Raw genomic sequence first — 55,272 nt, forward strand, 5'->3', positions numbered from 1 at the left:
GCCAGAAGCTGCTGGTGCGCATCACGAAGGTCGACGACCGCGGCAAGCTGTCGCTGGAGCCGGTCCTCGAGGAGGCCGCCGAGGCGGAGGCTCCCGCCGAGGCCTGATCCTCGTCACCGCCACGGATGCCCGCACCCTCCCGTCTCGGAGGGGCGGGCATCCGTTTTCTCTGCGCCGTTTGTGCGGCGCCCCGGATGCCGCGGTCGAAGTGTTACGCAAAGTTCATCCTTCGTTGGCCGCAATGCACGGTGCTGTCGTTGGGAGGGCTTACCCTCGGAGTACGCATCGGGGGGTGCGTATCGCATGGCGAGGGGGTGTGAGGTGACGCAGGCGGGTTCCCAGTCGGTGACGCGCGCAGCAGGCGTCGCGCACCCGTCCGCTCCCATCCCGGTGCAGGGTCCGCCGCTCGGCGAGTCGATCCGTGTCGCGTTGGGCGAGTCGGGGGTCTCCGTCTTCCCCCTCATCCTCGGGGGCGCCGAGTTCGGCTGGCACGTCGACATGGCCGCGGCGCACCGGATTCTGGACGCCTATCGCGAGCAGGGCGGCAACGCCGTCTTCACCTCCGACGGGTTCTCGTCGGGGCGCAGCGAGCACATCATCGGCCGCTGGGTGCGCGACCGCGGGCAGCGTGACGACCTCGTGATCGGTGTTCGCGTCGGGTCGCACCCCGACAACCCGGGGCTGGGCTCGGTCAACCTCATCCGCGCTGTCGAAGCATCGCTCACGCGCTTGCGAACCGATCGCATCGATGTGCTCTCCCTCGATGCCACGAGCGATTCGACCACGTCGCTCGAAGACACGCTCGCGACGGCCGAGTGGCTCGTCGAGGCCGGAAAGGTGCGTGCCCTCGGCGCGTTCGGTCACACCGCGGCGCAGCTCGTCGAGGCGCGCATTCTGGCATCCGCCGGGTATCCGCGTCTGACGGTGCTCGACGTGCCGTACAACGTGCTGCGGCGGCGCGAGCTCGACGGTGACCTCAAGCTCGTCGCCGGTGCGCAGGGCATCGCGGTCACGCCGTCGCAGGCACTCGAACACGGCTACCTCTCGGGTCTGCTGCGCTCTCGCGCGGCGGCCGGTCAGTCGGTGCGCGGTGCGCAGCTGGCGGCCAGCATGAATCGACGCGGTGCCCGTGTGCTACGCGCACTCGACCGGGTCGGTGCCGAACTGTCGATCCCGACGGCCGCGGTGGCGATCGCGTGGCTGCTCGCGCAGCGCATCGTGACGGCACCCATCGTGAGCGCGTACGCCGTCGACCACATCGAAGAACTCGTGCAGGGTGTGGGCGCGAAGCTCAGCCGCGCGCACATGGCCGAGATCGAGCGGGCAGCCGTCTGAGGCAGGCAGCCGGTGTCGCTGGGCTGACGTAGGCTGGGGGTGCCCGACAGCGCCGACCTCGACGAAGCGAGCAGAATCCCCATGACGCACTATCTGTACCTGGTGCGCCATGGAGAGCACCTCGACGCCGAGCACGGCCTCGAAGACGGGCCGCTGTCGCCGCGCGGCAGGCGGCAGGCCGCGCTGCTGGCGGATCGCCTGTCGGGCGTGCCATTGAGCAGTGTCTGGCATTCGCCCCTCGAGCGGGCCGCAGAGACTGCGCGGGCGGTGTCGGAGCGGCTTCCGGCGCTCACGCCTCAGCCGTCGGCACTGCTGTTCGATTGCCTGCCGACGGGCATGACTGCCGACACCCCGTCCGCGTACGAGCCGTTCTTCGGCAGCTATACCGACGCCGACGCCGATGCCGGCAGCGCGCAGATGGGTGACGCCGTCGCGGAGTTCCTGGCGCGCAAACCCGACGCCCATGAGTTGCTCATCACGCACAACTTCGTGATCGCCTGGTTCGTGCGCGAGGTGCTCGACGCGCCGTCCTGGCGCTGGCTGACCATCAACCAGGCCCATTGCGGATTGACGGTGCTCGCCCAGCGACCGGGCCGGCCGTGGACGGTCGTGACCCACAACGACCTCTCGCACCTGCCGGTCGAACTGCGCACCGGCCTGCCCGAGCTGCCGCCGGTCTGACCGTGTCGCATCCGCCGGCAGAGGTGCACACCACCGCGGCAGACGTCAACCGGCTGCTGGCGGCACAGCATCCACGCCTGCGCGCGCCCGTGCGGTTGGTCTCGCACGGGTGGGACAACGACATGTTCCGGCTCGGCGACGACCTCGCAGTGCGACTGCCCCGGCGGGCGGCGGCCGCGCAGCTCATCGCGCACGAGCAGCGCTGGCTGCCCGAGCTTGCGGCCGTGCTGCCCGTGCGGGTGCCGGCGCCGGTGGCGGTCGGCGTGCCCGACGGGTCGTTCCCGTGGCACTGGAGCGTCGTGCCGTGGTTTCCGGGCGAGCGCGCCACCGATGTCGACGCCGCGGTGAGGGATGCCGTCGCCGAGCAGCTCGCCGGGTTCCTGAACGCCCTGCACCGCCCGGCGCCTGCCGACGCGCCGACCAATCCGTACCGCGGCGTGCCGCTGGCGGCCAGAGCCGAGGCGGTCGATGCGCGGATGCAGCAGCATCCGGCGCTGGCAGCCGTGTGGCAGACGGCGCTCGCCGCACCCGAATGGTCGGGAGATGCCCTCTGGGTCCACGGTGACCTGCACCTGGGCAACCTGCTCCTGCAAGAAGGGGCGCTCGCCGCGGTTCTCGACTTCGGCGATGTCTGCGCCGGCGACCCTGCGTGCGACCTCGCGGTCGCCTGGTACGCCTTCACCCCGGCGGGTCGCGCCCGCTTCCGTTCGGCACTCAGCCCCGTCCACGACGACGCGATGTGGCAGCGGTCCCGCGGGTGGGCCGCCGCCATCGCCACGTTGCTCGCGGACTCCGGTGATCGGGGCCTCGCCCGCATGGCCGCCCACACAACCGCACAGTTGGTGGCCTGACCGCTCGCGGCTCGGGTGGCGCAGGTCAGGTGAGCGGCTTGCCGTACCAGCGGGTCGCGTTGGGGTTGGTGTTGTAGGGCTCGATCGCGGTGAAGCCGGAGCGGGCGTATAGCCCGCCCGCGGCCTCGAGGGTGTGGTGGGTGTCGAGCACCAGCTCGGCGGCATCCCATGCGCGGGCGCGCGCCTCGAGTTCGTCGAGCAGCAGTCGCCCCCATCCGCGGCCGCGGGTCTCGGGCCGCAGGTAGAGGTGCTTCACTTCGTAGCGGATGCCGGCAGGGCCGTGGTCGATCCGACGGATGCCGCCGCAGCCGACGTCGCGCCCGTCCTCATCGACCACGACGAGGAACACCCCTGCCGGCGCTTCGAACATCGCGGCGCTCGGATACGTGGGGGAGTAGGTGCCGCCGGGAAAGGACTCGGCACGGATGCCGAAGTACTCGTCCAGCAGTGCCTTCGCTCGCGGGCTGTCAGCGGGCGCGGATGCGAGGGTCACCATGCGACTGAGCCTACGCCCGTGCACCGTGCCGCTCGGACCGCAGTATCGGACCGCCGCAGGGGGCCGCCGCATTAGGCTGGAGGCATGACGACGACAGTGGCGCTCGTGGGCGCGAGCGGCAAGCTCGGTCGCATCATCCATGCGGTCATCGACGCAGAAGACGGCTTCGAGGTCACCCGCACCCTCGGTTCGGGCAGCGACCTGGCCGAGCTCGACGGCGTCGACCTCGTCGTCGACGCGTCCACCCCGGCCGTCTCTGGTGACGTCGTGCGCGCCGCCACCGAACGGGGCATCAACGTGCTCGTCGGCACCTCCGGGTGGTCCGCGGAGCGCATCGCCGGCATCCGCTCCGCCGTGGCCGCGGCCGAGACCGGAGTCGTCTTCGTCCCCAACTTCTCCATCGGCTCGGTGCTCGGCAGTGCGCTCGCAGCAGCGGCGGCGCCGTTCTTCCCGTCGATCGAGATCATCGAGGCCCACCGCGAAACGAAGATCGATTCGCCCAGTGGCACTGCAGTGCGCACGGCCGAGATGATCGCCGCCGCCCGCGCCGACGCCGGCCCCGTCGAGTCGCCCCACGTCGACCAGCGTGCCCGCGGGCAGCAGGTCGCGAGCGTGCCGATCCACTCGCTGCGCCGCCCGGGCGTCGTCGCGAAGCAAGAGGTCATCGCCTCGGGTCCGGGGGAGTCGCTCAGTATCGTGCACGACACGATCGACCCTGCCCGCGCCTACGCCCCCGGCATCCGCATCGCGCTCGCCGCAGCGCGCGACGCCCGCGGTGTGTCGGTCGGCCTCGACAGCTTCATCGACATCGGCATCCGCATCCCCAAGCCCGGGGTCGACAAGCCCGTCGCCGAGGGCGGTGTGCCGGGTCAGGTCGCGCGCGCCACGGGCGCATGAGCGCACGCGTCGGCGTCGTCGTCATGACGGCGATCCTCGCGCTCTACCTCGTGCTGATCGGGCAGCGAGCGTGGCTGCTGCTGACCTCGGGGGATGCCGTTGCCATCACGATGGGCGTCGCGCTCGTCGTCATTCCGATCATCGGTGCGTGGGCGGTCGGGCGTGAGCTGCTGTTCGGCGTGCAGGCCGAGAAGCTCGCCCGCCGGCTCGAAGCCGAAGACGCACTGCCGACCGAGCAGATCGACGTGCGCACGAGCGGCAGGCCGCTGCGCGACCAGGCCGACCAGTTGTTCCCCGCCTACCGTGCCGACGTCGAGCAGCATCCCGAGGATTGGCGGGCCTGGTTCCGGCTCAGCCTCGCCTACGACGGGGCGGGCGACCGCAAGCGCGCCCGCGAAGCCGCGAGGCGGGCGATCAAGCTGGCCCGCGGCTGACGCGCCTCGGGGTTCAGGCCGGGACGACGGCCGCGATCGCGTCTTCGACCGATGGATGCTCGAACACGAAGCCGCTGTCGGCCAGGGCGGTCGGGACCACGTGCATGTCGCTCGTGAGCAGCGCCTCGGTGGCGTCGCGTCCGAGCGCGAGCTTCATGCCCCACACCGGTGCGGGCAGGACGTAGGGACGGTTCATCCGCATTGCGAGGGCGAGGCCCATGTCGTTCGCGGTCGCGCGCACGGGACCCGACAGGTTCACCGCGCCCGTGAGGCCCGCGTCGATGACGTGGCGGATCGCGCGGACCTCATCGACGAGCGAGATCCACGGCCACACCTGTGTGCCGCGTCCGATCCGCCCCGACACCCCGAACCGGGTAAGGAGCATCAACGGTTTCAGGACGCCGTCAGGATGCACGACGGGAGCCGTGCGCAGGTGAGCCACGCGCGATCCGGCGCCGCGGGCCGCCGCCTCCCACTCGCCGCACAGGTCCGCGAGGAACGAATCGCCCTGCGGGGCGTCCTCGGTCAACTCGACGCCCGGCGCCGACGGGTAGTAGCCGACGGCGGACGCGCACACGAACTGCGGGGCGTCGTCGCCGAGCGCGCGTAGGGCGGTCGCGAGGGTGCGCGTCGGGGCGATGCGCGACCACAGCAGTTCGTGCTTGTAGCGGTGGGTCCACGGAAAGCGGCCGATGCTGGCGCCGTTGAGGCAGACGACGGCGCGTGCGCCGCGCAGCACGTCGGGGTCGAGGTCCCTGTCGCCAGGGGCCCAGGCGACCTCATCGTCCGCGATCGGGTCGCGGCGCACGAGCTTGGTGACCACAACGCCGTCGGCGGCGAGGGAGTCCGCGAGCGCGCCGCCGATGAGGCCGGACGCGCCCGCGATGACGATCCTGGGTTCAGGCAAGCGTCGCCTCGAGGGTGATCTCGATGCCGGTGAGCGCGGCGGAGACGGGGCAGCCGGTCTTCGCCTCATTCGCGATGCGTGCGAAGTCGTCGGCCGACAGGCCCGGCACGACCGCGTTCACGTTGAGGTGCGACCCCGTGATCCCGGTGCCGGGGATGAAGGTGACCGATGCGGTCGTCTCGACACGCTCCGGCGGGGTGCCGTTGCCAGCGAGTGCATGCGAGAGCGCCATGCTGAAGCACGAGCTGTGCGCGGCGGCCAGCAGCTCTTCGGGCGTCGTCACCGATGCGGAGCCCTCGCTGCGGGCCTGCCAGTTGACGGCAAGCGGGCCCTGGTTCGAGCTCTCGAGGGCGATTTCGCCCGATCCTTCGATGAGGCTGCCCTTCCAGGTGGTGCTGGCTTCGCTCGTGACGCTCATGTGTGCCCTCCTCGGCGTTGTCCGGGCGCGGATGCGCTCCTGTCACGAGCCTAGACGGCGGTCACCGGCGGCGGAACGGGTCAGGCCGGACGGGCGCGTCCAACGAGGCCGACGCGCTGCAGCAGCAGCCACATCTGGCAGCCGAGGCACAGGCCGAAGACGGCGTTGAGGAAGGCGGCGACGAACGCGATGCCGGCCGCGACGGGCACGGTAAGGGGCACGCCGGCCAGGTGCAGGATGACGCCGAGCCCGGTGACGAACAGGCCCACACCCTGGGCGAACCGCGGCGGGCGGGGGTCTTCGAGTTCGGTGGGCGGGGCGAGTCGCGGCTGCACGAGGGTGCGGTACAGCACACCCCACGGTGCGGTGCGGGGCGAGGCGACGCCCCAGACGAACAGCAGCGCGACCGCGAGCAGCAGCAGGAATCCGGGATCGAGCAGACGCACCGTGAACGGCACGGCCGAGACCGCCCAGGTGCCCGGCGTGAACGTCGAGTCGGTGAGCGGCTGGTATGCGAACCAGCCGAATGATGCGGGTTCGCCCTCCAATCCGATCCACCACGCGCCGCGCGCGGCACTCAGGCCGGTGAGACCGAGCACGACCGTCACGGCGAGCAGGAGCGCGGTGATGCCGGCCACGAACCGGGGACCGCGGGGGTCGATCTTGCCGATCTCAGGCATGGACGCTCCCCGCGGTGATCCGGCTCAACTCGAGTTCGACGACATCCCGGCCGGGTGTCCCGCCGAACCGGGTCTGGATGACGCCGTCGCGGTCGAGGATGAAGGTGGTCGGCGTCTGCAGCACATGGAAGTGCTTGGCGATGTCGGGGCGCTCCGTCAGGTCGACGTCCAGGTGCAGCACGCCGTCGCGCTGGTCCGCGATCTGCGCGAGCATGCGGTGCATGCCGGGGCAGCGGCTGCAGGTCTCCGTGCTGAACTGCAGCAGCGTCGCCTCGTGGCCCAGCACCGTCGCGCCGAGCCGGCGCGGATCGACGATCTCACCCGAGACCTGCCGGCGAGCCCGGTTCTGCAGCCGCAGCGACAACACGCCGATGCCCGCCGTGGCCACGAGCAGGCCGGCGAGCACGAGGAGGGCGTCGACGAGGTTCACAACCGGACAGCCTAACCCGGACCGGCCGGGTGATCGCTGTGTGACGCCGGCCGCGTAACATGCGCACGGACCGCCGTGATGTCGGCTGCCGCGGGTAGCCTGGATGCCATGACCGACGCCGCGATCATCCCCACTCCCTACGAGGATCTGCTGCGGGAGGTGCTGGCATCCGGCACGCACAAGGACGACCGCACCGGCACGGGCACGACGAGCGTGTTCGGTCGTCAGATCCGCTTCGATCTGTCGCAGGGATTCCCGCTCATCACCACCAAGCGCGTGCACCTCAAGTCGGTCGTCTACGAACTGCTCTGGTTCCTGCGCGGTGAATCCAATGTGCAGTGGCTGCAGGAGCACGGCGTCACCATCTGGGATGAGTGGGCCGATGCCGACGGTGAACTCGGCCCGGTGTACGGCGTGCAATGGCGTTCGTGGCCGACGTCGTCGGGCGAGCAGATCGACCAGATCGCGCAGGTCGTGGAACAGATCCGGGCCAACCCCGACTCGCGTCGTTTGCTGGTGTCGGCGTGGAACCCCGCTGACATCCCCGACATGGCGCTCGCACCCTGCCACGCGATGTTCCAGTTCTACGTCGCCGACGGCAAGCTGTCGTGCCAGCTCTACCAGCGCAGTGCGGACATGTTCCTCGGGGTGCCCTTCAACATCGCCTCCTACGCGCTGCTGACCTTGATGATCGCGCAGCAGACGGGACTCGAGCCCGGCGACTTCGTGTGGACCGGTGGCGATTGCCACATCTACGACAATCACCTCGAACAGGTCCAAGAACAGCTCAGCCGCGACCCGTACCCGTATCCGACCCTGCGCTTCGCGCGCACACCCGAGTCGATCTTCGACTACACCTTCGACGACGTCGTGGTCGAGAACTACCAGCACCACCCCGCGATCCGCGCGGCCGTCGCCGTATGAGCCGGATCGGCCTGATCTGGGCCGAGGCGCGTGGCGGTGTCATCGGTGCGCGCGGCGGCATGCCGTGGCACGTGCCCGAAGACCTTGCGCACTTCAAGCGGACGACCCTCGATGCGCCCGTGATCATGGGGCGACGCACGTGGGAGTCGTTCCCCGAGCGATTCCGGCCGCTTCCCGGACGGCGGAATATCGTCGTCACGCGATCGGATGCGTGGCAGGCCGACGGCGCAGAGCGCGCGGCATCCCTCGACGACGCCCTCGCCCTCACCGCAGGCGCCGAGACCGTCTGGATCATCGGGGGAGGGATGCTGTACCGCGAGGCGATCGGCCGCGCCGACGTGCTGGTGGTCACCGAACTCGACCTACAGGTCGACGGCGACACCACAGCCCCGGGCCGTGAGGGCTTCGCCGTGGCGTCGGTCGATCCGGGCGACGGGTGGCACGTCTCGCGCACCGGTGTGCCGTACCGCATCCTCACGCTCGTCCGCCCCTGAACTCGTCCACCCCTGAGGAGGCCGCATGCCGAAGACCGCGCTGATCACCGGAGCCAGCTCTGGTCTGGGTGCCGAGTTCGCCCGCCAACTCGCCGCACGTGGAGCCGACGTCGTGCTCGTCGCCCGCGACCGCGCCGCGCTGGACGACATCGCCGAGCGCATCCGCAGCGACCATCGCGTGCAGGTCGAGGTGCTGCCCGCCGACCTGGTCACCACCGAGGGCCTGGATGCCGTCGCCGCACGCCTGACCGACCCGACGCGTCCGATCGGCGTGCTCGTCAACAACGCGGGCTTCGGCCTCGATCTCGACTTCGCGCGCAACGACATCGCCGACGAGGAACGACACCTCGACCTCCACGTGCGGGCGACGATGCGGCTGACCCACGCGGCCCTCGGCGCGATGCTCGAGCGGGGCCGAGGTCGCATCCTCAACGTCGCATCGGTCGCGGCTTTCCTGCCGCGCGGCACGTACGGCGCTGTGAAGATGTGGATTGTCTCGTTCAGCCGGTGGGCCAACGCCGAATACGCCGCGCGCGGCGTCACGACGACCGCGGTGTGCCCCGGTTTCACCCACACGAACTTCCACGAGCGCATGGGGCTCGCACCCGGCAAAGAGGGCATCCCCGGCCCGATGTGGCTCGACGCCCGCGACGTCGTGGCCGAGGCCCTCTCCGACGCCGCCCGCGGCAAGCCGGTCTCCATCCCCTCGACCCGTTACAAGGTGCTCGTCGCCGTCGCCCGCCTGCTCCCGAACGGCCTCGCCACCCGCCTCGCCAAAACCGGCCGCTGATCCCGCCAGTTCGCGCCGGTCGACGATGCCCTCATCATCCACGACTGGCCGACCGTCGAGCGGGCGATCCTCGCGCGCCTCGGTCGCCTTCGGCGTACCAGTCGTCGGAATGGTGGGGTTGGTGTCGTTCTCTGAGTCGCGACGGGTGACATCCGCCACACCGTTCCGACGACCGGCCCGGTCGCACCCCGGCCGCGCCGGGACGAACCGTCGCTTGTCGCGCATCCCCGACGGCACCGGGCGCACAGCGCGAACCGATAGCCTGAACGCATGACGCACACGAGCAACCCCTTCGGACAGGTACTCGTCGCGCTCGTCACCCCGATGACGGCCGACGGCGAGGTCGACTGGCCCGCCGTCGAGAAGCACATCGACAATGTGATCACCGGCGGGGCGGACGGCATCGTCGTCACCGGCACGACGGGCGAGACGAGCACGTTGACGGATGCCGAGAAGCTCAAGCTCGTCGAGGTCGGCAAGAGCGTCTCGGCCGGCCGCGCCAAGATCATCACCGGCGGCGGCTCGAACGAGACCGCGCACGCCATCGAGCTCTACAAGGCGAGCGAGAAGGCCGGCGCCGACGGTATCATGATCGTCACGCCGTATTACAACAAACCCACCCAGGCCGGCATCCTGACGCACTTCCGCCTCGTCGCCGACGCCACCGACCTGCCGGTCATCCTCTACGACATCCCCGGTCGCACCGGTGTGCCGATCAAGTACGAGACGATCCTGCGTCTCGCGAAGCACCCGAACATCCTCGCCGTGAAGGACGCCAAGGGCGACTTCAGTGAGGTCAGTCGCGTGCTCAACCAGACCGACCTGATGTACTTCTCCGGCGACGACGCGAACGTGCTGCCGCACCTCGCGATCGGCGCGACCGGCATGATCGGCGTCACGGCCAACATCACCGCTGCGCCGTACCGCGTCATCGTCGATGCCGTCAACCGCGGCGATCTGGCGACGGCGACGGCCGCGCACAAGCAGCTCGAGCCCCTGGTGCGCGCGGTGATGACGCACGTGCCGGGCACCGTCAGCGCGAAGTACATCCTGCACGGCCTCGGCCGTATCTCGAGCCCCCGCGTGCGCCTGCCGCTGGTGGGCCCGGAGGAGTGGGAGGCCGCGATCATCGAGGACGAGCTCGCACTCGTGCAGGGGATCGCCGGCGCCGACTTCTCCAACTTCCGCCCCGACCGCAATGCGGCCGCCGGCGGTGCCCTCCCGAAGGTGCACGGCACGACCCGCTGACCCGTCGGACGAACGACAACCGAACAATGGATGCCGCAGACGGCATCCCCAGGAGGCATGCCATGCCCACCACCGTGTACGACCCGCCCGCGCTCGAAGCGGGCACACTCCGCGTGACCCCCCTCGGCGGGCTCGGGGAGGTCGGCCGCAACATGACCGTCTTCGAGTACGAGGGAAAGCTCCTCATCGTCGACTGCGGCGTGTTGTTCCCCGAGGAGCACCAGCCGGGCGTCGACTTGATCCTGCCCGACTTCGAACCGCTGAAGGACCGGCTCGACGACATCGTCGGCGTCGTGCTCACCCACGGTCACGAGGACCACATCGGCGCGGTTCCGTATCTGCTCAAGATGAAGGGGGACATCCCCCTCATCGGATCGGGACTGACGCTCGCGCTCATCGAGGCGAAGCTCAAGGAGCATCGCATCAAGGCGTACACGCTGACGGTGAGCGAGGGCAACGGCGAGAAGGTCGGACCGTTCGACCTCGAGTTCGTGGCGGTCAACCACTCGATCCCCGACGCGCTCGCCGTCGCGATCCGCACGCCCGCCGGGCTCGTGCTCGCCACCGGCGACTTCAAGATGGATCAGCTGCCGCTCGACGGTCGCCTCACCGATCTGCGCGCATTCTCCCGCCTCGGCGAAGAGGGCGTCGACCTGTTCCTCGTGGACTCCACGAACGCCGACGTCCCCGGGTTCACGCCGTTGGAGCGTTCGATCGGGCCGGTGCTCGACCAGGTGATCGGCAAGGCGCCGCGCCGCGTGATCGTCGCGAGCTTCTCGAGTCACGTGCACCGCGTGCAGCAGGTCATCGACGCAGCGCACGCGCACGGACGCCGGCTCGCGTTCCTCGGCCGCAGCATGGTGCGCAACATGACGATCGCCGAAGACCTCGGCTATCTCAACGTGCCCGACGGCGTGCTGATCGACTACAAGAAGGCCAAGGACCTCCCTGACGACAAGATCGTCTACATGTCGACGGGTTCGCAGGGCGAGCCGATGGCCGTCCTCAGCCGGATGGCGAACCTCGATCACGCGATCGAGCCGGGGGAGGGCGACACCGTCATCCTCGCCTCGAGCCTCATCCCGGGCAACGAGAACGCCGTGTACCGCGTGATCGACGGGCTCACCAAGCTCGGCGCCAACGTCGTGCACAAGGGCAACGCGAAGGTGCACGTCTCCGGCCATGCCGCGGCCGGAGAGCTGCTGTACTGCTACAACATCCTGAAACCCCGCAACGTCCTGCCCGTGCACGGCGAGTACCGCCATCTGATGGCCAACGCCAAGCTCGCGCAAGACACCGGCATCCCCGCCGAGCGCACGATCCTCGGCGAGAACGGCACCGTCGTCGACCTCAAGGACGGCGTCGCGACCGTGGTCGGCCAACTCGACCTCGGCTTCGTCTACGTCGACGGTTCGACCGTCGGCGAGATCACGGATGCCGACCTCAAGGACCGCCGGATCCTCGGCGAAGAGGGGTTCATCTCCGTCATCGTCGTCGTCGATGCGGCGACCGGTCGGGTCATCACCGGCCCCGAGATCCACGCCCGCGGCTTCGCGGAGGACGACAAGGTGTTCGACGCGGTCAAGCCGAAGATCGCCGCCGCGCTCGCCGAGGCGGCCGGCAACGGTGTCCGCGACAACCACGCGCTCTCGCAGATCGTGCGCCGCACGATCGGCCGCTGGGTGAACCAGTCACTGCGTCGCCGGCCGATGATCGTGCCGCTCGTCATCGAGGCGTAACACCGCATCACTACACTCTGGCCATGAGTCAGATCGCGCTGCGGGCCGCAACGCAGGTCGACGGCGCCTTCCTCGCAGACATGGTCCTGGAGGCGGCGACCTGGCGACCCGGCGCGGCCCGTTCGCGTCACGAGGTGATCAGCGATCCCGACCACAGCCGCTACCTCGCGGGGTGGATGCGGCCGAGCGATGCCGGATTCATCGCGACCGCCGGTGGCCAGCCGATCGGTGCCGCCTGGTATCGCATGCTGCCGCGTACCGACCCCGGGTTCGGGTACGTCGGCACGGGGGTGCCGGAGCTCATCATCGGCGTGCGGCCGATCTGGCGCTCTCACGGTGTGGGGCGGGTGCTGCTGCAGGCGCTGTGCGAACACGCCGGGGAACGCGGGTACGGGCGCATCAGTCTGTCGGTGGAGCGAGGCAACTTCGCGCGAACCCTGTATCGCAGCGAGGGGTTCGCGGTCGTCCGCAGCGGCATCGGACGCGACACGATGGTCAAACGGCTGAGCTGACGCGAGGCGGCCGCGTGTGGGCCGAACGCCGCGTCAATCCGCGGAAATGTCACACCTCGCGCCTACCGTGGAGGAATGGCCAGGAGCACCAGTCCGACCTCGAGCTCGCGCGCGTCCGCGAAGAGCTCGTCGTCGCGCGCGAAGAAACCGGCACCGGCCCCCAAGCGATACGTCGATCATGTCGACAAGCCGCCTGTCATCGTCCGCGCCTGGCTCGGTCTTGCGCACGGGGTCGGCGGCATGTTCCGCACGTTCGGTCCCGAGAGTCTCGAGAAGGACCAGCGCCGCGACGGGTTCCCGTTCCTCCTGGTGCTCCTCGCAGTCGCGGGAGCGGTCGTCGAATGGTTCCTCATCGGCACCGAGGTCGGCACGAACATCTCGGCGTATTCGGTCGGCGCGCTCGTCGGCCGCGAGGCGTTCATCCTCCCGGTGCTCCTCCTGATCCTCGCTGGCTGGCTGTTCCGGCATCCCGCCTCCGTGCACGACAACGGCCGAATCGGCATCGGGTTCGGCCTGTTCGTGCTGACGATCGCAGGCTTCTGCCACGTGGTCGGCGGGCGTCCGCAGCCGAAGGGCGGGCTGCCTGCACTGAGCGAAGCCGGCGGCCAGTTCGGGTGGATGGTCGGCGAACCGCTCGCCATGCTGACCGAGGTCGTCGCCTGCATCATCCTGGGCCTGCTGGCGGTGCTCAGCATCCTCATCATCACCAAGACGCCTCCGAACCGCATCGGCGCGCGGCTGGGAGATCTGTACGCCTGGATGTTCGGCACCGAGCGCGTCGAGCGCGAAGCGGCCGATGCGACGTCGGTGTCCTTCTCGAAGGACGACGACGAGAAGGATCCGGGACTGCCGTGGTGGCGCCGCACGAAGTCGGGTCGCGAGGAGGAGGAAGACGGCACGCTCGGCTCCGACGACCTCACGGCGCTGTTGACGCCGTCGTCCGACGGCAGCTTCGAGCAGGCCGTCACGACTCCGGTTCCCGCCCAGGACGCGCCGACCGAGATCATCGACCCGCGGGTGGTCGAGGGCGCCAAGCGTGCTGCCCGCAAGGCCGACACCGGCATCCGCGAGGACGCCGTCGAGCAGTCCGACGACGAGTTCCTGCCCGGTCTCTCCGGGCTCGGCAGCGACCACGACGGCCGGCCGCCGTCCGCGCCGTACCGACTTCCCGCGGTGAACGCCCTGTCGGAGGGCACGCCGCACAAGGCGCGCTCCGAGGCCAACGACGCCGTCGTGCGCGCCATCACCGGTGTGTTCGACCAGTTCGGCGTGGATGCCAAGGTCACCGGCTTCTCGCGCGGCCCGACCGTCACGCAGTACGAGATCGCCGTCGGCCACGGCGTCAAGGTCGAGCGCATCACGGCGCTGACCAACAACATCGCGTACGCCGTGGCATCGAACGAGGTCCGCATCCTCGCGCCGATCCCCGGTAAGAGCGCGATCGGCGTCGAGATCCCGAACACCGACCGTGAGATCGTCACGCTCGGCGACGTGCTCCGCTCGCCGGCGGCGACCGGGTCGACCCATCCGATGACGATCGGTGTCGGCAAGGACGTGGGAGGCGGGTTCGTCATCGCGAACCTCGCCAAGATGCCGCACCTGCTCGTGGCCGGTTCCACGGGCTCCGGAAAGTCGAGCTTCGTGAACTCGATGATCACGAGCCTCCTCATGCGTGCCAAGCCGTCCGAGGTGCGCATGGTGCTCATCGACCCCAAGCGGGTCGAGCTCACCAGCTACGCCGGTGTGCCGCACCTGATCACCCCCATCATCACGAATCCCAAGAAGGCCGCCGAGGCGCTGCAGTGGGTCGTGAAGGAGATGGACATGCGGTACGACGACCTCGCGTCGTTCGGGTTCCGCCACATCGACGACTTCAACAAGGCCGTCGTGGCCGGTGAGATCAACCTCCCGGTCGGCAGCGAACGGGTGCTCAAGCCGTACCCCTACCTGCTGGTGGTCGTCGACGAGCTCGCCGACCTCATGATGGTCGCCCCTCGCGATGTCGAGGATTCGATCGTGCGCATCACGCAGCTCGCGCGTGCCTCGGGCATCCACCTGGTGCTCGCGACCCAGCGACCCTCGGTCGATGTCGTCACGGGCCTCATCAAGGCCAATGTGCCCTCCCGTCTCGCATTCGCCGTCACCAGCGTCACCGACTCGCGCGTCATCCTCGACCAGCCCGGCGCCGACCGGCTCATCGGCCAGGGCGACGGGTTGTTCCTGCCGATGGGGGCGTCGAAGGCACTGCGCGTGCAGGGTGCGTGGGTTGCCGAGCCCGAGATCGAGAAGGTCGTCGCGCACGTCAAGAACCAGGCGCGGCCCGAGTACCGCAAGGACGTCGAAGCGGTCGTGGAGAAGCGCGAGATCGATGCCGACATCGGCGACGACCTCGAACTGCTGCTGGCAGCGGCCGAGCAGATCATCTCGACGCAGTTCGGTTCCACGTCGATGCTGCAGCGCAAGCTCCGCGTCGGGTTCGCCAAGGCGGGGCGGCTCATGGACCTGCTCGAGTCCCGCGAGATCGTCGGCCCGTCCGAAGGATCGAAGGCGCGTGACGTGCTCGTCACGCCCGACGAATTGCCGGCCGTGCTCGCGCGCCTGCGGGGCGAACCGGAACCGGCCTCGGCACCCGCCGCCGCGGACGGCCAGGGCGACGGATACGGCCCCGACGCGGTCGATGCCCAGTTCGACGGCCTCGAAGTGGTCGACGGCGACGACGACTCCGAGGACGCATGGGGCCTCACCGGGCGCGACTGACGTCGCCGCCGCGCACTGAGTAGGCTCGATCCGTGGCGATTCCCCGGCAACTGCCAAACACGATCACGATCGTGCGCATCCTGTGCGCCCCGGTCTTCGTCTGGATGCTGCTCGCCGACGCGGGCGCCGACGGTGCGCTGCGCTGGTGGGCGGCGATGCTGTTCATCGTCGCGATCGCGACCGACGGCATCGACGGGTATCTCGCGCGCAGGTACGAGATCGTCACCGACCTCGGCAAGCTGCTCGATCCGATCGCCGACAAGGCGCTCACGGGTTGCGCGTTCGTGTGCCTGTCGATCCTCGGCGAGTTGCCGTGGTGGATCACGATCGTCGTGCTGGTGCGCGAGATCGGGATCACCGTGCACCGGCTCGCGGTCGCCAGCGACCACGTCGTCGCCGCTGCCTGGATGGGCAAACTGAAGACACTCGCGCAGGCGGTCGCGCTCTCGCTGGCGCTCCTGCCGCTGTGGACGGTCGTCGGCGACTGGATCCATGTGGTCAACGTTGTCGCGATGACGATCGCCGTGGCGCTCACCGTCGCCAGCGGCATCGACTACGTCGTCACCGAGGTGCGCGGCGCACGCTCGGCACGCGGGCCCCGCGCATGAGGCGTGAGATGCCCGCGAGCGACCTCCCGGAGGAGCTGGAGAGCACGCTCGTCTCTGCGGTACGCCGCACCGATCCGGAGCGCCTCGTCGCGCGGCTGAAGGAACTGGGCTGGACGATCGGTGTCGCGGAGTCGCTCACCGGAGGCCTCCTGGTCGCATCCATCGTCTCGGTCGCCGGCGCGAGTTCGGTGCTGCGCGGGGGAGTTGTCGCGTACGCGACCGATGTGAAGCAGAGCATCCTCGGTGTCGACGAGACATTGCTCGAGGCGCACGGGCCCGTGCATCCTCGCGTGGCGCGGCAGATGGCCGACGGCGTGCGCCGTGCGCTCGGGCAGGGTGGTGTCCCGACCGACGTGGGCGTCGCGACGACGGGCATCGCGGGACCGCTGTCTCCGGACGGGCAGCCGGTGGGCACGGTGCACGTGGCCGTGTCGACGCCGCTGGGATCGCGTGTCGAGTCGCTGTTGCTCGCGGGCGATCGCGAGCAGATCCGAGCCGAGGCGGTCGCCCGCTCGCTACGGCTGATCATCGACGCACTGTGATCCGGGAATACCGGCTGTTTCGGCTCGGTTACGTCTCAGTGATTCCCACCCGTTCCACAGCACCCGAGGTCTAGGGTGAGGATCACATCCGGTACTGTTGTCCACCCGGACACGTGCGTGATTGACCGAGGAGGGAGCCCGACATGATCCTGGTTCGTCAAGAGATCGGCGATGTCCTGCGCGACTTCCGCCTCCAGAAGGGCCGCACCCTGCGTCAGGTCGCGGGGCGCGCAAGCGTCGCGCTCGGCTACCTCAGCGAGGTGGAGCGCGGTCAGAAAGAGGCCTCGAGTGAGATCCTCGCGGCCGTGGCCGAGGCGCTCGACGTGCCGATCTCGGCCGTCATGCGTGAGGTCGGCGACCGCATCTCCGTGCTCGAGGGACTGCAGACCTTCCCCGACGTCGTGCCCGACGACCTCGCGGGTCTCGGCGACGACCTCGTCGCTCCCGAGCTCTCGTTGCACTGAGTCGGCACGGATGCGGCTGAGCGAATTCGATCGCGCCGTCGACGCCGAGTTCGGTGCTCGCGGCCGCGCCATGCTCGACGACCTCGCGCTCGCGCGGGTCGGCTATCGCACCGCAGCAGAAGCGCTCAAGGCCGGCATCTCGACGCGCGACGTCTGGCTCGCGCTCTGCGAGGAAGCCGATGTGCCGCGTGATCGCCGCTACGGCGTCGGACGGCTGGACCCGCGCGATCGGTGACGATGCGCCACGGCGTGTCATCGAAGATTCGTTCGATTCGAACGTAGGCTCCTTCACAACGGGTCTCGGAAGGACGTTGTCCACAATCCGGGTCGATCATCGACGCAATGTCGGAGGTCGCCCATAGCGTGTTCGACGTCACCATGACACCCCGCCTTGTCGCAGTCTCCTCAGCGAGGAGCGCGACAGCCTACAGGCGACACGGATACCGGGAGCGGACAGACCGCCGACGGACGAGGTGCAGAAGGAGCACACCATGCCATCACCCGCAGACCGCGAAAAGGCCCTCGAATCGGCCCTCGCTCAAATCGACCGTCAGTTCGGAAAGGGCTCGGTCATGCGCCTGGGCAGCGACGAGCGCGCCCCCGTCGAGGTCATCCCGACCGGTTCCATCGCGCTCGACGTCGCGCTCGGCATCGGCGGTATCCCGCGTGGACGCATCGTCGAGATCTACGGCCCGGAATCGTCGGGAAAGACGACCCTCACCCTCCACGCGATCGCGAACGTGCAGCGCGCCGGCGGCATCGCCGCGTTCATCGACGCGGAGCACGCCCTCGACCCCGATTACGCCCAGAAGCTGGGCGTCGACATCGACGCACTGCTCGTGTCGCAGCCTGACACGGGCGAGCAGGCACTCGAGATCGCAGACATGCTGATCCGCTCGGGCGCCATCGACCTCGTCGTGATCGACTCCGTCGCCGCGCTCGTGCCCGAGGCTGAGATCAAGGGTGAGATGGGCGACTCGCACGTCGGTCTGCAGGCCCGCCTCATGTCGCAGGCGCTGCGAAAGCTCACCGGTGGCCTCAACCAGACCAAGACGACGGCGATCTTCATCAACCAGCTGCGCGAGAAGATCGGTGTGTTCTTCGGTTCGCCCGAGACAACCGCCGGCGGAAAGGCGCTCAAGTTCTATGCCTCCGTGCGCATGGATATCCGCCGTATCGAGACGCTCAAGGACGGCACCGACGCGGTCGGCAACCGGACCCGTGTGAAGGTCGTCAAGAACAAGATGGCCCCGCCGTTCAAGCAGGCCGAGTTCGACATCCTCTACGGTGTCGGCATCTCCCGCGAAGGCAGCCTGATCGACTTCGGTGTCGAGCACGGCATCGTCAAGAAGTCGGGCGCCTGGTACACCTACGAGGGGGAGCAGCTCGGGCAGGGCAAGGAGAACGCCCGCAACTTCCTCATCAAGAACGACGACATCGCCGCCGAGATCGAAGGCAAGATCAAGCAGAAGCTCGGCATCGGCCAGCCTCGACCCGCCGCCGCCGACGGGCCGGTCTCCGACGAACTGGCTGCCCGTCGCCCGGCATGATCATGACGGACGACATGCGGGGCGAGGGCACGGAGCGATCCGCTGACCTCGCCCCGGTCATCCCGCTGTTCGGCGCCACCGACGACCGTGCAGCGGCCCGCCGTGCGGTGACGCAAGAGCCGTCAACGGTCGAATCTGCACCCGACTGGCACGCGACCTGGATCGACGACGAGCGGCCAGGCATCGACAGCGAAGCTGCCGTCGATGCCGAGAAGCGCCTCCTCAAGCGACTGCGCACGCGATCGCTCTCCATTCGCGAGGCGCGGGCCGTGCTGGCCGAATCCGAGCTCGATCCCGAGACGTCGGACGCACTCATCGAGCGCGCGGAACGCAACGGCTACCTCGACGATGCGCGGCTCGCGGAGCAGCTCGCGCATGCGGCGACCGAGCGCAAAGCGCAGGGGCGCCAGATGATCGCGCAGACGCTCTCCTCTCGCGGCATCCCGCGTGAGATCGTCGACGCCGCGCTCGGCACCCTCCCCGACGACGAGGCGGAGCGCGCCCTCGAGTTCGCCCGCAAGAAGGCGTCCGGGCTTGGTGATCTCGAGCGCGACGTCGCCCTCCGGCGACTGTCAGGGCAACTCGCACGCCGTGGCTACGGAGCAGTCGCGCTCTCGGCGGCTCGACAGGCGCTCGATGAAGTGTCCTCGCCTCGGTCGCGGGTCAGATTCGACTGACGCACACGGTCAGCGCGAGCGCGGCCGTGTGCAGGTGCGGCTCGTAGAATGGTGCGATCATGACTTCCCCGTCCGCATCCCCGACTCTGATCGCGCCGTCGTCGGCAGCCGTCACCGCAGACGGCCGTGCACGCACCTATGAGGTGCGCACCTTCGGCTGCCAGATGAACGTCCACGATTCCGAACGACTCTCCGGTTCGCTCGAATCGGCCGGCTACGTTCGCGCCGAAGCCGACGACGAGGCCGACGTCATCGTCATCAACACCTGCGCCGTCCGCGACAATGCGGCGGGCAAGCTCTACGGCACCCTCGGGCACCTCAAGTCGCGCAAGGACAAGCACGACGGGATGCAGATCGCCGTCGGTGGGTGCCTCGCGCAGATGGACAAGGACGCCGTCCTCGACAAAGCGCCGTGGGTCGATGTGGTCTTCGGCACGCACAACATGGGTTCGCTCCCGGCCCTCCTCGAGCGCGCTCGCCACAATGGCGACGCCGAACTCGAGATCCTCGAATCCCTCGAGGTCTTCCCGTCGACGCTGCCCACCAAGCGTGACTCCGTCTACAGCGGGTGGGTGTCGATCTCGGTCGGCTGCAACAACACCTGCACGTTCTGCATCGTCCCGAGCCTGCGCGGCAAGGAGAAGGATCGCCGTCCTGGCGACATCCTCAGCGAGATCCGACTGCTCGTCGACGACGGCGCCCTCGAAGTCACCCTTCTCGGACAGAACGTCAACAGCTACGGCGTCGAGTTCGGCGACCGTCAGGCGTTCGGCAAGCTGCTGCGCGCGGCAGGGCAGATCGATGGGCTCGAGCGCATCCGCTTCACGAGCCCCCACCCAGCCGCCTTCACCGACGACGTCATCGACGCGATGGCCGAGACCCCCGGCGTCATGCCGCAACTGCACATGCCGCTGCAGTCCGGATCCGACCGCATCCTCAAGGCGATGCGCCGCTCATACCGCAGCGAACGGTTCCTGGGCATCCTCGACCGGGTTCGCGAGCGCATTCCGCACGCCGCGATCACCACCGATATCATCGTCGGCTTCCCCGGCGAGACCGACGAGGACTTCGAAGACACGATGCGCGTCGTCGAGCAGGCACGGTTCGCGAGCGCGTTCACGTTCCAGTACTCGATCCGTGAGGGCACGCCCGCAGCCACGATGCCCGACCAGGTGCCCAAGGCCGTCGTGCAGGAACGGTACGAGCGGCTCGTCGCGCTGCAGGAGCGCATCAGCCTCGAAGAGAACCAGCGTCAGATCGGTCGTGAACTGCAGGTGCTCGTCTCGACCGGCGAAGGCAAGAAGGATGCCGAGACCCACCGCCTCACCGGGCGCGCCGAAGACAACCGTCTCGTCCACTTCGAAGTGCCCGCCGGTTCAGAGATCCCGCGGCCGGGCGACATCGTCTCGGTCACCGTGACCCACGGCGCGCCGTTCCACCTGCTCGCCGACAGTACCGACGGCGCCCCGCTGCGCATCCGTCGCACGCGCGCCGGCGACGCGTGGGATCGCTCGCAGGCGGAATCCTGCGCGGTGCCGACACCGGCGGGCGACGGCGGCGGCGCCGTGTCGCTGGGGCTTCCCACGCTGCGTCTTCGCGGACAGTGAGCGCAGCCCCGCGGCTGTGGGCCGTGGTCGGGGCGACCGGCACCGGAAAGACCGCGCTCTCGCTCGACCTGGCCGAGCACCTCCGCGCGACCGGGCGCGGAGCCGAGATCGTCAACGCCGACGCGATGCAGCTGTATCTCGGCATGGAGATCGGCACGGCCAAGCTGCCGGTTGATGAGCGCCGCGGCATCCCGCATCACCTCTTCGACGAGCTCGACGTCACTGAAGAAGCCGCCGTCGCCGCCTATCAACTGCGTGCCCGCACCGTCGTCGCCGACATCTTCGGCCGCGGCGCCGACGCGATCCTGGTCGGCGGCTCGGGGCTGTACGTCTCAAGCGTCGTGTTCGACTTCCGGTTTCCGCCGCACGACGACGACCTGCGCGCGCAGCTCGAGGCCGACCTCGAGCGTGACGGGCCCGGCGCGCTCCTCGCCCGGCTGCGGGACATCGACCCGACGACCGCGGCCCGTGTGGATCCGAGGAACGGGCGGCGCATCGTGCGGGCGCTCGAAGTCGCCCTCGCCGGTGGCGAGAATCACGGTGCGGCGCTGCCTGCAGAGCCCACGCTCTGGCGCCCCGACACTCGCATCGTCGGCGTCCACGTCGACCGTGCCGACCTCGTCGTGCGGCTCGGTGCGCGCGTCGAAGGCATGTGGCGCGCCGGGATCGTCGCCGAAGCCGCTGAACTGCGCGCACGCGGACTCGATGACGGCGTCACCGCCCGCCGCGCCATCGGCTACGCGCAGGCGCTCGCGCAACTCGACGGCACACTCGACCAGACCGAGGCGATCGCCCAGACCCAGGCGCTCACCCGCCGCTACGCGCGCCGGCAGGTGTCGTGGTTCAAGCGGTACCCCGGCATCCAGTGGGTCGGCCCGGATGCCGATGTGGCGGCTCTGGCGGACTCGTCGGCATGAGCCCGACGATCCGGCCCTTCGACATCGCCGATCGAGCATCGTCTCGTGGAAGCGGCGGAGGAGCGGCCGCTCGAGATGACCTGGAACACCGGCAAGCGACTCATCGCCGACTGACCCGGTGGTGCCCGCCTAGAATCGACGGGTGTCCACCATCGCGTTCACCAAGGGCCACGGCACCGGCAACGACTTCGTCATCATCGCCGACCCCGATGGCGAGTTGACCCTCAGCGACGCCCAGGTCGCCGTCCTCACCGACCGCCGGTTCGGCATCGGCGGCGACGGCATCCTTCGCGTCGTGCGGTCCGGCGCGCTCTCCGAGGGCGCTTCGACGCCCGACGCCGAGTGGTTCATGGACTACCGCAACGCCGACGGCTCGGCCGCCGAGATGTGCGGCAACGGCATCCGCGTGTACGCCAAGTACCTCGTCGAAGCGGGACTGGTCGACCTCGCGGTGGGTGAGGCCGTCGTCATCGGCACCCGCGCCGGCACGAAGGCCGTCACCCGCACCGACGCGGGCTTCGAGGTCGACCTCGGCGTCTGGCGCGCCGACGACGCCGACGTGCTCGTGCGCGCCAAAGGGCTCCCGGTCGCGCGCCCCGGCCAGGGCATCGACGTCGGCAACCCGCACGTCGTCGTCGCCCTCTCGAGCGGGAACGAGCTCGAGGGCCTCGACCTCTCGGTCCAACCCATGCTCGACCCGACGCCGGCAGCCGGCGCGAACATCGAATTCGTCGTCCCGGCGGACCCCCTCGTCCACGCGGGCGTGGGCTCGATCCGGATGCGGGTGTTCGAACGCGGCGTCGGTGAGACGCTGTCGTGCGGCACCGGCGTGGCAGCGGCCGCACTCGCCGTGCGCCATTGGGCGGGAAACGCCGCCCCCGACCGCTGGAGCGTCGACGTTCCCGGTGGCCGCCTCGGCGTGCGTGTGGTCACCCACCAAGACGGGGAGCACGTGCTGCTGTCCGGCCCGGCATCGCTCGTGTTCTCCGGCGAGGTCGCACTCGCCTGAACGCACCTGTCAGGGCAGGTCGATGGCCTCGGTGCGGGGCGTGCCGTGGCGCCGAACTTTCAGCACACGGAAGCCGCGTCCGGTGGCTGCGCGCGTCACGCTGTAGCCGCCCTCGAAGGTCGCGGCGAGCCATCGCTGCAGCGAGTCGGACCCCAGGTTGCGCTGCACGACGAGCCACGCGTCGCTGCGTTCGTCCAGCCGGGGGATCCACGTCTCCATGAGGTCGTGCAGCACGCTCTTGCCGACACGGATCGGCGGGTTCGAGCGGATCGTGCGGAACGAGACGTCGACGGGAACATCCTCCGGTCGCACGGCGTTGATGTTGGAGAGCCCGAGTGCGTCGGCGTTGCGGCGCACGAGGTCGAGTGCGCGTTCGTTGACGTCGACGGCCCACACGGTCGCGTGCGGTGACTGCGTCGCGAGCGTGAGCGAGATCGGTCCCCATCCGCAGCCGAGGTCGAGCAGATTGCCGCCCGGCGGCGGCGGGGGCGTGTTCGCCAGCAGCACGGCGGTGCCGGAATCCACGTGGTCGGGACTGAACACCCCGCCCGCGGTCGTCACCTCGATGTCGCGACCGGCGATGGACACACGGATGCGGCGGAGGTGCTCGGCACTGGACGGGGCGGCGCTGAAGTAATGGTCGCTCCCCACGTCAGCGATCGTAGCGGAGCCGCAGGACTCCGCGGGAAGCTAGACTGCAAGGCTCAGCATCGAAAGGACCCCATGACCGACACCACAACCCCCCACAGCACGGACGAGACGCCGGTGGACCCGGTCGATCGTGTGCTCTCGCGCGCCGACGCGCGGTCGGGCGTTCGCGTGTTCGGCGGGGCCCAGGCACTGCAGGACGAGTCGACCGTCGCGTACGGCGACACCGACGGCGAACAGTGGGACCGCGAGGAGCGCGCAGCGCTGCGCCGCGTTCCCGGCCTGTCCACCGAGCTCGAAGACGTCACCGAAGTCGAATACCGTCAGCTGCGTCTCGAGAACGTCGTGCTGATCGGCGTCTACCCGCAGGGGTCGCATGAAGACGCGGAGAACTCGCTGCGAGAGCTCGCCGCGCTGTCCGAGACGGCCGGCGCGGTCGTCCTCGACGGTGTGTTGCAGCGTCGTCCGCATCCCGACCCCGCCACCTACATCGGTCGCGGCAAGGCGGCCGAGCTGCGCGACCTCGTTGCAGCGGTCGGCGCCGACACGGTCATCGCCGACACCGAGCTCGCACCCAGCCAGCGGCGCGCCCTCGAAGATGTCGTGAAGGTCAAGGTCATCGACCGCACCACCGTCATCCTCGACATCTTCAGCCAGCACGCCAAGAGTCGCGAGGGCAAGGCCCAGGTCGAACTCGCCCAGCTCGAGTACCTCCTGCCGCGCCTGCGCGGCTGGGGTGAGTCGATGAGCCGGCAGGCCGGTGGTCAGGTGGGTGCCGGCGGCGCAGGCATGGGCTCGCGTGGCCCGGGTGAGACGAAGATCGAACTGGACCGTCGCCGTATCCGCACCCGCATGGCGCAATTGCGCCGGCAGATCCGCGGGTTCGAGCCGGGCCGTGAGGCCAAGCGTGCCGAGCGCAAGCGCAACACGATCCCTTCGGTGGCGATCGCCGGCTACACCAACGCCGGCAAGTCGAGTCTGCTGAATCGGCTGACCAGCGCGGGCGTGCTCGTGCAGAACGCGCTGTTCGCAACACTGGATGCCACGGTCCGCCGCGCCGAAGCTGCCGACGGTCGCGTGTTCACGCTGACCGACACGGTCGGGTTCGTGCGCAACCTGCCGCACCAGCTCGTTGAGGCCTTCCGGTCGACGCTCGAGGAGGTCGGCGACGCAGACGTCATCGTGCACGTCGTCGACGGTGCACACCCTGACCCTGCGGCACAGCTCGCGACGGTGCGCGACGTGATGGGCGATGTGGGTGCGCGGTCCACGCACGAGATCGTCGTGTTCAACAAGGCCGACCTGCTCGACGATGACACCCGCCTGGTATTGCGCGGCCTCGAACCCAAGGCGCACTTCGTCTCGTCGCGCACGGGCGAAGGTGTCGTCGAGCTTCGGGCGGCGATCGAAGCCGCCTTGCCGCTGCCGGCGGTCGAGGTGCGCGCCCTCGTGCCCTACGACCGGGGCGATCTCGTCTCCGCCGTCCACTCGAGTGGCCACATCGTCTCGACGAAGCACGAGGAGGGCGGCACGGCCGTGCACGCGCACGTCTCCGAGAAGCTCGCCGCAGACCTCGCGCCGTTCGCCGTCGACTGAGCCGGGGTCCGTGGCGCTTCGTCTCGCTGCGCTCGCTCAGCGACCGGGTGGATGCCGTTCCGGTCGTTGAGCGAGGCGCGCAGCGCCGAGACGAAACGGTCAGGCCAGCTCGATCGGCGCCACCCCGGGCGTTTCGAAGCCGAACACCTCGCCGAGGAAGGCGAGTTCGCTCTCGAGCGCGTGCACGATGGTCTCCGCCTTGCGGAAGCCGTGTCCCTCGCCCTCGTACAGCACGTAGGCGTGCGGGATGCCGCGTGCGGCCAGCGCGTCGCGGATGGCCTCGGACTGCGAGGGCGGGACGACGGCGTCGTCGGCGCCCTGCAGCAGCAGGAGCGGCACGCGGAAGCGGTCCGCGCGGCTGAGCGGCGACCGCTCCAGGTAGCGCTGCTCCGCCTCAGGGAGCGGGCCGATGAGACCGTCGAGGTAGCGGGCTTCGAAGTCGTGGGTGTCTTCGGCGAGCATGCGCGCGTCGCCGACACCGTAGCGGCTGATCCCGGCGGCGAACGCGTCGGTCGCGGTCAGCGCGCCGAGGACGGTCCAGCCGCCGGCCGAACCACCCTCGATCGCGATCCGTGCCGCATCCGCACGGCCTTCGGCGGCGAGGCCCTCGGCGGCCGTGGCGACGTCGTCGACATCGACGACTCCCCACTGGCCGCGCAGTCGCTCACGGTAGGCACGGCCGTACCCGGTCGAGCCGCCGTAGTTGACGTCGAGCACGCCGATGCCGCGACTGGTGTAGTAGGCGGTCTTCGTGTCGGCGATCGGGCCGACATGGGCCGTCGGGCCGCCGTGTACGAGCACGACATACGGGGGGAGGGCGCCGTCAGGGGCGGCGTGCGTGGGACTGGTCGGCGCGTAGTCGAACGCGTGCACGTCGCCGTGTCGTCCCGCGAACGTCACCGGGCGCGCCTCGGGAAGCCAGGCCTCCTCGAGACCCGTCGATCCGCCGTGCACGAGTTCGACCGCGCCATCGGCGGCGATCACCCACAGCCCCGTGACCCCCGGGGCGACGCCGGACACGAGCACGCGCTCGCCGTCGCTGTCCTCGATCACGGCGCGTGAGGCGACGGGCACCTCGAGCGCGCGGACGCTGCCGTCGGGATCGATTCGCACGACGGCATCGGCGCCGTTCGTGCGGGTGGCGACGACACCGCCGTCGATCATCGGCGCGTACCAGCGCAGGCCGAGCACCCACAGCCCACCGCCGGTGTCGGCGTCGGCGGGTGCGAACGCCTCGGCATCCGCGAATCCGCCGGCGTCGCTGCGGCGCAGACGTTGCAGGTTCCACCGACCCTGCGGTTCGTCGATCAGCATCAGGTCGTCGTCGACCCACTCGGGCTGCAGTGCGGACGTCGCTCCCGAAGTCACTGCGGCCGGGGCATCGGGCGAGCCCAGATCGCGCACGAACACGCGCGTGCGATCCCAGGGCATGGCCGGGTGATCCCATCCCACCCACGCGAGGCGCTGCCCGTCTGCGGAAAGCGCCGGCTGTGCGACGAAGTCGGTGCCGCCCGCGAGTTCGGCGACCTCGCCGCCCGGGTGGGTCGGGATCGTCACGATCGTGCGGAGCGGAACCGGAACGCCGACGTGGCCCTCCGGCATGCGGGCCGCGGCGTGGTCTTCGCGAATCGCCAGCAGCAGTCCCTGCTGCCACGACAGGCCTCCGTAGCGAACGGCGCCGTCGGTGTCTGCCGTCAACGGCACGGGGTCGGCACCCGGTGCGAACAGCCACACGCGCTGGTCGGTCTTCTCGACGAAGAAGAGTCTGCCGTCGGATGCCGCCGCCCACGACCCGCCGCCGTATTCGTGTACCCGCGAGCGTGCGTTCCAAGGAGCCGGCAGCACCGTCTCGATGTCGCCTGTCACGGTGCGTCGGCGCACGCTGGTGCGCCCTCCCTCTGCGGGAATGCCTTCGCCCCACCAGATCTCATCGCCCACGAACGCGGCGCCGTCGAGGCGCCGCGAGCCCGCTGATGCCTGTGTGGCGGTGAGTGGGGAGGGCCAGGATCCGTATGGTGCTGTCTCGGTCACGCGTCCACGCTACGCCCGCGTGACTGATCGGCGGGCTCGCGGCGCTCGAGTGGCGTCAGACGGTTCGGAGGACCGCCACGACCTTCCCGAGCACGACGGCGTCGTCGCCGAGGATGGGCTCGAAGGCGGAGTTGCGGGGGAGCAGCCAGGTGTGGCCGTCGCGCTGGCGGAACGTCTTGACGGTCGCCTCCTCATCGAGCATAGCCGCGACGATGTCGCCGTTCTCGGCGGTCGCCTGCGAGCGCACCACGACCCAGTCGCCGTCGCAGATGGCGGCGTCGATCATCGAATCGCCGCTCACCTTCAGCATGAAGAGGTCGCCCTTGCCGACGAGCTGACGCGGGAGTGGGAAGATCTCTTCGACCTGCTGTTCCGCCGTGATCGGCACGCCCGCGGCGATGCGCCCCACGAGGGGCACGAGCGCTGCGTCGCCGACCGCCGGTGCGGTGTCGGCCGGGTTCTCGCCGCTGACGCCGGGCAGGTCGATCAGCACCTCCATGGCGCGGGTCTTGCCGGCGTCGCGTCGCAGGTAGCCGCTCAGCTCCAGCTGGTTGAGCTGGTGCGTCACGCTCGACAGCGACTTCAGGCCGACGGCATCCCCGATCTCGCGCATGCTGGGCGGGTATCCATGGTGCGCGATGGAGCGCTGGATCACCTCGAGGATCGCCAGCTGCTTGTCGCTCAGGTTCTTGCGCCGGCGGGTCTGCGGCTTCTCGCTCATGGTCCCGTGCTCCTTCGTCCCGCTCCGATGCTTCTTCGAATGTCGGAGGTCGGTGATGGGGTGTTCTCGTCGAAACGGTATCCGCTGTTTCGCCCACCGATCGGCAGGTGGCCGCGTGTCGCCTTCGATCGATGTCCGATCACACCGGCCACTTGACATCCGACTATATCGAAGATACGTTCGGAAAAGAGATTCGCATCCGGCCCTCCCGGCCGAGTGTCGGATGCGAATCTCTCGACTCCCGAGGAGGACACCATGACCGCCATCGACATCGCAGGCAGCCCCGCATTCCGCACCGTGCCGTCGACGCGGCTGCGGTTGACCGTCCGCGGGCGTCGGGTCCTCGCCGTTCTGGCGTCGCTCCCGGCTGTCGTCGCGCTGAGCATCGCGATCGTCTCCGGCGGTGGCGCGATCGCCACGTCGGTCGACGGTGCACCGGCGGGAGCGTTCGAGATGGTCACGGTCATGCCCGGCGACAGCCTGTGGGCGATCGCCGAGCGGGTCGCTCCCGGGGCCGACCCCCGTGATGTCGTCGATGCGATCATCCGGCTCAACGTGCTCGGTTCCACGCAGCTCGAAGCGGGCCAGTCGCTCGCCATCCCTGCGGAGTATGTCGACTGATAGCCGAAGGCGTCATGCGGCGTCAACCCTCCGCGGCGGCGTCCTAGCATGGGGGAGTGAGCACGAGGATCGATGATCTACCCATCCGTGACGATCTGCGCGGACTGACACCGTACGGTGCGCCGCAGGCGCCACTGCCGGTTGCGCTCAACGTCAACGAGAACACGCATCCGGTTCCCGGCGAAGTCGCGGACGACATCCTCGATGCCGTCGCCCAGGCCCTGCGTGACGTCAACCGCTATCCCGATCGCGAGTTCACGGGGCTCCGCGAGGGATTCGCCGACTATCTCGGGCACGGGCTCACGAGGGACCAGATCTGGGCGGCGAACGGATCCAACGAGGTGTTGCAGCACCTGCTGCAGGCGTTCGGCGGGCCGGGACGAACCGCGTTCTCATTCGCGCCGACGTATTCGATGTATCCGCTGCTGACCCGCGCGACCGGCGCCACCTATGTCGCGGGGACGCGCGAGGCCGACTACTCGCTGGCTCCTGAGGGCGTTGCCGCGCAGGTCGAGGCGGCTCGCCCCGACATCGTGTTCCTGTGCGCACCGAACAACCCGACCGGCTCGCCCGTCGGCCTCGACGTCATCGAGGCCGTCTACGAGGCGACCGAGGGCATCGTGATCGTCGACGAGGCATACCAGGAGTTCGCACCGCGTGAGACCCAGTCGGCACTCACCCTGATGCCCGGGCGTGAACGTCTCGTCGTCTCGCGCACCATGAGCAAGGCGTTCGCCTTCGCCGGCGCGCGTGTGGGCTATCTCGCCGCCGACGCCGCCGTCATCGACGCGCTGCGACTCGTGCGACTCCCGTACCACCTGAGCGCCCTGACGCAGGCGGCGGCATCGGCCGCGCTGCGGCACGCGCCGACCATGCTGCGCATGGTCGACGACATCGTCGGGCAGCGCGACCGCATCTCGGCCACGCTTGAGGCGCTGGATTACACGCCGTACGAGAGTTGGACGAACTTCGTGCTGTTCTCGGGTGTCGACGACCCGGCCGCCACGTGGCAAGCGCTCTACGATCGCGGCATCCTCATCCGCGACGTCGGCATCCCCGGCAGCCTCCGCGTGACGGCCGGCACGGAGCAGGAGACGACGGCATTCCTCGACGCTCTCGCCTCGATAGACTCGGGCGCATGAGCACCCCCGCGCCCCGCACGGCCTCGATCCGTCGCGCGACGAGCGAATCCACGGTCGAACTCGAGTTGAATCTCGACGGGTCCGGTCAGAGCCACATCGACACGACGGTGCCGTTCTTCGACCACATGCTCACCGCATTCGCGAAGCACTCGCTGACCGACTTGACCGTTCGTGCCTCCGGCGACACCGATATCGACGCACACCACACGGTCGAGGACATCTCGATCGTGCTCGGGCAGGCGATCCGCTCGGCGCTCGGAGACAAATCGGGCATCTCTCGCTACGGTGACGCGCTCGTGCCGCTCGACGAGGCGCTCGCGCAGGCCGTCGTCGACATCAGCGGGCGCCCGTACCTCGTTCACACCGGTGAGCCGGCCGGATTCGAGCACCACCTGATCGGCGGCCACTTCACCGGATCGCTCGTGCGTCACACGTTCGAAGCCATCGCCTTCAACGGCGGGCTCACGATGCACGTCATGCTGCTCGGCGGCCGAGACCCGCACCACATCGCCGAGGCGGAGTACAAGGCCTTCGCACGCGCGTTCCGACAGGCGAAGTCGCTCGACCCGCTGGTCGTCGGCATCCCCAGCACGAAGGGTGCCCTGTGACGGAGCAGCACGCGTCGTCGGGGGAGCGACCGCTGGTCGCCGTGCTCGACTACGGCTCCGGCAACGTGCACTCGGTCACCAAAGCGCTCGCGCTGGCCGGTGCCGATGCGCGTCTGACCTCCGACCGTGCTCTGATCCAGGATGCTGCGGGGCTCGTCGTGCCCGGCGTCGGCGCGTTCCGCGCCGTCATGGATGCACTCCGCGAAAGTCGCGGCGACGAACTGATCGAGCGCCGACTGGCGGGCGGCCTTCCGGTGCTCGGCATCTGCGTCGGCATGCAGATCCTGTTCGAGCACGGTGTCGAACGTGGGGTCGACACCGAAGGCATGGGGCAGTGGCCCGGCGCCGTCACCGAGCTCGATGCTCCCGTGCTGCCGCACATGGGCTGGAACACGGTACGCGCCGGTGAAGGATCGACGCTGTTCTCCGGAGTCGAAGACGAACGGTTCTACTTCGTCCACTCGTTCGCCGCCCAGCACTGGACGCTCGACGTCATCAAGCCGTTCCGGCAGCCCGCGCTCACGTGGTGCGACTACGGCACGCCGTTCCTCGCGGCAGTCGAAAACGGTCCGCTGTCGGCCACGCAGTTCCACCCCGAGAAGTCCGGTGATGCCGGCATCCGTGTCCTGACCAATTGGATTGGGTCGCTGCCGCAGGGCTAGTCTCACTCCTTGTGCGCGTCTGGGCGCACCCTCCCGAATCCCCTGGAGCCATGAACGATTTCGCGTCAACCCCTGAACTGATCCTGCTGCCTGCCGTCGATGTCGCCGACGGGAAGGCCGTCCGCCTTACGCAGGGCGCCGCGGGCACCGAGACCAACTACGGGGACCCCGTCGACGCTGCGCTGGCCTGGGCGCGTCAGGGTGCGCAGTGGATCCACCTCGTCGACCTCGACGCGGCATTCGGGCGCGGCAGCAACGCCGGCGTCCTCCGCAAGGTGATCAAGCAGGTGCGTGGGGTCCAGATCGAGCTGTCCGGCGGCATTCGCGACGATGCGACGCTCGAAGCGGCGCTCGAGTCGGGTGCCACGCGCATCAACCTCGGCACCGCCGCCCTTGAGAACCCCGAGTGGGCCGCCAACGTGATCGGCCGCTACGGCGACGCGATCGCGGTCGGGCTCGACGTGCGGGGCACGACGCTCGCGGCGCGCGGCTGGACGCAGGACGGCGGCGACCTGTGGCAGGTGCTCGAACGTCTCGAGGACGCGGGCTGCAGCCGCTACGTCGTCACCGACGTGACGAAGGACGGCACCCTCAAGGGCCCGAACCTCGAACTCTTGCGCGAGGTCGCCTCCCGCACGGCCAAGCCCGTCGTCGCATCGGGCGGTGTCTCGAGCCTCGATGACATCGCTGCGCTGCGCGAGCTCGTGCCGCACGGCGTCGAAGGCGCCATCGTCGGCAAGGCGCTCTACGCGGGCGCGTTCACCCTCGCCGAGGCGCTGGATGTCGCCGGAGGCTGACCACTCCTGCACCCCGGGCGATTCGGCGGGCGTGCCCTGGCAGGGTCGCAGTTTCGAACCGAACCGCCACGCAGACGATGACGGATCGGCCGATCCGGCGCTGCTGGGCGCACTGACCGCCTTCCGAGACGGTTCGGGGGATGCCGGTGCCGTCGTCGACGCGTACCGGTCGGCGCGCCTGCTCATTCCGTTGGTGGCTGAGAAGGGTGATGAGGGGGTCGGGCCGACAGGCCTGCGCGTCGACAAGACGCAGGAGCTCTCGATCGTCACTGTCGCCGCGCCCGACGGCCGCCGCATCCTGCCGGTCTTCTCCTCGGTCGCGGCGATGGCTGCCTGGGACCCTACGGCGCGCCCCGTGCCCGCCGACGGGGTGCGCACCGCGCTCGCTGCAGCCGAAGACGACACCGAGCTGATCGTCCTCGATCCGGGTTCGGCAACGGAGTTCGTGCTGCGCCGTCCCGCCGTGTGGGCCGTCGGTCAGGGCCAGCGATGGGAGCCGGCGCACACGTCGCCCGAGGTGTTCGCGGGCCTGCAACACAGCATCGGCGGCGAGCTCGGCGTGCTCGACCTGTCGGTCGCGCCGGGGGATCCGGCATCCCGGCTCCGCGGTCCCGAGCTGATCGTGCGGCTGCACCTGGTCGACGGTCTCGACGGCGTCGAACTCGACGCGATCCTGCAGCGCCTCGCGGCCCGCTGGGCAGCCGACGACCGCATCGCGTTGCTCGTCGACAGCTTGACCGTCAAGCTTCTCCGGGCCGGCTGACACCAGGGGGAGCGGTCAGTTGACCGGGCCGGTGTACTTCTCGCCGGGTCCTTGGCCGATCGGGTCAGGGATGACGGATGCCTCGCGGAAGGCGAGCTGCACCGAGCGCAGGCCGTCGCGGAGCGACCGTGCGTGCATGTCGCTGATCTCCGGGGCGCCCGCGGTGATGAGGCCGGCGAGGGCGTTGATGAGCTTTCGCGCTTCGTCGAGGTCCTTCTGCTGGTCGGGATCGTCGGCGAGTCCGACCTTCACCGCCGCAGCGCTCATGAGGTGGACGGCGGCCGTCGTGATGACCTCGACCGCCGGTACGTCGGCGATGTCGCGCGTGGCTGCGCGGGCGGCCTGCTCCTGCTCTTCCCACCGGGCCTGACGGGCCTCGTCGGTGTCGTTCGGGCGGGGGGCGTCGGATGCCGTCGTGTCCACGTGCTGCTCTCTGCTAGACTTGGCGGGCACCGGAGTGTTCTGCTCCGGGTCGAAAGAGGATCACATCCCACCCGCGCTTGCCGCTCCAGGCTACCGGGTCACGCACTCCGCCCCGCACCACGGGGTAGCCCGCAAGGGATTCAGGGTGCTGGAACTGCACTGACCGACGCGTGCGTCGAGCTGGGTGGATGCGAACCTCTTCCGCCCGAGGCACAGCCATGTGCCCCGGGGCCGTCACCCGCATCGACACTAGGAGTTCCGCATCAGCGATCCCCGCACCAATGAGCGCATCCGCGTCCCCGAGGTCCGCCTCGTCGGGCCGAACGGAGAGCAGGTCGGCGTCGTCCGCATCGAAGTCGCTCAGCGTCTGGCTCAGGAGGCAGACCTCGACCTGGTCGAAGTCGCCCCCAACTCGAAGCCTCCCGTCGTCAAGATCATGGATTTCGGGAAGTTCAAGTACGAGACGGCGCAGAAGGCCAAAGAGGCCCGACGCAACCAGGCCAACACGGTCCTCAAGGAAGTCCGCTTCCGCCTGAAGATCGAGGCCCACGACTACACGACCAAGCTCAAGCGCGCCGAGGGCTTCCTCAAGGCGGGCGACAAGGTCAAGGCCATGATCCTGTTCCGTGGGCGTGAGCAGTCGCGTCCCGAGCAGGGTGTGCGTCTGCTGCGCAAGTTCGCCGAGGATGTCGCCGAGTTCGGCACCGTGGAATCCAACCCCACGATCGATGGACGCAACATGGTGATGGTCGTCGCACCGCACAAGAACAAGTCCGAGGTCAAGACGGAGCAGAACGCCCAGCGCGCAGCCAACAAGGAAGCCGCACGCCAGGCCCGCGCCACCGACACGGAACCCGCGCCCGCTCCCGCCGAGTAAGCGCCCCCAGACTCCCGCCCCGGCGGGAACCACAACGAAGGAAGAGACATGCCGAAGCAGAAGACCCACTCGGGCGCCAAGAAGCGCTTCAAGGTCACCGGAAGCGGAAAGATCAAGAAGCAGCAGGCGAACCTGCGCCACAACTTCGAGGGCAAGCCCACGAAGCGCACGCGCCGCCTGTCGGCCGACAAGATCCTGGCCCCCGGTGACGCGAAGGTCGCCAAGAAGCTCCTCGGCATCTGACGCCGACGCACGTAAGGAATCACTGAGAAATGGCTAGAGTCAAGCGGGCCGTCAACGCCCACAAGAAGCGTCGCGTCATCCTCGAGCGCGCCTCCGGTTACCGGGGTCAGCGTTCGCGTCTGTACCGCAAGGCGAAGGAGCAGGTCACCCACTCGCTCGTCTACGCGTACCGCGACCGTCGCAAGCGCAAGGGCGACTTCCGTCGTCTGTGGATCCAGCGCATCAACGCTGCGAGCCGTCAGAACGGCCTCACCTACAACCGCTTCATCCAGGGTCTGAACCTGGCCGGCGTCCAGGTCGACCGTCGCATGCTCGCCGAGCTGGCCGTCAACGAGCCCGCCGTCTTCACCTCGCTCGTCGAGACCGCGAAGAAGGCGCTGCCCGCCGACGTCAACGCTCCCAAGGCGTAACACCTGCGAGTCCGAGAAGGGCGTCCTCCCACGGGAGGGCGCCCTTCCGTCGTATCCGGCGTCGGATCAATACACTGAGAACGTGCTCGAGAACCCCCGTTCCCCGCGTGTGCGCGCGGTCGCCAAGCTGTCCAAGCGCAGCGCCCGTCAGGAGACCGGGCTGTTCCTGCTCGAGGGGCCGCAGGCGGCACGCGAGGTGCTGGCCTTCCGACCCGACACGCTGGTCGAACTGTTCGCCACGCCGAGCGCCATGGAGAAGCATCAGGACGTCCGTGACGCGGCTCGCGATGCGGGGCAGGAGGTCGTGTTCACGACCGAGGCGGTGCTCGATGCGATGGCCGACACGGTCACTCCGCAGGGGATCGTGGCGGTCGCCCGGCAGTCGCCGACTGCGGCCAAAGACGTCTTCGCCGAGTCGCCGCGGCTGATCGTCATTTGTGAAGAAGTGCGCGACCCCGGCAACCTCGGCACCATCATCCGCGCGGCCGATGCGGCGGGTGCGGATGCCGTGGTGCTCACGGGCCGGACCGTCGATCCCTACAACCCGAAGGTCGTCCGGGCGACGACAGGGTCGCTGTTCCACCTGCCGATCGTCGTCGGCGCCGACCTCGCCGAGACGGTCGACCGTGCGCGCAAGACCGGACTCCGCGTGATCGCAGCGGATGTCGGCGGTGATGACTTCCTCGCCCACCGCGCGGTGCTCGCGGAGCCGACAGCATGGCTGTTCGGCAACGAGGCGCGGGGACTCGACGACGAGGCGCTCGCGCGCGTCGACCTGTCGCTGCGGCTGCCGATCTACGGCGCAGCCGAGTCGCTGAACCTCGCCACGGCGGCCAGCGTCTGCCTGTACGAAAGCGCCTTCGCGCAGCGCACCGTGGACTGACCGAACTGTTCCGCGCCTGTTACAGATCGGTAAAGGCGCGGTCAAGGTCCTGGGTGCGAGCGTATGAGCGCACCTAGGGTGAACCCATGACGAGTCCCGATCAGGGTTCGGCGCCGAAGACGTCGAACATCAATGTGCGCCGCGGCGAGCCGCTCGTGGTCGTCGAGAACGTGCAGAAGCACTACGGCGACTTCCACGCCCTCAAAGACATCCAGCTGACGGTCGGTCGCGGTGAGGTCGTCGTGGTCATCGGCCCCTCGGGGTCGGGTAAGTCGACGCTCTGCCGCACGATCAACCGGCTCGAGACCATCACGAGCGGATCGATCTCGATCGACGGCAAGGAATTGCCCAAAGAAGGCAAGGCGCTCGCGGCGCTCCGTGCCGACGTCGGCATGGTGTTCCAGTCGTTCAACCTCTTCGCACACCTCACGATCCTCGAGAACGTGACCCTCGGGCCGATCAAGGTCAAGGGCATGAAGAAGGCCGAGGCCGACAAGCTCGCCAAAGAGCTGCTCGACCGTGTCGGCGTCGGGCATCAGGCCGCGAAGCTGCCGGCACAGCTCTCGGGCGGTCAGCAGCAGCGTGTGGCGATCGCCCGCGCGCTCGCGATGAAGCCGAAGGTCATGCTCTTCGATGAGCCCACCAGCGCGCTTGACCCCGAGATGATCAACGAGGTGCTCGACGTCATGGTCGGCCTCGCGCAGGAGGGGATGACGATGATCGTCGTCACCCACGAGATGGGCTTCGCCCGCAAGGCGGCCGATCGCGTCGTCTTCATGGCCGACGGGCAGATCGTCGAGGAAGCGACGCCCGAAGAGTTCTTCAACAACCCGAAGAGCGACCGCGCCAAGGACTTCCTCTCGAAGCTCCTCACCCACTAAGACGTCCGCGCCTTGCACCGGCGCGGTCACACCCAGAGATACGAAACCAGGAGGATCTCATGCGCAAGATGCGTATCGGCGGAGCGCTCGCAGGAATCGCGATCGCGGCTCTCGCTCTCACCGCCTGCAACAGCGGCAGCCCGACCAGCCCCGGCACGGGCGGTGACGGCGACACCGACGGAGACACCGATTCCGGCGCCATGTGGGAGGTCGCAACCGACGTCGCCCTCGAGGGCAGCCCCACGTTCGACGCCATCACGGAGCGTGACGGCGTGATCGTCGGCGTCAAGGAGGACCAGCCCGGTCTCGGCTACCTCGACGCGACGACAGGGGAGCGTTCAGGCTTCGACGTCGACATCGCCCGTTGGATCGCAGCCTCGCTCGGCTACGACGCAGACAAGATCGAATACAAGGCGATCGCCTCGGCGAACCGCGAGCAGGCGATCGTGAACGGTGATGTCGACTACTACGTCGGCACGTACTCGATCACCGATTCGCGCAAGGAACAGATCGACTTTGCGGGCCCCTACTTCCTCACCGGACAGGGGCTGCTCGTCGCTGCCGACAGCGAGATCACGGGCGAGGACGACCTGAGCGCCGACACGACGGTGTGCTCCGCGACCGGATCGACCCCGATCCAGAACATCAAGTCGAACTACCCCGACGTGCCGACTGAGGAGTTCGACCTGTACTCCGCGTGCGTCGATGCGCTCATCAACGGCACCGTCGACGCGGTCACGACCGACCAGGCGATCCTGATCGGTTACGCCGCGCAGTACCCCGACGAGATCAAGGTCGTCGGTGAACCCTTCAGCGAGGAGCGTTACGGCGTGGGTCTCGCCAAGGGTGACGACGCGCTCCGTGCGCACATCAACGACCTCTTCACGGAGGGCGGCGACACGTGGCAGGCGATCTTCGACGCCAACCTCGGCGAGTCGGGCATCACGGTCGAGCAGCCCGCGGTGGACGCGTACTGATCGACCACTGACCACATGAATCCAGGGTGGGGGCGCCCGCGCCCCCACCCTGAATCACCCAAGGAGACGATGTGGGCGTCATCACCGAAAACCTCGACCTGTGGGGCGAGGCACTCGGCAACACGTTGCTGCTGTTCTTCGCCGGGGGCGCCATCGCGCTGATCCTCGGAACGATCGTCGGAGCGATGCGGGTCTCACCTATACCGGTGGCGCGAGCATTCGGCACGCTCTACGTCAACACGATCCGCAACACCCCGTTGACACTCGTCTTCTTCTTCTTCGCCTTCGGCTACCCGCAGTTGGGGTTGCCGAGTCCGGGCTTCACGGTGCTCGGCATCTGGGCGCTCGGCATCTACACGGCCACCTATGTCGCAGAGGTCATCCGCGCGGGCATCAATACGGTCCCTGTCGGTCAGGCCGAAGCGGCGCGGGCGATCGGCCTGTCCTTCGGTCAGGTCATGACGCTCGTGGTCATGCCGCAGGCCTTCCGGTCGGTCGTGCCTCCCATGATGAGCGTGTTCATCGCCCTGCTGAAGAACACCACCGTCGCCGCCGGCTTCTCGGTGGCGGAACTCGGAGTCATCCGCGCGAACCTGAGCGAGCGGGGCGAGAACGCGCTCGTCGTGCTCCTGTGGGTCGCGCTCGTCTTCGTCGTCCTGGTCCTGCTGCTGAGTTGGCTGCAACGACACCTCGAGAACAAGTGGAGGATCGCGCGATGACTTCCGTCCTGTACGACGTGCCCGGACCCCGGGCGATCCTCCGCAACCGCATCCTGGGCGTCGCGACGATCCTCGTGGTCGCCGCAGTCCTCGCCTTCATCGTCTACCGGTTCGCCGTGACGGGGCAGTTCTCCGCAGAGAAGTGGTACATCTTCACGTTCAGCAACGTCTGGATGGGCATTCTGCGCGCCCTCGGCAACACCCTCGCGGCCTTCGGGCTCGCCGCGATCGGTTCGCTCGCCGTCGGGTTCATCCTCGCGATCGGGCGCCTCTCCGACCACGCGTGGGTCCGCGTCCCCGTCGCATGGATCACCGAGGTGTTCCGCGCCGTCCCGGTGCTCGTGTTCATGATGCTCATGTACTACGGTCTGCCCACGGTCGGGGTGCGCATGGAGCCGTATTGGGCGGTGGTGATCGCACTCGTGGCGTACAACGGCTCGGTGCTCGCCGAGGCGCTGCGTGCTGGCATCGAATCGCTGCCGCGCGGCCAGAAGGAAGCAGGCTACGCGATCGGTCTCCGCAAGAGCGGCGTGATGCGACTCGTGCTGCTCCCGCAGGCCGTGCGCGCGATGCTCCCGGTGATCGTCGCTCAGCTCGTGGTCACGCTGAAGGACACCGCGCTCGGCTTCATCATCACTTACCCCGAACTGCTCTACTTCGCCAAGCAGCTCACATCGCAGCCGGGCCGCCCAATTCTGCAGTCGGGCATCGTCATCGGCGCGATCTACATCGCGATGTGTCTGTTGTTGTCGTGGCTCGCGAGAACCCTCGAGCGGCGGCTGCGACGTTCGCCGCGCGGCGGCGATGCCGCCGGCGGAGGCGCGGCGATGGTCGACCCCCTGCACCACCCGGTCGCACCCGGCACCGACACCGAACTCATCGCGGCGCAGAAAGGCGCCGGCAAGTTCAACATCGGAAACACCTGATTGACGCGCCACCGGCGGGCCGAACGCGCGCCCGCCGGTAGACTCGTCTCTCGTGTCCGACGCACCCCAGATCACACCCGAAGCGGTCGAGTCCGCTGTCGCGGCGGCGCTGGGCGCCATCGCCGCGGCCGCCGACACCGCCGCGCTGAAAGCCGCGCGTGCGGCGCACACCGCCGAAGGCTCGCCGCTGGCCCAGCTGAACGCGCAGATGCGCCACGTGCCGAACGACCAGAAGGCCGCATTCGGCAAGCTGGTCGGCGGGGCCCGCGGGCAGGTGAACCAGGCGCTCGCCGCCCGAGAGGACGAGCTCGCCGAGGCCGAGACGGCGGCGCAGCTCGAAGCCGAGCGCGTCGACATCACCGCGCTCGCACCGCGCGCACGCGTGGGCGCGCGGCATCCCATCTCGCTCCTGCAGGAGGAGATCGCCGATCTGTTCGTCGGCATGGGGTGGGAGATCGCCGAAGGCCCCGAGCTCGAGCACGAGTGGTTCAACTTCGATGCGCTCAACTTCGACGTCGACCACCCGGCGCGACAGATGCAGGACACCTTCTTCGTCGATCCCGTCTCGAGGCATCTGCTGCTGCGCACGCACACCAGCCCCGTGCAGGTGCGTTCGATGCTCGAGCGACACGACGCCCTCGTGAACGAGGGGCGCGGCATCTACGTGCTGTGCCCGGGACGCGTGTTCCGCACCGATGAGTTCGACGCGACCCACCTGCCTGCCTTCACCCAGTTCGAGGGCCTCGTGATCGACAAGGGCATCACGATGGCGAATCTCAAGGGCACGCTCGACCACGCCGCGAAGGTGCTGTTCGGTGCCGAGGCGAAGACGCGGTTCCGCACGAACTACTTCCCCTTCACCGAGCCGTCAGCTGAGCTCGACCTGTGGCACCCGACCTTCAAGGGCGGGGCGCGCTGGATCGAGTGGGGCGGATGCGGCATGGTCAACCCCAACGTGCTGCGCGCGGCGGGGATCGATCCGGAGGTCTACTCCGGGTTCGCGTTCGGAATGGGCATCGAGCGCACGCTCATGTTCCGCTCCGACGTGCAGGACATGCGTGACATGGCCGAGGGCGATGTCCGTTTCAGCGAGCAGTTCGGAATGGTGGTCTGATGCGCGTCCCGCTTTCGTGGCTGCGTGAATACGTCGACGTCCCCGCGGCGACCACGCCGGAGGACGTCCTCGCGGCGCTCGTCGAGGTCGGCTTCGAAGAAGAGGACGTGCACGGGTTCGACCTGACAGGTCCCATCGTGGTCGGCCGGGTCGTCGAGTTCACGCCCGAGCCGCAGTCCAACGGCAAGACCATCCGCTGGTGCCAGGTCGACGTCGGTGAGGCGAACGGCGGTATCCGCGGCATCGTATGCGGTGCCGGCAACTTCTTCGAGGGCGACAAGGTCGTGGTGACCCTGCCCGGCGCTGTGCTGCCCGGTCCGTTCCCGATCGCGGCACGCAAGACGTACGGGCATGTCTCCGACGGCATGATCGCCTCGGCGAAGGAGCTCGGGCTCGGCGACGAGCACAGCGGCATCCTGCGGCTGGTCCAGCTCGGCCTCGACCCCGAGGTGGGCGTCGACGCGATCGCGCTGCTCGGACTCGATGACGTCGCCGTCGACGTGAACGTCACACCCGACCGCGGCTACGCGATGAGTGTGCGCGGCATCGCCCGCGAGTACGGTCACGCCACCGGAGCGACCTTCCGCGATCCCGCCGAGCGGGACTGGGCAGACGTCGAGCCCGGCAACGGCTTTCCCGTTGCCGTCGACGATCGTGCACCCATCCGCGGCAAGGTCGGCGCGTCCGAGTTCGTCGCCCGAATCGTGCGCGGTGTCGACCCGTCCCGTCCGACACCGCCCTGGATGGTCGCGCGGCTCACGCTCGCCGGCATCCGCTCGCTCGGTGTGCTCATCGACATCACCAACTACGTGATGCTCGAACTGGGCAACCCGATCCACGGCTACGACCTCGATCAGCTCGCCGGCGGCATCACCGTCCGTCGCGCGGACGAGGGCGAGAAGCTCACGACGCTCGACGGCAAGGAGCGCACCCTGTCGGGTGAGGACCTGCTGATCACCGACGAGTCCGGACCGATCGGGCTGGCCGGTGTCATGGGTGGCGGCACGACCGAGATGACCGATGCCACCCGCAACGTCCTCATCGAAGCGGCCATCTTCGACACCGTCTCGATCGCGCGCACCGCCCGCCGTCACAAGCTGCCCAGCGAGGCGTCGCGTCGCTTCGAGCGTGGCGTCGACCCGCTCATCCCGTTCGTGGCAGCGCGCCGCGTCGCCGACCTCATGGTCGCCCACGCCGGCGGCACCCTCGATCAGGAGGTCGGCGGTGCCCTGTTCGGCGAGGTGTTCCTCGCCGAGATCGCGTTGCCCAAGGCGTTCGTGCCGCAGCTGATCGGTGTCGATTACACGGATGCCGAGATCACCGGCGCGCTCGAGACGATCGGCTGCGAGGTCTCCGACGCGGGGGACACGTGGAGCGTCATCCCGCCGTCGTGGCGACCCGACCTCACCGACAAGTGGACGCTCGCCGAAGAGGTCGCCCGCATCCACGGGCTCGACCGCATCCCCTCCATCGTCCCGACCCCGCCATCCGGGCGCGGGTTGACGGCGTTGCAGAAGGGGCGTCGCCGCGTCGCGAACGCGCTGGCAGCGGCCGGCTACGTCGAGACGCCGTCGTTCCCGTTCACGACTGAGGCGACCAACGACCTGCACGCATCGGCGTCCGGGGAGCACCTGCCCTCGGTCAAGCTCGCGAACCCACTGGACGGGCAGGCGCCGTTCCTGCGTCGCACGCTCGTTCCCGGCCTCATGCAGGTCGCGCACCGCAACGTGTCACGCGGCTTCACCGACCTCGCCCTGTTCGAAACCGGGATCGTCTTCCGCCCGGAGCCGGGAGTGGTCTACGGCACCGAGACGGTTCCGCCGCTCGCCGAGCGTCCCGACGACGCGACGCTCGCGCACCTGAACGCGTCGCTGCCGCCGCAGCCGCGGCACGTCGCGGTGCTGCTGTCCGGCAACGCCGTGGCGAAGGCTCCCGGCAACGCGGCCACGGCGTTCGAACTGGCCGACGCGCTCGGCGCCGTCCAGACCATCGCGACCGCAGCCGGGGTCCGCATCGACGTCGCGCAGGGGCAGCGCGCAGCGCTGCACCCCGGCCGCACCGGCGTCCTGTCGGTCGGCGACGTCGAGGTCGGCTACGTCGGCGAACTGCTGCCCGCGGTGGCCGCCGAGGCCGACCTGCCGGGTCGGGTGTACGTCGCAGAACTCGATCTCGACGGCATCCTCTCCCTCGCGGGCGACCCCGAGGCCGCAGCGTCGCTCACGACGTTCCCCGCAGCGACGCAGGATGTGTCGCTGGTCGTGGATGCCGCAGTCTCAGCCGCCGCTGTGCGCACCGCACTCGTGGACGGTGCCGGTCCACTGCTCGAATCGCTCCGTCTTGTCGACGACTATCGCGGGGCGGGACTGCCGGAGGGCTCGAAGAGCCTCACGTTCGCGTTGCGCTTTCGCGCTGAGGACCGCACACTGACTGCGGCCGAGGCGTCTGAGGCGAAGCTCGCGGGGGTTGCGGTCGCGGCGGAGCGCTTCGGCGCCGCGATCCGCGACTGAACCAGCACGAGATCAGACTCGCGGGGGAGGCGTGTCGCTCTGCCGCGCCCATAGGCTCGGAGCATGACCGATGCTCCGACGCCGCCCGCCCTCCATTGGGAGGGGTTGACCAAGCGGTTCGGTGAGAAGCTCGCCGTCGACACGCTCACCCTGGATGTGCCGCAAGGTTCGTTCTACGGCTTCGTCGGTCCGAACGGCGCCGGCAAGACGACGACCCTGTCCATGGCCACGGGACTTCTGCGCCCCGACGGCGGTCGCGCCTTCGTGCACGGTGTCGACGTGTGGGCCGAGCCGGTGCGTGCGAAGTCGATGATCGGCAATCTCGCCGACGGGGTGCGCTTGTTCGACCGACTCACCGGCGAGCAGCTGCTGACCTACACGGCGATGATGTTCGGCATCGCGCGCGATGAGATTGCCGGGCGCGTCGCCGACCTCATCGCGATGATGGATCTGCGTGAGGCTGCCGGAACGATGGTTGCGGACTATTCGGCCGGCATGACGAAGAAGACCGCGCTCGCCTGTGCGCTCGTGCACGCGCCGAGGGTGCTCGTGCTCGACGAGCCGTTCGAATCCGTCGATCCTGTCTCGGCCGCGAACATCGAGGACGTGCTCCGCGGCTACACCACGGCCGGCGGCACCGTCATCGTCTCGAGCCACTCGATGGATCTCGTGCAGCGCATGTGCGACCACGTCGCCGTCATCGCTGCGGGGCGGGTGCTCGCGGCCGGCACGATCGACCAGGTGCGTGACGGACAGACCCTGCAGGACCGATTCGTCTCCCTCGTGGGCGGGCGTCACGCGACGGAGGGGCCGCAGTGGTTGCGACCGTCCTGAGGCTGCGATACCGCGCACTCGCGAACACCCTGCTGCGCAACCCGTGGCAGTTGGTCGGCTTTTGCGCCGGCGTGCTGTGGGCCATCAGTATCCTGGTCCTCGTGGCGACGGGGCTCGTGGCCGCAGCGCTGCTGCAGGGTGCGGAGACGGCACGCCTCATCGTCGTCGTGGGTGGGGCGGTGCTCACGCTCGGCTGGGTGGTCGGGCCCATCGTCGTCGCCGGCATGGAATCGACCGTCGACGCGGAACGTCTCGCACCGTTTCCGCTCACCCGCAGGCAGGTGCAGGTGGCGCTGGCCGCAGTCGGTCTGACGGGGGTTCCCGGTATCGTCACGACGCTCGTCGCGCTGATGACGGTGATCCTGTGGGTGCGGTGGCCTGCTGCGGCAGTCGTGGCAGTGCCGATGGCGTTGCTCGGCGTCGTGACCGCGGTCATCGCCGCGCGACTGACGACCACCCTCGCAACGGGGCTCGGCGGGAGCCGTCGCGGACGCGAACTCGTCGGCACACTGGTGCTCGCAGTGCTCATGCTGTCGGGGCCGATCGTGACAGGGCTGCTTGTGCTGCTCGACGCGGGCGGCGACCTCGGCACGAGGATGCAGACCGCGGCCGACGTGCTCGCCTGGACGCCCCTCGGCGCTGCCTGGTCGGTACCGGCCGACGTTGCGGCAGGCCTCTGGCTGCCGGCCGTCGCCCGCCTGGCGATCGCCATCGGCACCCCGATCATCCTCTGGCTGTTGTGGGCGCGCGCGCTCGAATTGTCGCGTTCCGCCGGGGCGGGGCGCGCGAGTCGCACGGTCGCCTCCGGTGCAGTCGGCTGGTTCGGGCGCATGCCGACGGGACCGGTCGGTGCAACATGGGCGCGCTCACTGACCGCGTGGCTGCGCGATCCGCGATACCTTCGGCAACTGCTGCTCGTCCCGCTGTTCCCGGTGCTGTTCCTGTTCACCTCCGGCACACAGGGGGCATTGTTCGCAGCCTCTGCGGTGCTGGTCGCGCTCGTGCTGGCGATCGCGTGCTACACCGACATCTCTTACGACGGCACCGCGTTCGCGTCGGTGCTGGCCACCGGCATCCGAGGCCGCGACGACCGACTCGGCCGTGTGCTGGGCGCCGCCTGCCTCGGCGTACCGCTCGTCATCCTCGTCGCCGTCGTGACGGCTGCCGTGTCGGGCAGTGCGACCGCGACCCCTGCCGTGCTCGGGGCGGCCTTGAGCGTGCTGCTGGTCGGGTACGGCGTGTCAGCGGTCTCGTCGGCCCTCATCGTCTCGCCCGTGGCCGCGCCCGGTGACAGCCCGTTCAAGAGTGTGCCCGGACAGACGTTCGTGGGCAGTCTGCTGGTGTTCGTCGTGCTCGCCGCGATCGCGGTGGTCTCCTCGCCGGCGCTCGTCCTGTCGATCGTGTCGATCACGAGCGGTTCGGCCATGCTGGGGTGGACCGCGCTCGCCGTCGGCGTGGTGCTGGGCGGCGTGACCGTCGCAGTCGGGGTGCACGTGGGCGGTCGCACCCTGGATCGCACCGGACCGAGCCTGCTCGCACGCATCCGCGCGTTCCCGCGCTGACCCTGCCGCGTCAGCGGTAGCGTCGGCCTTCGTCGCGGCGGAACAGCCAGACGGCGAGGGCGCCGAGCACGATGATCCACGCGGCGATGCCGAGCACCGCCCACAACGGGATCTCGGTGCCGCTCGCGGCACCGACCACGATCTCTCGCGCCTGCCGGACGGGAAGGAACCGCGACGCGACGTCCAGCCAGTCGGGGAACATCATCGGCGGGAGGAACAGCCCGCCGCCGAACGCGAGGAGGAACATCGCGACCTGCTCCACCGCGATCGCGGCCTTCGCGCTCATCGTCGCGCCGATGATCGCTCCGATCAGCGCCGGAGTCGACATGGTCGTCTCGGGTGGTGTCGTCGTCCATGCAAAGTCGTTTGCGCTGCAAGCCAGCGGTCGTCAACCCCGATTCAGCGACGGCCCCAGTTCCATGCGGGGACGTCCATGAATCCCTGATCGACGACGCGTGTGCCGCCGAGATCGGGGGCGAGTTCGACACGGGCCGGCTCCGGCAGGGCGCCCACCAGCGGTGCTGCGTGACTGACGACGATGACCTGCGTCCGCTCGGCGGCCGCACGGATCAACTCCGCGAGTGCCGGCAGCAACGAGTGGTGCAGGCTCGATTCGGGCTCGTTGAGCACCAGCAGGGGAGCAGGGCGAGCCGGCAGGAGCGCCGCGCACAGCAACAGGAACCGCAGCGTGCCGTCCGACAATTCGGCCGTCTCCAGCGGGCGCAGCAAGCCACGCTGCCGCAGCTGCAGTCGGAACAGCCCGGCCTCGGCGGTCACGTCGACGCGGGCCCCGGGAAACGCGGCATCCACCGCTGCGTCGAGGGCGGCTCCGTGGCCTGCATCGACGATGGTCGCCCAGGTCGCTGCGAGATCATCGCCGGTGTGCGAAAGCACCCGGGTTCGCGTGCCGATCTGCGCACGACGCGCAGGGGCGTCAGGGTCCACGCGGAAGTGGTCGTAGAACCGCCACGCTCCCATAAGCCGTCGAAGGGCCAGCAGCTCGGGCGCGGTGTCGCCTTCGGCGAGGTCGGTGATGATGCTCTCGTAGGGCGCGAGCTGCTGTCGCAGGTCGATCCAGCCGCCGTCGCGCACGCGGGTGTTCTGCCGGGTCCGGTCGATCAGCAGGGTCGCGGGTTTGGCCACAGGGCCGGAGAACACCTGCTCCCGCTTGATCTCGGGGTCACGCGCGAAGGGGCTCGCCTGATCGACCTGCGGGATGCCCAGGTCGAGCAGGTAGCCGAGTTCATCCGACGCGAATCCGAGCTGCACGGCGACGGGCTTCTTGCGCACCGTGCCCTGCGTGCCGCCCTGCTCGGGGCCCGCCCAGAGCACCGACGGCAGTCCGCCTTCGCGCGCGACCGCACCGATCACCTCACCGCGCGCGGCCGAGGCCAGCAGCCGCAGGGCGCGGTACAGATTGGACTTGCCCGACCCGTTCGGGCCCGTGACGACCGTCAACTGCCCGAGCGGCACGATCACGTCACGCAGCGAGCGATACCCGGCGACGGCGAGTGTGGTGAGCATGCGACCATCCTGCCCGCCGGTGCCGACACCGGCTTCGTGCGCCGCGATTTGCGGCACGCGATCCGCGGCGCTACCGTCATGGCATGCCCTCGGCCGCGATCACCACCGTTCCCACGGTTCTCCGCGCGCGCCGACGTCGTCTGAGCACCCGCGGCCGCCGACGCTAGGCGACCCCCGCGAGCTCCCCGATTCTGCACGGAACCGGGTCGAGCCGCCGGAGTCGCCGTTGCCGTGCTCTGTCACCCGGATCGGGTGGCCCTGCTTCAGACAATAAGGTGGAATCCATGACCTACTCGGTCGCCGTCTCCGGCGCATCCGGCTATGCCGGCGGCGAGATCCTGCGCCTGCTCGCCGCACATCCCGACATCGAGATCCGCACCGTCACCGCGCATTCCAATGCGGGGCAGCCGCTCATCGAACACCAACCGCACCTGCGCTCGCTCGCGCACCTGACGCTGCAAGAGACGACACCCGAGATCCTCGCAGGCCACGACGTCGTCTTCCTCGCGCTGCCGCATGGACAGTCCGGTCAATACACCGACGCGCTCGCCGGCGCCCCGCTCGTCATCGACGCAGGCGCCGATCACCGGCTCACCTCGCAGGACGCGTGGGACGCGTTCTACGGCGGCACCTTCCACGAGCCGTGGACGTACGGCGTGCCCGAGCTGCCGGTCGGCGGTGCCCGGCAGCGCGACGCGCTCGTCGGTGCGACACGGATCGCCGCGCCCGGCTGCAACGCGTCCACGGTCGCGTTGTCACTGGCGCCCGGGGTCGCCGCGGGCGTGATCGATCCGGGCGACATCGTCACGGTCCTCGCGGTCGGCCCGTCGGGTGCCGGCAAGTCGCTGAAGACCAACCTGCTCGCCGCCGAGATCCTCGGCAGTGCGAACCCGTACGCTGTGGGCGGCACGCACCGGCACATCCCCGAGATCGCGCAGGCGCTCGCCGCGGCCGGGGCGCCCGCCGACGGCATCCGCATCTCGTTCACGCCCGTCCTGGTACCGATGTCCCGCGGCATCCTCGCGACCTCGACCGCCCCGATCGCGCAGGGGGTGACGGATGCCGAGATCCGTGCCGCGTGGGAGCAGGCGTACGGTGACGAGACATTCGTGCAGCTGCTGCCGGCGGGCCACTTCCCCCGCACCGCCGACGTGCAGGGCGCCAACACGGCGCTCATGGGGCTCGCGATCGACCGCGCCGCGAACCGCGTCGTGGTCGTCACCGCCGTCGACAACCTCGTCAAGGGCACCGCGGGAGCAGCCGTCCAATCGATGAACATCGCCCTCGGCCTCGACGAGGCGACGGGCCTGAGCGTGAATGGAGTCGCGCCGTGACCGTCACCGCACCCAAGGGATTCGAAGCGGCAGGCGTCGCCGCAGGCCTCAAGTCGACCGGCAAGCCCGACGTCGCGGTCATCGTCAACCGCGGCCCGCTCAAGGTCGGCGCGGCCGTCTTCACGAGCAACCGCGCCAAGGCGAACCCGATCCTGTGGTCGCAGCAGGCGATCGCCGACGGCACCGTCGAGGCGATCGTCCTCAACTCGGGCGGCGCGAACTGCTTCACCGGGTCCTTCGGCTTCCAGACGACGCACCAAACCGCCGAGAAGGCGGCCGACCTGCTCGGGGTGAGCGCCGGCGACATCCTGGTGTGCTCCACCGGGCTCATCGGCACCGGCGACGAGGTGTTCCGCGGCAAGGTCCTCAGCGGCACCGAAGCGGCGATCGCTGATCTCGACCCCGAGGGGGGACAGGCCGCCGCGGAAGCGATCATGACGACCGACTCCCGGTCGAAGACGGCAACCGTCTCAGGCGAAGGTTGGACGATCGGCGGCATCGCGAAGGGTGCGGGCATGCTCGCCCCCGGTCTTGCGACCATGCTCGTGGTCCTCACCACCGACGCCGTCCTCGGCGCCGAGGAGGCAGACGCCCACCTGCGCGTTGCCACGGCCGTGAGCTTCGACCGGCTCGATTCCGACGGCTGCATGTCGACCAACGACCAGGTGACGCTGCTGGCCTCCGGTGCATCCGGTGCCGATCCTGACCCGGACGCCTTCCGCGAAGCGCTCATCACGATCTGCGGCGACCTCGCGTCGCAGCTGCAGCAGGATGCCGAGGGCGCCAGCCACGACATCACGATCGAGGTCGTCGGTGCCGCGTCCGAGGACGACGCCGTCACCGTCGGTCGCTCGGTTGCCCGCAACAACCTCTTCAAGGCCGCGATCTTCGGCAACGACCCCAACTGGGGCCGGGTGCTCGCGGCGATCGGCACGACGGATGCCGCGTTCGACCCGTACGACGTCGACGTCTCGTTCAACGGAGTGCGCGTGTGTCACGCCGGCGGCCCCGACCGCCCGCGCGAAGAGGTCGACCTGACGCCCCGCGCCACGCACATCCTCATCGACCTGCGCACGGGCGACGCAGCGGCGACGATCCTCACGAACGACCTGACGCACGATTACGTCCACGAGAACAGCGCGTACTCCTCATGACCGACATCCAGCACACCACCCCCGAAGAGGCGGCCGCCAAGGCGGGCGTGCTCGTCGAGTCGCTGCCGTGGCTCAAGCGCTTCCGCGACCAGATCATCGTCATCAAGTACGGCGGCAACGCCATGGTCTCCGAACAGCTGCAGGATGCGTTCGCAGAAGACATCGCCTACCTCCGCTACGTCGGCGTCAAGCCGGTCGTCGTCCACGGCGGCGGACCGCAGATCTCGCAGATGCTCGACCGACTCGCCATCCCGAGCGAGTTCAAGGGCGGGTACCGCGTCACCTCGACCGAGGCGATCGGCGTCGTGCGCATGGTGCTCACCGGTCAGATCAACCCGCAGCTGGTCGGCAAGATCAACACGCACGGCGCTGCGCTGGCGACGGGGCTCTCGGGTGAGGATGCCGGATTGTTCGGCGGGCGTCGCAAGGGCATCCTGATCGACGGCGAGCACCATGATCTCGGCGCCGTCGGCGACGTCGTCACGGTCGACCCGCGTCCCGTGCTCGACCACCTCGAGGCGGGCCGCATCCCCGTCGTCTCCTCGATCGCGCCCGACCTCGACAGTCCGGGTGCGTCGCTGAACGTCAACGCTGATGCCGCCGCTGCGGCGCTCGCCGTCGCGCTCGAGGCCACCAAGCTCGTCGTCCTCACCGATGTCGCAGGGCTCTACGCCGACTGGCCGAACCGTGACTCGCTCGTCTCGCACCTGACCGCCGCTGAGTTGCGCGAGATGTTGCCGCGACTGGAGTCGGGCATGATCCCGAAGATGCAGGCCTGCCTCGACGCGGTCGACGGCGGCGTCGACACGGCGGCGATCATCGATGGACGTCAGCCCCATTCGGTGCTCGTCGAGATCTTCACAGAGCAGGGAATCGGTACGGAGGTGGTCGCGAAGTGAGCGCGACATGGCAGGACGCAGTCGATCAGGATCTCGTGCGCAACGCGGGGGCGCGCTTCGCGCTCCTCGAGCGCGGCGAGGGTTCGTACCTGTGGGATGCCGACGGCGCACGCTACCTCGACTTCCTCGCCGGCATCGCGGTGACCTCGATCGGTCACTCTCACCCGGTGTTCGTGGATGCCGTCGCCCGACAAGCCGCGACCCTGTCGCATGTCTCGAACTACTTCGCGACCCCGCCGCAGCTCGAACTCGCGGCAACGCTGAAGCGGCTGGCGGGCACGGGTGAGACCGGTCGCGTCTACTTCGGCAACTCCGGCGCCGAGGCCAATGAGGCTGCCTTCAAGCTCGCACGACTCCACGGCGGCGCCGAGCGCCCCCGCATCCTGGCGCTTCGTGACGCGTTCCACGGCCGCACGATGGGCACGCTCGCCCTCACCGGCAAGCCGTGGATGCAGGAGCCGTTCGGCCCGATGGTCCCCGGTGTGGAGTTCCTCGATTCGACAATCGAAGCGCTCGAAGCCGCCATGAACGATCAGGTCGCGGCGCTGTTCCTCGAACCCATCAAGGGCGAAGCTGGGGTGCTCGAACTGCCCGAGGGTTACCTCGCCGCGGCGCGCGAGTTGACCGAGCGTCACGGTGCGCTGCTGATCATCGACGAGATCCAGACAGGCGCGGGTCGCACCGGCGAGTGGTTCGCGTTCCAGCACGCCGGCATCACCCCTGACGCCATCACGGTCGCGAAGGGCATCGGCGGAGGATTCCCGATCGGGGCGCTCATCACCTTCGGCGCCGCGAGCGAGCTGTTCTATCCGGGCACGCACGGCTCGACCTTCGGTGGCAATGCGCTGGCGACAGCCGTCGCCGGCGCCGTCATCGGGGAGATCGAGCGGGCTGATCTCGTCGGCAATGCCGCCTCCCGCGGGCCGCAGGTGCGCGCCGCGATCGAGGCGATCGGCTCGCCGCTTGTCGAAGGCACCCGCGGCCAGGGCCTGCTCATCGGCATCGCGCTGCGCCACCCGGTCGCTCCTGCCGTCGTCGCCGCCGCCCAGACGCACGGGCTGATCGTCAACGCCGCCAACGACACCACCATCCGCATCGCCCCGGCGCTCACGATCGGCGACGTCGAGATCGACGAGTTCGCCGACCTGTTCGCCCGCGCACTGGCCACCGTCACCGATGCGCTCCTGCTGACCGACACCACCACGGAGGTGCCCGCATGACCCGCCACCTGCTGCGCGACGACGACCTGAGCCCCGCAGAGCAGGCCGAGATCCTCGATCTCGCGCTCGCGCTGAAGAAGGACCGCTGGAAGCTGAAGCCCCTCGAAGGTCCGCAGACGGTCGCCGTCATCTTCGACAAGTCCTCGACCCGCACGCGGGTCTCGTTCGCGGTCGGCATCGCCGACCTCGGCGGCTCACCGCTGATCATCTCGACGGCCAACAGCCAGCTCGGCGGCAAAGAGACACCGTCCGACACGGCACGCGTGCTCGAACGTCAGGTCGCCGCGATCGTCTGGCGCACCTACGCGCAGGCGGGCCTCGAAGAGATGGCGCGCGGCACGCGGGTGCCGGTCGTCAACGCGCTGAGCGATGACTTCCACCCCTGCCAACTGCTCGCCGACCTGCTCACGATCCGCGAGCACAAGGGCGAACTCGCGGGGCTCACCCTCACCTTCTTCGGCGACGGCGAGTGCAACATGGCGCACTCCTACATCCTCGCCGGCGTCACCGCCGGCATGCACGTGCGGGTCGCGTCGCCCGACGCGTACGCGCCGCGCGCCGATGTCGTGACCGATGCCGATCGCATCGCCGCGCAGACTGGGGGATCGGTGTCACTGTTCACCGATCCGCTCGAAGCCGCCGCCGGTGCCGACGTCATCGTCACCGACACCTGGGTGTCGATGGGCAAGGAGGAGGAGAAGACCGCGCGGCTTCGCGACCTCGGCGGCTACAAGGTCTCTCAGGAGACCATGGGGCTCGCCAAGGACGACGCCATCTTCATCCACTGCCTGCCCGCTGACCGCGGGTACGAAGTGGATGCCGACGTGATCGACGGACCGCAGAGTGTCGTGTGGGATGAGGCGGAGAACCGCCTGCACGCCCAGAAGGCACTCTTGGTGTGGCTGCTGCGCCAGCAGTGATGCGTGCCGTTGCGTCCTGGAACGGTCCGGGACGCATACACGGTATCGACCTTGCCCGCGGGCTGGCGGTGCTCGGCATGCTCGCTGCGCACCTGCTGTGGATCGACCCGTTCGACTGGACCCGACCCGCGACGTGGATCGACGTCGCGAACGGCCGTTCGTCGATCCTGTTCGCGACGCTCGCCGGGGTCTCGATCGCGCTGGTGACCGGCGGTGCGTCACCGGTCCGCGGTGAGCGGCTGCGACGCGCGCGACGCTCGCTCGCCGTGCGCGCGGGACTGATCTGGGCGATCGGCGTTGCGCTGGTGTTCACGGGCGTTCCCGTGTTCGTGATCCTGCCCGCCTACGGCATCCTCTTTCTGCTCGCGCTGCCGCTGCTGACGCTGTCGGCGCCGGTGCTCTGGGCCGTCGCGGTCGCCGTTGCGCTGGTCGTGCCGTGGTTCGTCCCGATGCTGAACGCCCTGCCGATCTGGTCATCGGCACTCGGATCCGAAGCGAGCACCCTCGTCGGCTGGCACTACCCGTTCCCGTTGTGGATCGCGTTCGTCGCCGCAGGGCTCGCGATCGGTCGCAGCCGACTGCGCAGCGCTGCGGTCGCGGTCCGACTGCTCGTCGGAGGCGGCGCGGTGGCGATGGTCGCGTACGGACTCGATGCCGTGGCCGCCGAGCGGCTGTCGCCCGTGCAAGACGGCTCGCTGGTGGCGCAGGTGTGGACAGCCGATGCGCACTCCAGCGGCATCCTGGAGGCATTCGGTTCCGGTGGTTTCGCGGTCGCCGTGATCGGGCTCTGTCTCTTGCTGTGCCGCACACCGCTGACCTGGCTCGTGCTGCCGGTGCGGGCGGTCGGCACGATGCCGCTCACCGCCTATGCCGGGCAGCTGGTGGTGTGGGCGATCTGGGCGGCCGGCGTCCTCGGCGACAGCGGGCAGCTCGCAGGGTTCCGCGATCTTGATCCGTTCGTCCCGTTCGTGATCGGCACGCTGCTGGTGTGCACCGTGTGGGCGCTGCTGGTGGGTCGGGGGCCGTTGGAGCGACTCGTCGCCGCAGTCACCCGCGCGGTCGTCGGTTCCGGCCGTCGGTAGGCTGGTCAGGTGAGTGACATGACGGGACAGACCGACGGCCAGGGGACCAACGAAGGGGCGCTGTGGGGTGCGCGCTTCGCGTCGGGGCCTTCACCCGAGCTCGCCGCGTTGAGTCGCTCGACGCACTTCGACTGGGCGCTGGCTTCCTACGATCTCGCAGGCTCGCACGCGCATGCGACGGCGCTCGAAGCTGCCGGCTACCTGACCGCCGATGAAGCGGCGCGCATGCACGCGGGCCTCGACGCGCTGGGGCGGGCCGTCCAGGACGGGTCGCTCGTTGCGGCGCCCGAAGACGAAGACGTGCACGGCGCGCTGGAGGCAGCGCTGATCGCCGAAGTCGGTGCCGAGCTCGGCGGAAAGCTGCGTGCCGGGCGCAGCCGCAACGATCAGATCGCGACGCTCGTGCGGCTGTATCTGCTCGATCACGCACGGGTCATCGCCCGTGATGTGCTGCGCGTCATCGACGCGATCGTCGCGCAGGCCGATGCGCACCCCGACGCGATCATGCCGGGCCGCACCCACCTGCAGCACGCGCAGCCGATCCTGCTGGCGCACCATCTGCAGGCGCACGCGTGGCCGCTCGTGCGCGACCTCGAACGCCTCCGCGACTGGTCGGCACGTGCGTCGGTCTCGCCGTACGGCGGGGGAGCGCTCGCCGGGGCGACGCTCGGCCTCGACCCGCAGCTCGTGGCCGAGTCGCTGGGGCTGAGTCGGCCGGCAGAGAACTCGCTCGACGGCACATCGGCCCGCGATGTCGTGGCCGAGTTCGCCTTCATCGCCGCGATGATCGGCGTCGACCTGTCGCGCTTCGCGGAGGACGTCATCATCTGGAACACCCGCGAGTTCGGGTTCGTCACCCTCGATGACGGCTTCTCGACCGGCTCGAGCATCATGCCGCAGAAGAAGAACCCCGATATCGCCGAACTCGCTCGTGGCAAGGCGGGGCGCCTGATCGGCAACCTGACCGGGTTGATGGCCACCTTGAAGGCGCTGCCGCTCGCGTACAACCGCGACCTGCAAGAGGACAAGGAGCCTGTCTTCGACGGGGTCCAGACACTCGAAGTCGTCCTCCCGGCCTTCGCCGGCATGATCGCGACGATGCGGTTCGACACCGCGCGGATGGCGGAGCTGGCACCGCAGGGCTTCTCGTTGGCGACCGATGTCGCCGAGTGGCTCGTCAAGCAGGGCGTCCCCTTCCGTGACGCGCACGAGATCTCGGGCTCGCTCGTTCGCGCGTGCGAGGAGCGGGGGATCGGGCTGGAGGATGCCGACGACGCGCTGCTCGCGTCGGTGTCGCCGCGGTTGACCGCAGATGTGCGCAGTGTGCTGTCGATCGAGGGCTCCGTCGCGTCGCGGACGGGCGCGGGCGGGACGGCCGGCGTCCGTGTTGCGGAGCAGCGCGCCGAGCTGGTCTCCCGCGCGCAGTCGGCTGCTCTCGCGGTCGGGGTCTGACTGATATCCCGAGAACATTAGACTTTCACTAATATCTCGAAAAGATAAGTGATACCCTGATGTCATGAACGTCGCAGTGACCGCCGACATCGTCGGCTCGCGCCGGCTCGAGGATCGAACCGGTGCGCAGCGCGCGATCGACGACGCGATCGCGGCAGCGGAGCGCGATCTGCCGCTGGCCTCTCGGCAGCTGCGTCCGACGGTCGGCGACGAGCAGCAGGGCGTGTACCCCGACCTCACTGCGGCACTGCTCGGCACGCTGCTCGTGCGACTCGCACTTCCCGACGGGGTCGATCTGCGCTTCGGCATCGGCGTGGGGGAGCTCGGCGAGGTGCCCGCGGTCGACGGTCCCATCCCGGACGGGCCGGGCTGGTGGGCTGCACGCGCTGCGATCGAGAAGGTCCACGCGTTCGAGCAGCGCGCTGCGCCGGAGGCCCGGACGTGGGTGGTCGCTGCGGACGGGATCGACGGGACCGGTCTGCCGGCCGTGAACGCCTACCTCCTCGCGCGCGACCGCATCGTCGCCGACATGACCGAACGCACGCGCAGGCTCACGTACGGCAGGTGCCTGGGTCGCACGCAGCGGCAGTTGGCCGCAGACGAAGGCATCACGCAGTCCGCCGTCTCGCAGGCGCTGTCGCGGGGGGGAGCGACCGCCCTGATCGAGGGCTTCGCCGTGCTGCGTCAGTCCTGAGAGAAGCTCACCACAGCGCGAGACGCACGATCGCGCCGCACACGCAGGCCCAGACGAGACTCGCGAGTGTGCCGATGATGA

General features: G+C 69.3%; 61 protein-coding genes (2 of these 61 cut by a window edge). 49 read left to right on the top strand and 12 right to left on the bottom strand.

Annotation, left to right across the window (positions count from 1 at the left end):
- The 4 genes from ACSF8R_RS10150 to ACSF8R_RS10165 all read left to right on the top strand — a co-directional run.
- Positions 1-107: the end of a polyribonucleotide nucleotidyltransferase gene (locus ACSF8R_RS10150; RefSeq protein WP_434811764.1), read on the top strand. 2,143 nt of this gene lie to the left of the window's left edge; only the last 107 of its 2,250 coding nucleotides appear in the window; its start codon lies beyond the left edge, outside the window; the stop codon is at positions 105-107.
- Between the two features lie 214 nt (positions 108-321).
- Positions 322-1,335 (top strand): aldo/keto reductase, encoded by a 1,014-nt coding sequence (locus tag ACSF8R_RS10155; protein WP_434811765.1) that lies wholly within the window; start codon positions 322-324, stop codon positions 1,333-1,335.
- Positions 1,336-1,416: 81 nt separating this feature from the next.
- Positions 1,417-2,016, top strand: coding sequence for a histidine phosphatase family protein (locus ACSF8R_RS10160; protein WP_434811766.1), 600 nt, complete (start codon positions 1,417-1,419; stop codon positions 2,014-2,016).
- A gap of 2 nt (positions 2,017-2,018) precedes the next feature.
- Complete coding sequence (locus ACSF8R_RS10165) at positions 2,019-2,867, top strand: aminoglycoside phosphotransferase family protein (RefSeq protein WP_434811767.1); 849 nt, start codon at positions 2,019-2,021, stop codon at positions 2,865-2,867.
- Between the two features lie 25 nt (positions 2,868-2,892).
- Here the strand turns inward: ACSF8R_RS10165 and ACSF8R_RS10170 are convergent, their stop codons facing one another.
- Positions 2,893-3,363 (bottom strand): GNAT family N-acetyltransferase, encoded by a 471-nt coding sequence (locus ACSF8R_RS10170; protein ID WP_434811768.1) that lies wholly within the window; start codon positions 3,361-3,363, stop codon positions 2,893-2,895.
- 84 nt (positions 3,364-3,447) lie between these two features.
- Here ACSF8R_RS10170 and dapB point away from each other — a divergent pair, with 84 nt between their 5' ends.
- Together dapB and ACSF8R_RS10180 are read left to right on the top strand one after the other, a co-directional pair.
- The gene (gene dapB, locus ACSF8R_RS10175; protein WP_434811769.1) at positions 3,448-4,260 is read left to right on the top strand and encodes a 4-hydroxy-tetrahydrodipicolinate reductase; all 813 of its coding nucleotides are present in this window, start codon (positions 3,448-3,450) and stop codon (positions 4,258-4,260) included.
- Entirely contained in the window at positions 4,257-4,694 is a 438-nt protein-coding gene (locus tag ACSF8R_RS10180) for a hypothetical protein (RefSeq protein ID WP_434811770.1), read from the top strand. The genes dapB and ACSF8R_RS10180 overlap by 4 nt, the downstream gene beginning before the upstream one ends.
- A gap of 13 nt (positions 4,695-4,707) precedes the next feature.
- On the opposite strand, the gene ACSF8R_RS10185 is transcribed toward ACSF8R_RS10180, so the two are convergent.
- From ACSF8R_RS10185 to ACSF8R_RS10200, 4 genes are all read right to left on the bottom strand, one after another.
- Positions 4,708-5,601, bottom strand: coding sequence for a TIGR01777 family oxidoreductase (locus ACSF8R_RS10185; protein WP_434811771.1), 894 nt, complete (start codon positions 5,599-5,601; stop codon positions 4,708-4,710).
- Positions 5,594-6,019, bottom strand: a complete 426-nt coding sequence (locus ACSF8R_RS10190; RefSeq protein WP_434811772.1) for an OsmC family peroxiredoxin — start codon at positions 6,017-6,019, stop codon at positions 5,594-5,596. Before ACSF8R_RS10190 ends, ACSF8R_RS10185 begins: the two co-directional genes overlap by 8 nt.
- 80 nt (positions 6,020-6,099) lie before the next feature.
- Complete coding sequence (locus tag ACSF8R_RS10195; protein ID WP_434811773.1) at positions 6,100-6,699, bottom strand: DUF4395 domain-containing protein; 600 nt, start codon at positions 6,697-6,699, stop codon at positions 6,100-6,102.
- The gene (locus tag ACSF8R_RS10200) at positions 6,692-7,129 is read right to left on the bottom strand and encodes a TlpA family protein disulfide reductase (RefSeq protein WP_434811774.1); all 438 of its coding nucleotides are present in this window, start codon (positions 7,127-7,129) and stop codon (positions 6,692-6,694) included. The genes ACSF8R_RS10195 and ACSF8R_RS10200 overlap by 8 nt, the downstream gene beginning before the upstream one ends.
- A 108-nt stretch (positions 7,130-7,237) precedes the next feature.
- Between ACSF8R_RS10200 and ACSF8R_RS10205 the strand changes: the two genes are divergently transcribed.
- The 16 genes from ACSF8R_RS10205 to dapF all read left to right on the top strand — a co-directional run bounded on the left by ACSF8R_RS10205 (position 7,238) and on the right by dapF (position 22,967).
- A complete protein-coding gene (locus tag ACSF8R_RS10205; RefSeq protein WP_434811775.1) occupies positions 7,238-8,053 on the top strand; it encodes a thymidylate synthase in 816 nt (271 codons plus the stop codon).
- On the top strand, positions 8,050-8,547 hold the full coding sequence (locus ACSF8R_RS10210; protein WP_434811776.1) for a dihydrofolate reductase: 498 nt from the start codon (positions 8,050-8,052) through the stop codon (positions 8,545-8,547). Before ACSF8R_RS10205 ends, ACSF8R_RS10210 begins: the two co-directional genes overlap by 4 nt.
- A 25-nt stretch (positions 8,548-8,572) precedes the next feature.
- Entirely contained in the window at positions 8,573-9,337 is a 765-nt protein-coding gene (locus ACSF8R_RS10215) for an SDR family NAD(P)-dependent oxidoreductase (protein WP_434811777.1), read from the top strand.
- A gap of 270 nt (positions 9,338-9,607) precedes the next feature.
- Positions 9,608-10,585: a 4-hydroxy-tetrahydrodipicolinate synthase gene (dapA, locus tag ACSF8R_RS10220; protein WP_434811778.1), complete on the top strand. Its 978-nt coding sequence runs from the start codon at positions 9,608-9,610 to the stop codon at positions 10,583-10,585.
- Between the two features lie 62 nt (positions 10,586-10,647).
- On the top strand, positions 10,648-12,324 hold the full coding sequence (locus ACSF8R_RS10225; RefSeq protein ID WP_434811779.1) for a ribonuclease J: 1,677 nt from the start codon (positions 10,648-10,650) through the stop codon (positions 12,322-12,324).
- 23 nt (positions 12,325-12,347) lie between these two features.
- A complete protein-coding gene (locus ACSF8R_RS10230) occupies positions 12,348-12,836 on the top strand; it encodes a GNAT family N-acetyltransferase (RefSeq protein ID WP_434811780.1) in 489 nt (162 codons plus the stop codon).
- 75 nt (positions 12,837-12,911) lie between these two features.
- The gene (locus tag ACSF8R_RS10235; protein WP_434811781.1) at positions 12,912-15,593 is read left to right on the top strand and encodes a DNA translocase FtsK; all 2,682 of its coding nucleotides are present in this window, start codon (positions 12,912-12,914) and stop codon (positions 15,591-15,593) included.
- 32 nt (positions 15,594-15,625) lie between these two features.
- Positions 15,626-16,201, top strand: coding sequence for a CDP-diacylglycerol--glycerol-3-phosphate 3-phosphatidyltransferase (gene pgsA, locus ACSF8R_RS10240; protein ID WP_434811782.1), 576 nt, complete (start codon positions 15,626-15,628; stop codon positions 16,199-16,201).
- A gap of 8 nt (positions 16,202-16,209) precedes the next feature.
- Complete coding sequence (locus tag ACSF8R_RS10245) at positions 16,210-16,743, top strand: CinA family protein (RefSeq protein ID WP_434811783.1); 534 nt, start codon at positions 16,210-16,212, stop codon at positions 16,741-16,743.
- A 143-nt stretch (positions 16,744-16,886) separates the two neighbouring features.
- The gene (locus ACSF8R_RS10250) at positions 16,887-17,207 is read left to right on the top strand and encodes a helix-turn-helix domain-containing protein (protein WP_434811784.1); all 321 of its coding nucleotides are present in this window, start codon (positions 16,887-16,889) and stop codon (positions 17,205-17,207) included.
- A gap of 10 nt (positions 17,208-17,217) precedes the next feature.
- On the top strand, positions 17,218-17,442 hold the full coding sequence (locus tag ACSF8R_RS10255; RefSeq protein ID WP_434811785.1) for a DUF3046 domain-containing protein: 225 nt from the start codon (positions 17,218-17,220) through the stop codon (positions 17,440-17,442).
- A gap of 256 nt (positions 17,443-17,698) precedes the next feature.
- Positions 17,699-18,757: a recombinase RecA gene (gene recA / locus ACSF8R_RS10260; protein ID WP_434811786.1), complete on the top strand. Its 1,059-nt coding sequence runs from the start codon at positions 17,699-17,701 to the stop codon at positions 18,755-18,757.
- Positions 18,754-19,434, top strand: coding sequence for a regulatory protein RecX (locus ACSF8R_RS10265; protein ID WP_434811787.1), 681 nt, complete (start codon positions 18,754-18,756; stop codon positions 19,432-19,434). Before recA ends, ACSF8R_RS10265 begins: the two co-directional genes overlap by 4 nt.
- A gap of 59 nt (positions 19,435-19,493) precedes the next feature.
- Positions 19,494-21,041, top strand: coding sequence for a tRNA (N6-isopentenyl adenosine(37)-C2)-methylthiotransferase MiaB (gene miaB, locus ACSF8R_RS10270; protein ID WP_434811788.1), 1,548 nt, complete (start codon positions 19,494-19,496; stop codon positions 21,039-21,041).
- Positions 21,038-21,958, top strand: coding sequence for a tRNA (adenosine(37)-N6)-dimethylallyltransferase MiaA (gene miaA, locus ACSF8R_RS10275; RefSeq protein ID WP_434811789.1), 921 nt, complete (start codon positions 21,038-21,040; stop codon positions 21,956-21,958). Before miaB ends, miaA begins: the two co-directional genes overlap by 4 nt.
- A gap of 142 nt (positions 21,959-22,100) precedes the next feature.
- Entirely contained in the window at positions 22,101-22,967 is an 867-nt protein-coding gene (gene dapF, locus ACSF8R_RS10280; RefSeq protein ID WP_434811790.1) for a diaminopimelate epimerase, read from the top strand.
- A gap of 9 nt (positions 22,968-22,976) precedes the next feature.
- Here the strand turns inward: dapF and ACSF8R_RS10285 are convergent, their stop codons facing one another.
- Positions 22,977-23,618, bottom strand: a complete 642-nt coding sequence (locus ACSF8R_RS10285; RefSeq protein ID WP_434811791.1) for a class I SAM-dependent methyltransferase — start codon at positions 23,616-23,618, stop codon at positions 22,977-22,979.
- A gap of 72 nt (positions 23,619-23,690) precedes the next feature.
- On the opposite strand from ACSF8R_RS10285, the gene hflX reads away from it, so the two are divergent.
- On the top strand, positions 23,691-25,211 hold the full coding sequence (gene hflX, locus ACSF8R_RS10290) for a GTPase HflX (RefSeq protein ID WP_434811792.1): 1,521 nt from the start codon (positions 23,691-23,693) through the stop codon (positions 25,209-25,211).
- Positions 25,212-25,310: 99 nt separating this feature from the next.
- Here hflX and ACSF8R_RS10295 read toward each other — a convergent pair whose 3' ends face one another.
- Together ACSF8R_RS10295 and lexA are read right to left on the bottom strand one after the other, a co-directional pair.
- Positions 25,311-27,242 carry a S9 family peptidase gene (locus tag ACSF8R_RS10295; protein ID WP_434811793.1) on the bottom strand — a complete coding sequence of 644 codons (1,932 nt, stop codon included), beginning with the start codon at positions 27,240-27,242 and terminating at the stop codon, positions 25,311-25,313.
- A 55-nt stretch (positions 27,243-27,297) separates the two neighbouring features.
- Positions 27,298-27,963, bottom strand: a complete 666-nt coding sequence (lexA, locus tag ACSF8R_RS10300; protein ID WP_434811794.1) for a transcriptional repressor LexA — start codon at positions 27,961-27,963, stop codon at positions 27,298-27,300.
- 255 nt (positions 27,964-28,218) lie between these two features.
- Between lexA and ACSF8R_RS10305 the strand changes: the two genes are divergently transcribed.
- The 6 genes from ACSF8R_RS10305 to ACSF8R_RS10330 are packed head-to-tail and all read left to right on the top strand — an operon-like array spanning position 28,219 to position 32,556.
- Complete coding sequence (locus tag ACSF8R_RS10305) at positions 28,219-28,584, top strand: LysM peptidoglycan-binding domain-containing protein (RefSeq protein WP_434811795.1); 366 nt, start codon at positions 28,219-28,221, stop codon at positions 28,582-28,584.
- Between the two features lie 56 nt (positions 28,585-28,640).
- On the top strand, positions 28,641-29,726 hold the full coding sequence (locus tag ACSF8R_RS10310) for a histidinol-phosphate transaminase (protein WP_434811796.1): 1,086 nt from the start codon (positions 28,641-28,643) through the stop codon (positions 29,724-29,726).
- A complete protein-coding gene (hisB, locus tag ACSF8R_RS10315) occupies positions 29,723-30,334 on the top strand; it encodes an imidazoleglycerol-phosphate dehydratase HisB (protein WP_434811797.1) in 612 nt (203 codons plus the stop codon). The genes ACSF8R_RS10310 and hisB overlap by 4 nt, the downstream gene beginning before the upstream one ends.
- A complete protein-coding gene (hisH, locus tag ACSF8R_RS10320; RefSeq protein WP_434811798.1) occupies positions 30,331-30,996 on the top strand; it encodes an imidazole glycerol phosphate synthase subunit HisH in 666 nt (221 codons plus the stop codon). The genes hisB and hisH overlap by 4 nt, the downstream gene beginning before the upstream one ends.
- A 50-nt stretch (positions 30,997-31,046) precedes the next feature.
- A complete protein-coding gene (gene priA / locus ACSF8R_RS10325) occupies positions 31,047-31,793 on the top strand; it encodes a bifunctional 1-(5-phosphoribosyl)-5-((5-phosphoribosylamino)methylideneamino)imidazole-4-carboxamide isomerase/phosphoribosylanthranilate isomerase PriA (protein WP_434811799.1) in 747 nt (248 codons plus the stop codon).
- Complete coding sequence (locus tag ACSF8R_RS10330) at positions 31,777-32,556, top strand: SseB family protein (protein WP_434811800.1); 780 nt, start codon at positions 31,777-31,779, stop codon at positions 32,554-32,556. The genes priA and ACSF8R_RS10330 overlap by 17 nt, the downstream gene beginning before the upstream one ends.
- 15 nt (positions 32,557-32,571) lie before the next feature.
- Here the strand turns inward: ACSF8R_RS10330 and ACSF8R_RS10335 are convergent, their stop codons facing one another.
- Positions 32,572-32,979, bottom strand: a complete 408-nt coding sequence (locus ACSF8R_RS10335; protein ID WP_434811866.1) for a DUF1844 domain-containing protein — start codon at positions 32,977-32,979, stop codon at positions 32,572-32,574.
- A 262-nt stretch (positions 32,980-33,241) separates the two neighbouring features.
- Between ACSF8R_RS10335 and infC the strand changes: the two genes are divergently transcribed.
- The 12 genes from infC to ACSF8R_RS10395 all read left to right on the top strand — a co-directional run bounded on the left by infC (position 33,242) and on the right by ACSF8R_RS10395 (position 44,912).
- Complete coding sequence (gene infC, locus ACSF8R_RS10340; protein ID WP_434811867.1) at positions 33,242-33,856, top strand: translation initiation factor IF-3; 615 nt, start codon at positions 33,242-33,244, stop codon at positions 33,854-33,856.
- Between the two features lie 48 nt (positions 33,857-33,904).
- Positions 33,905-34,099 carry a 50S ribosomal protein L35 gene (rpmI, locus tag ACSF8R_RS10345; protein WP_005048908.1) on the top strand — a complete coding sequence of 65 codons (195 nt, stop codon included), beginning with the start codon at positions 33,905-33,907 and terminating at the stop codon, positions 34,097-34,099.
- A 29-nt stretch (positions 34,100-34,128) separates the two neighbouring features.
- Entirely contained in the window at positions 34,129-34,509 is a 381-nt protein-coding gene (gene rplT, locus ACSF8R_RS10350) for a 50S ribosomal protein L20 (protein ID WP_434811801.1), read from the top strand.
- Between the two features lie 82 nt (positions 34,510-34,591).
- The gene (locus tag ACSF8R_RS10355) at positions 34,592-35,392 is read left to right on the top strand and encodes a TrmH family RNA methyltransferase (RefSeq protein WP_434811802.1); all 801 of its coding nucleotides are present in this window, start codon (positions 34,592-34,594) and stop codon (positions 35,390-35,392) included.
- 86 nt (positions 35,393-35,478) lie between these two features.
- On the top strand, positions 35,479-36,273 hold the full coding sequence (locus tag ACSF8R_RS10360) for an amino acid ABC transporter ATP-binding protein (RefSeq protein WP_434811803.1): 795 nt from the start codon (positions 35,479-35,481) through the stop codon (positions 36,271-36,273).
- 59 nt (positions 36,274-36,332) lie between these two features.
- Complete coding sequence (locus tag ACSF8R_RS10365; protein WP_434811804.1) at positions 36,333-37,250, top strand: glutamate ABC transporter substrate-binding protein; 918 nt, start codon at positions 36,333-36,335, stop codon at positions 37,248-37,250.
- 71 nt (positions 37,251-37,321) lie between these two features.
- Positions 37,322-37,969 (top strand): amino acid ABC transporter permease, encoded by a 648-nt coding sequence (locus ACSF8R_RS10370; RefSeq protein ID WP_434811805.1) that lies wholly within the window; start codon positions 37,322-37,324, stop codon positions 37,967-37,969.
- Positions 37,966-38,895, top strand: a complete 930-nt coding sequence (locus tag ACSF8R_RS10375) for an amino acid ABC transporter permease (RefSeq protein WP_434811806.1) — start codon at positions 37,966-37,968, stop codon at positions 38,893-38,895. Before ACSF8R_RS10370 ends, ACSF8R_RS10375 begins: the two co-directional genes overlap by 4 nt.
- Before the next feature lie 52 nt (positions 38,896-38,947).
- Positions 38,948-40,009, top strand: coding sequence for a phenylalanine--tRNA ligase subunit alpha (gene pheS / locus ACSF8R_RS10380; protein WP_434811807.1), 1,062 nt, complete (start codon positions 38,948-38,950; stop codon positions 40,007-40,009).
- Positions 40,009-42,516, top strand: coding sequence for a phenylalanine--tRNA ligase subunit beta (pheT, locus tag ACSF8R_RS10385; protein WP_434811808.1), 2,508 nt, complete (start codon positions 40,009-40,011; stop codon positions 42,514-42,516). Before pheS ends, pheT begins: the two co-directional genes overlap by 1 nt.
- A gap of 63 nt (positions 42,517-42,579) precedes the next feature.
- The gene (locus tag ACSF8R_RS10390) at positions 42,580-43,350 is read left to right on the top strand and encodes an ABC transporter ATP-binding protein (RefSeq protein ID WP_434811809.1); all 771 of its coding nucleotides are present in this window, start codon (positions 42,580-42,582) and stop codon (positions 43,348-43,350) included.
- Complete coding sequence (locus ACSF8R_RS10395; RefSeq protein WP_434811810.1) at positions 43,332-44,912, top strand: hypothetical protein; 1,581 nt, start codon at positions 43,332-43,334, stop codon at positions 44,910-44,912. Before ACSF8R_RS10390 ends, ACSF8R_RS10395 begins: the two co-directional genes overlap by 19 nt.
- A 10-nt stretch (positions 44,913-44,922) precedes the next feature.
- On the opposite strand, the gene ACSF8R_RS10400 is transcribed toward ACSF8R_RS10395, so the two are convergent.
- Together ACSF8R_RS10400 and ACSF8R_RS10405 are read right to left on the bottom strand one after the other, a co-directional pair.
- Positions 44,923-45,240, bottom strand: coding sequence for a hypothetical protein (locus tag ACSF8R_RS10400; protein ID WP_434811811.1), 318 nt, complete (start codon positions 45,238-45,240; stop codon positions 44,923-44,925).
- 71 nt (positions 45,241-45,311) lie between these two features.
- Positions 45,312-46,436 (bottom strand): AAA family ATPase, encoded by a 1,125-nt coding sequence (locus ACSF8R_RS10405; RefSeq protein WP_434811812.1) that lies wholly within the window; start codon positions 46,434-46,436, stop codon positions 45,312-45,314.
- A 284-nt stretch (positions 46,437-46,720) separates the two neighbouring features.
- Here ACSF8R_RS10405 and argC point away from each other — a divergent pair, with 284 nt between their 5' ends.
- From argC to ACSF8R_RS10445, 8 genes are all read left to right on the top strand, one after another.
- Entirely contained in the window at positions 46,721-47,770 is a 1,050-nt protein-coding gene (argC, locus tag ACSF8R_RS10410) for an N-acetyl-gamma-glutamyl-phosphate reductase (RefSeq protein ID WP_434811813.1), read from the top strand.
- Positions 47,767-48,924: a bifunctional glutamate N-acetyltransferase/amino-acid acetyltransferase ArgJ gene (gene argJ / locus ACSF8R_RS10415; RefSeq protein WP_434811814.1), complete on the top strand. Its 1,158-nt coding sequence runs from the start codon at positions 47,767-47,769 to the stop codon at positions 48,922-48,924. The genes argC and argJ overlap by 4 nt, the downstream gene beginning before the upstream one ends.
- Positions 48,921-49,823 (top strand): acetylglutamate kinase, encoded by a 903-nt coding sequence (argB, locus tag ACSF8R_RS10420; protein WP_434811815.1) that lies wholly within the window; start codon positions 48,921-48,923, stop codon positions 49,821-49,823. Before argJ ends, argB begins: the two co-directional genes overlap by 4 nt.
- Positions 49,820-51,043: an acetylornithine transaminase gene (locus tag ACSF8R_RS10425; protein ID WP_434811816.1), complete on the top strand. Its 1,224-nt coding sequence runs from the start codon at positions 49,820-49,822 to the stop codon at positions 51,041-51,043. Before argB ends, ACSF8R_RS10425 begins: the two co-directional genes overlap by 4 nt.
- Entirely contained in the window at positions 51,040-51,963 is a 924-nt protein-coding gene (argF, locus tag ACSF8R_RS10430; RefSeq protein ID WP_434811817.1) for an ornithine carbamoyltransferase, read from the top strand. The genes ACSF8R_RS10425 and argF overlap by 4 nt, the downstream gene beginning before the upstream one ends.
- Positions 51,963-53,045, top strand: coding sequence for a heparan-alpha-glucosaminide N-acetyltransferase domain-containing protein (locus ACSF8R_RS10435; protein ID WP_434811868.1), 1,083 nt, complete (start codon positions 51,963-51,965; stop codon positions 53,043-53,045). Before argF ends, ACSF8R_RS10435 begins: the two co-directional genes overlap by 1 nt.
- Before the next feature lie 18 nt (positions 53,046-53,063).
- Positions 53,064-54,497: an argininosuccinate lyase gene (argH, locus tag ACSF8R_RS10440; protein ID WP_434811869.1), complete on the top strand. Its 1,434-nt coding sequence runs from the start codon at positions 53,064-53,066 to the stop codon at positions 54,495-54,497.
- Positions 54,498-54,561: 64 nt separating this feature from the next.
- Positions 54,562-55,191, top strand: coding sequence for a SatD family protein (locus tag ACSF8R_RS10445; protein WP_434811818.1), 630 nt, complete (start codon positions 54,562-54,564; stop codon positions 55,189-55,191).
- Positions 55,192-55,198: 7 nt separating this feature from the next.
- Here ACSF8R_RS10445 and ACSF8R_RS10450 read toward each other — a convergent pair whose 3' ends face one another.
- Positions 55,199-55,272, bottom strand: partial view of a hypothetical protein gene (locus tag ACSF8R_RS10450; protein WP_434811819.1) — the 3' end only. 523 nt of this gene lie beyond the right edge of the window; 74 of the gene's 597 nt are visible here — the last part of the coding sequence; its start codon lies off the right edge, out of view; it ends in the stop codon at positions 55,199-55,201.

Source organism: Microbacterium sp. bgisy189 (assembly GCF_965345345.1).
Taxonomy (GTDB): domain Bacteria; phylum Actinomycetota; class Actinomycetes; order Actinomycetales; family Microbacteriaceae; genus Microbacterium.

Coding starts and splice junctions, on each gene's coding strand:
- ACSF8R_RS10235 (WP_434811781.1), top strand. CDS start 12,912: ATGGCCAGGAGCACCAGTCCGACCTCGAGCTCGCGCGCGTCCGCGAAG.
- ACSF8R_RS10195 (WP_434811773.1), bottom strand. CDS start 6,699: ATGCCTGAGATCGGCAAGATCGACCCCCGCGGTCCCCGGTTCGTGGCC.
- ACSF8R_RS10180 (WP_434811770.1), top strand. CDS start 4,257: ATGAGCGCACGCGTCGGCGTCGTCGTCATGACGGCGATCCTCGCGCTC.
- ACSF8R_RS10330 (WP_434811800.1), top strand. CDS start 31,777: ATGTCGCCGGAGGCTGACCACTCCTGCACCCCGGGCGATTCGGCGGGC.
- ACSF8R_RS10215 (WP_434811777.1), top strand. CDS start 8,573: ATGCCGAAGACCGCGCTGATCACCGGAGCCAGCTCTGGTCTGGGTGCC.
- ACSF8R_RS10170 (WP_434811768.1), bottom strand. CDS start 3,363: ATGGTGACCCTCGCATCCGCGCCCGCTGACAGCCCGCGAGCGAAGGCA.
- argC (WP_434811813.1), top strand. CDS start 46,721: ATGACCTACTCGGTCGCCGTCTCCGGCGCATCCGGCTATGCCGGCGGC.
- ACSF8R_RS10365 (WP_434811804.1), top strand. CDS start 36,333: ATGCGCAAGATGCGTATCGGCGGAGCGCTCGCAGGAATCGCGATCGCG.
- ACSF8R_RS10305 (WP_434811795.1), top strand. CDS start 28,219: ATGACCGCCATCGACATCGCAGGCAGCCCCGCATTCCGCACCGTGCCG.
- ACSF8R_RS10375 (WP_434811806.1), top strand. CDS start 37,966: ATGACTTCCGTCCTGTACGACGTGCCCGGACCCCGGGCGATCCTCCGC.
- ACSF8R_RS10255 (WP_434811785.1), top strand. CDS start 17,218: ATGCGGCTGAGCGAATTCGATCGCGCCGTCGACGCCGAGTTCGGTGCT.
- ACSF8R_RS10190 (WP_434811772.1), bottom strand. CDS start 6,019: ATGAGCGTCACGAGCGAAGCCAGCACCACCTGGAAGGGCAGCCTCATC.
- ACSF8R_RS10405 (WP_434811812.1), bottom strand. CDS start 46,436: ATGCTCACCACACTCGCCGTCGCCGGGTATCGCTCGCTGCGTGACGTG.
- hisB (WP_434811797.1), top strand. CDS start 29,723: ATGAGCACCCCCGCGCCCCGCACGGCCTCGATCCGTCGCGCGACGAGC.
- rplT (WP_434811801.1), top strand. CDS start 34,129: ATGGCTAGAGTCAAGCGGGCCGTCAACGCCCACAAGAAGCGTCGCGTC.
- argF (WP_434811817.1), top strand. CDS start 51,040: ATGACCCGCCACCTGCTGCGCGACGACGACCTGAGCCCCGCAGAGCAG.
- miaB (WP_434811788.1), top strand. CDS start 19,494: ATGACTTCCCCGTCCGCATCCCCGACTCTGATCGCGCCGTCGTCGGCA.
- argH (WP_434811869.1), top strand. CDS start 53,064: ATGACGGGACAGACCGACGGCCAGGGGACCAACGAAGGGGCGCTGTGG.
- ACSF8R_RS10265 (WP_434811787.1), top strand. CDS start 18,754: ATGATCATGACGGACGACATGCGGGGCGAGGGCACGGAGCGATCCGCT.
- argB (WP_434811815.1), top strand. CDS start 48,921: ATGACCGACATCCAGCACACCACCCCCGAAGAGGCGGCCGCCAAGGCG.
- recA (WP_434811786.1), top strand. CDS start 17,699: ATGCCATCACCCGCAGACCGCGAAAAGGCCCTCGAATCGGCCCTCGCT.
- ACSF8R_RS10360 (WP_434811803.1), top strand. CDS start 35,479: ATGACGAGTCCCGATCAGGGTTCGGCGCCGAAGACGTCGAACATCAAT.
- dapB (WP_434811769.1), top strand. CDS start 3,448: ATGACGACGACAGTGGCGCTCGTGGGCGCGAGCGGCAAGCTCGGTCGC.
- dapA (WP_434811778.1), top strand. CDS start 9,608: ATGACGCACACGAGCAACCCCTTCGGACAGGTACTCGTCGCGCTCGTC.
- lexA (WP_434811794.1), bottom strand. CDS start 27,963: ATGAGCGAGAAGCCGCAGACCCGCCGGCGCAAGAACCTGAGCGACAAG.
- rpmI (WP_005048908.1), top strand. CDS start 33,905: ATGCCGAAGCAGAAGACCCACTCGGGCGCCAAGAAGCGCTTCAAGGTC.
- hflX (WP_434811792.1), top strand. CDS start 23,691: ATGACCGACACCACAACCCCCCACAGCACGGACGAGACGCCGGTGGAC.
- ACSF8R_RS10390 (WP_434811809.1), top strand. CDS start 42,580: ATGACCGATGCTCCGACGCCGCCCGCCCTCCATTGGGAGGGGTTGACC.
- ACSF8R_RS10230 (WP_434811780.1), top strand. CDS start 12,348: ATGAGTCAGATCGCGCTGCGGGCCGCAACGCAGGTCGACGGCGCCTTC.
- ACSF8R_RS10210 (WP_434811776.1), top strand. CDS start 8,050: ATGAGCCGGATCGGCCTGATCTGGGCCGAGGCGCGTGGCGGTGTCATC.
- priA (WP_434811799.1), top strand. CDS start 31,047: ATGAACGATTTCGCGTCAACCCCTGAACTGATCCTGCTGCCTGCCGTC.
- ACSF8R_RS10205 (WP_434811775.1), top strand. CDS start 7,238: ATGACCGACGCCGCGATCATCCCCACTCCCTACGAGGATCTGCTGCGG.
- ACSF8R_RS10250 (WP_434811784.1), top strand. CDS start 16,887: ATGATCCTGGTTCGTCAAGAGATCGGCGATGTCCTGCGCGACTTCCGC.
- ACSF8R_RS10445 (WP_434811818.1), top strand. CDS start 54,562: ATGAACGTCGCAGTGACCGCCGACATCGTCGGCTCGCGCCGGCTCGAG.
- pheT (WP_434811808.1), top strand. CDS start 40,009: ATGCGCGTCCCGCTTTCGTGGCTGCGTGAATACGTCGACGTCCCCGCG.
- ACSF8R_RS10225 (WP_434811779.1), top strand. CDS start 10,648: ATGCCCACCACCGTGTACGACCCGCCCGCGCTCGAAGCGGGCACACTC.
- ACSF8R_RS10435 (WP_434811868.1), top strand. CDS start 51,963: ATGCGTGCCGTTGCGTCCTGGAACGGTCCGGGACGCATACACGGTATC.
- ACSF8R_RS10245 (WP_434811783.1), top strand. CDS start 16,210: ATGCCCGCGAGCGACCTCCCGGAGGAGCTGGAGAGCACGCTCGTCTCT.
- ACSF8R_RS10160 (WP_434811766.1), top strand. CDS start 1,417: ATGACGCACTATCTGTACCTGGTGCGCCATGGAGAGCACCTCGACGCC.
- ACSF8R_RS10400 (WP_434811811.1), bottom strand. CDS start 45,240: ATGTCGACTCCGGCGCTGATCGGAGCGATCATCGGCGCGACGATGAGC.